At 54.3% G+C, this 57,671-nt stretch carries 48 protein-coding genes (2 of these 48 running past the window's edge); 21 read left to right on the top strand and 27 right to left on the bottom strand.

Annotated features, from left to right (window positions below; translation table 11 throughout):
• Positions 1-105, top strand: partial view of a hypothetical protein gene (locus QKW35_RS07925; protein WP_282352122.1) — the final stretch only. Its footprint begins 237 nt before the window's first position; only the last 105 of its 342 coding nucleotides appear in the window; its start codon lies beyond the left edge, outside the window; it ends in the stop codon at positions 103-105.
• Between the two features lie 46 nt (positions 106-151).
• Here QKW35_RS07925 and QKW35_RS07920 read toward each other — a convergent pair whose 3' ends face one another.
• Both QKW35_RS07920 and QKW35_RS07915 read right to left on the bottom strand, forming a co-directional pair.
• Positions 152-964, bottom strand: a complete 813-nt coding sequence (locus tag QKW35_RS07920; protein WP_282352121.1) for a hypothetical protein — start codon at positions 962-964, stop codon at positions 152-154.
• A 63-nt stretch (positions 965-1,027) separates the two neighbouring features.
• Positions 1,028-1,858, bottom strand: a complete 831-nt coding sequence (locus QKW35_RS07915) for a hypothetical protein (protein WP_282352119.1) — start codon at positions 1,856-1,858, stop codon at positions 1,028-1,030.
• Between the two features lie 254 nt (positions 1,859-2,112).
• Here QKW35_RS07915 and QKW35_RS07910 point away from each other — a divergent pair, with 254 nt between their 5' ends.
• Positions 2,113-2,370, top strand: a complete 258-nt coding sequence (locus QKW35_RS07910) for a hypothetical protein (protein ID WP_282352117.1) — start codon at positions 2,113-2,115, stop codon at positions 2,368-2,370.
• Between the two features lie 58 nt (positions 2,371-2,428).
• On the opposite strand, the gene glaH is transcribed toward QKW35_RS07910, so the two are convergent.
• Positions 2,429-3,388, bottom strand: coding sequence for a glutarate dioxygenase GlaH (gene glaH / locus QKW35_RS07905; protein WP_282352115.1), 960 nt, complete (start codon positions 3,386-3,388; stop codon positions 2,429-2,431).
• A gap of 206 nt (positions 3,389-3,594) precedes the next feature.
• Between glaH and csiR the strand changes: the two genes are divergently transcribed.
• Entirely contained in the window at positions 3,595-4,242 is a 648-nt protein-coding gene (gene csiR, locus QKW35_RS07900) for a DNA-binding transcriptional regulator CsiR (RefSeq protein WP_282352200.1), read from the top strand.
• Between the two features lie 75 nt (positions 4,243-4,317).
• Here the strand turns inward: csiR and QKW35_RS07895 are convergent, their stop codons facing one another.
• From QKW35_RS07895 to QKW35_RS07870, 6 genes are all read right to left on the bottom strand, one after another.
• A complete protein-coding gene (locus tag QKW35_RS07895; protein WP_282352112.1) occupies positions 4,318-4,758 on the bottom strand; it encodes a universal stress protein in 441 nt (146 codons plus the stop codon).
• A 3-nt stretch (positions 4,759-4,761) separates the two neighbouring features.
• A complete protein-coding gene (locus tag QKW35_RS07890) occupies positions 4,762-6,078 on the bottom strand; it encodes a TRAP transporter large permease (protein WP_282352111.1) in 1,317 nt (438 codons plus the stop codon).
• On the bottom strand, positions 6,078-6,626 hold the full coding sequence (locus QKW35_RS07885) for a TRAP transporter small permease subunit (protein WP_282352110.1): 549 nt from the start codon (positions 6,624-6,626) through the stop codon (positions 6,078-6,080). Before QKW35_RS07885 ends, QKW35_RS07890 begins: the two co-directional genes overlap by 1 nt.
• A 143-nt stretch (positions 6,627-6,769) precedes the next feature.
• On the bottom strand, positions 6,770-7,792 hold the full coding sequence (locus QKW35_RS07880; RefSeq protein WP_282352107.1) for a TRAP transporter substrate-binding protein: 1,023 nt from the start codon (positions 7,790-7,792) through the stop codon (positions 6,770-6,772).
• Between the two features lie 721 nt (positions 7,793-8,513).
• Positions 8,514-9,830, bottom strand: coding sequence for an omega-aminotransferase AptA (gene aptA, locus QKW35_RS07875; protein ID WP_282352104.1), 1,317 nt, complete (start codon positions 9,828-9,830; stop codon positions 8,514-8,516).
• 168 nt (positions 9,831-9,998) lie between these two features.
• Positions 9,999-11,447, bottom strand: coding sequence for an NAD-dependent succinate-semialdehyde dehydrogenase (locus QKW35_RS07870; RefSeq protein ID WP_282352102.1), 1,449 nt, complete (start codon positions 11,445-11,447; stop codon positions 9,999-10,001).
• A gap of 155 nt (positions 11,448-11,602) precedes the next feature.
• Here QKW35_RS07870 and QKW35_RS07865 point away from each other — a divergent pair, with 155 nt between their 5' ends.
• A complete protein-coding gene (locus QKW35_RS07865) occupies positions 11,603-12,529 on the top strand; it encodes a LysR family transcriptional regulator (protein WP_345774486.1) in 927 nt (308 codons plus the stop codon).
• Positions 12,530-12,600: 71 nt separating this feature from the next.
• On the opposite strand, the gene QKW35_RS07860 is transcribed toward QKW35_RS07865, so the two are convergent.
• Together QKW35_RS07860 and rimK are read right to left on the bottom strand one after the other, a co-directional pair.
• A complete protein-coding gene (locus QKW35_RS07860; protein WP_282352098.1) occupies positions 12,601-13,623 on the bottom strand; it encodes a succinylglutamate desuccinylase/aspartoacylase family protein in 1,023 nt (340 codons plus the stop codon).
• A gap of 6 nt (positions 13,624-13,629) precedes the next feature.
• Entirely contained in the window at positions 13,630-14,547 is a 918-nt protein-coding gene (rimK, locus tag QKW35_RS07855) for a 30S ribosomal protein S6--L-glutamate ligase (protein ID WP_282352096.1), read from the bottom strand.
• 280 nt (positions 14,548-14,827) lie between these two features.
• Between rimK and QKW35_RS07850 the strand changes: the two genes are divergently transcribed.
• Positions 14,828-15,277 carry an ATP-dependent zinc protease family protein gene (locus QKW35_RS07850; protein ID WP_282352094.1) on the top strand — a complete coding sequence of 150 codons (450 nt, stop codon included), beginning with the start codon at positions 14,828-14,830 and terminating at the stop codon, positions 15,275-15,277.
• Between the two features lie 144 nt (positions 15,278-15,421).
• On the opposite strand, the gene QKW35_RS07845 is transcribed toward QKW35_RS07850, so the two are convergent.
• From QKW35_RS07845 to QKW35_RS07830, 4 genes are all read right to left on the bottom strand, one after another.
• Entirely contained in the window at positions 15,422-17,056 is a 1,635-nt protein-coding gene (locus tag QKW35_RS07845; protein ID WP_282352092.1) for a Na/Pi cotransporter family protein, read from the bottom strand.
• A gap of 196 nt (positions 17,057-17,252) precedes the next feature.
• Complete coding sequence (locus QKW35_RS07840) at positions 17,253-18,491, bottom strand: quaternary amine ABC transporter ATP-binding protein (RefSeq protein ID WP_282352090.1); 1,239 nt, start codon at positions 18,489-18,491, stop codon at positions 17,253-17,255.
• Positions 18,484-19,383, bottom strand: coding sequence for an ABC transporter permease (locus QKW35_RS07835; RefSeq protein WP_282352089.1), 900 nt, complete (start codon positions 19,381-19,383; stop codon positions 18,484-18,486). Before QKW35_RS07835 ends, QKW35_RS07840 begins: the two co-directional genes overlap by 8 nt.
• A 73-nt stretch (positions 19,384-19,456) precedes the next feature.
• On the bottom strand, positions 19,457-20,464 hold the full coding sequence (locus QKW35_RS07830) for an ABC transporter substrate-binding protein (protein WP_282352088.1): 1,008 nt from the start codon (positions 20,462-20,464) through the stop codon (positions 19,457-19,459).
• A 208-nt stretch (positions 20,465-20,672) separates the two neighbouring features.
• Here QKW35_RS07830 and QKW35_RS07825 point away from each other — a divergent pair, with 208 nt between their 5' ends.
• From QKW35_RS07825 to metA, 3 genes are all read left to right on the top strand, one after another.
• Entirely contained in the window at positions 20,673-21,170 is a 498-nt protein-coding gene (locus QKW35_RS07825; protein WP_282352087.1) for a MarR family winged helix-turn-helix transcriptional regulator, read from the top strand.
• Positions 21,171-21,236: 66 nt separating this feature from the next.
• On the top strand, positions 21,237-22,148 hold the full coding sequence (locus QKW35_RS07820) for an MBL fold metallo-hydrolase (RefSeq protein ID WP_282352086.1): 912 nt from the start codon (positions 21,237-21,239) through the stop codon (positions 22,146-22,148).
• A 128-nt stretch (positions 22,149-22,276) separates the two neighbouring features.
• Positions 22,277-23,194, top strand: coding sequence for a homoserine O-acetyltransferase MetA (gene metA / locus QKW35_RS07815; RefSeq protein ID WP_282352085.1), 918 nt, complete (start codon positions 22,277-22,279; stop codon positions 23,192-23,194).
• A 48-nt stretch (positions 23,195-23,242) separates the two neighbouring features.
• Here metA and QKW35_RS07810 read toward each other — a convergent pair whose 3' ends face one another.
• Complete coding sequence (locus tag QKW35_RS07810; protein WP_282352084.1) at positions 23,243-23,497, bottom strand: helix-turn-helix domain-containing protein; 255 nt, start codon at positions 23,495-23,497, stop codon at positions 23,243-23,245.
• Between the two features lie 588 nt (positions 23,498-24,085).
• On the opposite strand from QKW35_RS07810, the gene QKW35_RS07805 reads away from it, so the two are divergent.
• Together QKW35_RS07805 and QKW35_RS07800 are read left to right on the top strand one after the other, a co-directional pair.
• Positions 24,086-26,626: a GGDEF domain-containing response regulator gene (locus tag QKW35_RS07805; RefSeq protein WP_282352081.1), complete on the top strand. Its 2,541-nt coding sequence runs from the start codon at positions 24,086-24,088 to the stop codon at positions 26,624-26,626.
• Positions 26,627-26,726: 100 nt separating this feature from the next.
• The gene (locus QKW35_RS07800; protein ID WP_282352078.1) at positions 26,727-28,502 is read left to right on the top strand and encodes a thiamine pyrophosphate-binding protein; all 1,776 of its coding nucleotides are present in this window, start codon (positions 26,727-26,729) and stop codon (positions 28,500-28,502) included.
• A gap of 25 nt (positions 28,503-28,527) precedes the next feature.
• Here the strand turns inward: QKW35_RS07800 and QKW35_RS07795 are convergent, their stop codons facing one another.
• From QKW35_RS07795 to QKW35_RS07765, 7 genes are all read right to left on the bottom strand, one after another.
• Positions 28,528-29,346: a citrate synthase family protein gene (locus QKW35_RS07795; RefSeq protein WP_282352076.1), complete on the bottom strand. Its 819-nt coding sequence runs from the start codon at positions 29,344-29,346 to the stop codon at positions 28,528-28,530.
• A 3-nt stretch (positions 29,347-29,349) separates the two neighbouring features.
• Positions 29,350-30,165 carry a citrate synthase family protein gene (locus tag QKW35_RS07790; RefSeq protein WP_282352074.1) on the bottom strand — a complete coding sequence of 272 codons (816 nt, stop codon included), beginning with the start codon at positions 30,163-30,165 and terminating at the stop codon, positions 29,350-29,352.
• 37 nt (positions 30,166-30,202) lie between these two features.
• Complete coding sequence (locus QKW35_RS07785; RefSeq protein ID WP_282352072.1) at positions 30,203-32,323, bottom strand: TonB-dependent receptor plug domain-containing protein; 2,121 nt, start codon at positions 32,321-32,323, stop codon at positions 30,203-30,205.
• Positions 32,323-33,846: a sensor histidine kinase gene (locus QKW35_RS07780; protein ID WP_282352070.1), complete on the bottom strand. Its 1,524-nt coding sequence runs from the start codon at positions 33,844-33,846 to the stop codon at positions 32,323-32,325. The genes QKW35_RS07785 and QKW35_RS07780 overlap by 1 nt, the downstream gene beginning before the upstream one ends.
• A gap of 94 nt (positions 33,847-33,940) precedes the next feature.
• Complete coding sequence (locus QKW35_RS07775) at positions 33,941-34,831, bottom strand: ABC transporter substrate-binding protein (protein WP_282352068.1); 891 nt, start codon at positions 34,829-34,831, stop codon at positions 33,941-33,943.
• 425 nt (positions 34,832-35,256) lie between these two features.
• Positions 35,257-35,817, bottom strand: a complete 561-nt coding sequence (locus QKW35_RS07770) for a hemerythrin domain-containing protein (RefSeq protein WP_282352065.1) — start codon at positions 35,815-35,817, stop codon at positions 35,257-35,259.
• Positions 35,818-36,030: 213 nt separating this feature from the next.
• Positions 36,031-38,262 (bottom strand): bacteriohemerythrin, encoded by a 2,232-nt coding sequence (locus QKW35_RS07765; protein WP_282352063.1) that lies wholly within the window; start codon positions 38,260-38,262, stop codon positions 36,031-36,033.
• A 491-nt stretch (positions 38,263-38,753) separates the two neighbouring features.
• Here QKW35_RS07765 and QKW35_RS07760 point away from each other — a divergent pair, with 491 nt between their 5' ends.
• From QKW35_RS07760 to QKW35_RS07725, 8 genes are all read left to right on the top strand, one after another.
• Entirely contained in the window at positions 38,754-39,578 is an 825-nt protein-coding gene (locus tag QKW35_RS07760) for an alkaline phosphatase family protein (RefSeq protein ID WP_282352061.1), read from the top strand.
• A complete protein-coding gene (locus tag QKW35_RS07755) occupies positions 39,578-40,264 on the top strand; it encodes an HAD family hydrolase (protein WP_282352059.1) in 687 nt (228 codons plus the stop codon). The genes QKW35_RS07760 and QKW35_RS07755 overlap by 1 nt, the downstream gene beginning before the upstream one ends.
• Positions 40,265-40,291: 27 nt before the next feature.
• Positions 40,292-42,349 carry an ABC transporter substrate-binding protein gene (locus QKW35_RS07750; protein WP_282352058.1) on the top strand — a complete coding sequence of 686 codons (2,058 nt, stop codon included), beginning with the start codon at positions 40,292-40,294 and terminating at the stop codon, positions 42,347-42,349.
• Between the two features lie 148 nt (positions 42,350-42,497).
• Complete coding sequence (locus QKW35_RS07745; RefSeq protein ID WP_282352057.1) at positions 42,498-43,694, top strand: ABC transporter permease; 1,197 nt, start codon at positions 42,498-42,500, stop codon at positions 43,692-43,694.
• Between the two features lie 2 nt (positions 43,695-43,696).
• Complete coding sequence (locus tag QKW35_RS07740) at positions 43,697-44,938, top strand: ABC transporter permease (RefSeq protein ID WP_282352055.1); 1,242 nt, start codon at positions 43,697-43,699, stop codon at positions 44,936-44,938.
• Between the two features lies 1 nt (position 44,939).
• Positions 44,940-46,652, top strand: coding sequence for a dipeptide ABC transporter ATP-binding protein (locus QKW35_RS07735; RefSeq protein ID WP_282352054.1), 1,713 nt, complete (start codon positions 44,940-44,942; stop codon positions 46,650-46,652).
• A complete protein-coding gene (locus QKW35_RS07730) occupies positions 46,652-47,572 on the top strand; it encodes a LysR family transcriptional regulator (protein ID WP_282352053.1) in 921 nt (306 codons plus the stop codon). Before QKW35_RS07735 ends, QKW35_RS07730 begins: the two co-directional genes overlap by 1 nt.
• Positions 47,573-47,724: 152 nt before the next feature.
• Positions 47,725-48,444 (top strand): ureidoglycolate lyase, encoded by a 720-nt coding sequence (locus tag QKW35_RS07725; RefSeq protein WP_282352052.1) that lies wholly within the window; start codon positions 47,725-47,727, stop codon positions 48,442-48,444.
• A 594-nt stretch (positions 48,445-49,038) separates the two neighbouring features.
• Here the strand turns inward: QKW35_RS07725 and fghA are convergent.
• Together fghA and QKW35_RS07715 are read right to left on the bottom strand one after the other, a co-directional pair.
• The gene (gene fghA / locus QKW35_RS07720) at positions 49,039-49,887 is read right to left on the bottom strand and encodes an S-formylglutathione hydrolase (protein ID WP_282352051.1); all 849 of its coding nucleotides are present in this window, start codon (positions 49,885-49,887) and stop codon (positions 49,039-49,041) included.
• Between the two features lie 48 nt (positions 49,888-49,935).
• Positions 49,936-51,066 (bottom strand): S-(hydroxymethyl)glutathione dehydrogenase/class III alcohol dehydrogenase, encoded by a 1,131-nt coding sequence (locus QKW35_RS07715; RefSeq protein WP_345774485.1) that lies wholly within the window; start codon positions 51,064-51,066, stop codon positions 49,936-49,938.
• A 115-nt stretch (positions 51,067-51,181) separates the two neighbouring features.
• Between QKW35_RS07715 and QKW35_RS07710 the strand changes: the two genes are divergently transcribed.
• Together QKW35_RS07710 and QKW35_RS07705 are read left to right on the top strand one after the other, a co-directional pair.
• Complete coding sequence (locus QKW35_RS07710) at positions 51,182-52,051, top strand: LysR substrate-binding domain-containing protein (protein ID WP_282352050.1); 870 nt, start codon at positions 51,182-51,184, stop codon at positions 52,049-52,051.
• Between the two features lie 115 nt (positions 52,052-52,166).
• On the top strand, positions 52,167-52,643 hold the full coding sequence (locus tag QKW35_RS07705) for a DUF6882 domain-containing protein (protein ID WP_282352049.1): 477 nt from the start codon (positions 52,167-52,169) through the stop codon (positions 52,641-52,643).
• A 60-nt stretch (positions 52,644-52,703) separates the two neighbouring features.
• Here the strand turns inward: QKW35_RS07705 and QKW35_RS07700 are convergent, their stop codons facing one another.
• Positions 52,704-53,255 carry a winged helix DNA-binding protein gene (locus QKW35_RS07700; protein ID WP_282352048.1) on the bottom strand — a complete coding sequence of 184 codons (552 nt, stop codon included), beginning with the start codon at positions 53,253-53,255 and terminating at the stop codon, positions 52,704-52,706.
• Between the two features lie 496 nt (positions 53,256-53,751).
• On the opposite strand from QKW35_RS07700, the gene QKW35_RS07695 reads away from it, so the two are divergent.
• Positions 53,752-56,271, top strand: coding sequence for an EAL domain-containing protein (locus tag QKW35_RS07695; RefSeq protein ID WP_282352047.1), 2,520 nt, complete (start codon positions 53,752-53,754; stop codon positions 56,269-56,271).
• Between the two features lie 32 nt (positions 56,272-56,303).
• Here the strand turns inward: QKW35_RS07695 and nhaB are convergent, their stop codons facing one another.
• Positions 56,304-57,671, bottom strand: partial view of a sodium/proton antiporter NhaB gene (gene nhaB / locus QKW35_RS07690; protein WP_282352046.1) — the 3' portion only. 141 nt of this gene lie beyond the right edge of the window; 1,368 of the gene's 1,509 nt are visible here — the last part of the coding sequence; its start codon lies off the right edge, out of view — the gene reads right to left on this strand; it ends in the stop codon at positions 56,304-56,306.

Genomic DNA, 57,671 nt, shown 5'->3' with positions numbered 1-57,671 from the left:
ACGGGTGGTATGGGTAAGCCTGAATATCTGGGTGAAGACGAAGATATCCGCTTTAACAGCGATCCAGAAGAAACCGCTGGTGGTGTACTGAAAAACAGCCAGTAAGCCTCTCAGGCTACGGGTCAATTTCCCCGTAGCCTAAACTGGTGGTCTATGGGCCGGGTGCCGCAAGCATCTGCGCGACATAGACCTCCAGCTGTTCACACAACGCGTCTCCTGCACCACTGAACACTGGCTTACCGCCCATACTCGGTATTGTTTGCGCCAGCCCGACCAAAGCCTCGTCTTCAGATGCCCGGCAGAGTGAAAGCCCCATCAGCAGCCAGCGGCCTTGCTCAAAGTATTCGGTTTTTTGCTCTCCAAACTGTGATGCATAACGCCCACCGGCATCCGTCAGCAGTTCTCCGGGGATTCCATCAATTCCGCCTGTACGGCCAACACTCTGCAGGCCGCTGTGTATTCCAGCCAGAATCTGAACCTGCTTTCCATTCAACTCTACGGGTAACGCACGTAGCTTTGTTTCAACACGTCCATCCAGATACTTAACCAGGGCAAGATGATGGTTGCTGTACAGTTGGTCGATAGCAGAAGGCCGTGGCCAAAGGATAAAAGCCACCAGCGCTAGGCTAGCCAACGCACTGCCTGAAACTGGCAGCAACCAGACATTAAATCGCTCACGCAGTTGCTGCAAGAGCGATACCGGTGTTCCGACCCCAGCGCTCTCCCCTGACCAGACAGGGTGGTGGTTGAGTAACTGTTGCCACCGGGCATACAACGCGGAATCGCAGGCAAGGTGACTGATCACCTGGGCACGGCGCGAGGAATCCAGTCGGTTGTCCAACATCGCCGCCAAATCTTCCAGGTCGGGACGCTCACCGACCGGGGTATCCACCTGGCTAAACTCCAGTGCGATACGTGCCAGCCACTCCTGCTGCCGGCTGTTATCCTGATTACCGAGACTCATAAACACATCCCCCATATCCTATGGGATGGACCATACGCAGAATTCGACTGCCGATTTTTTTAATCAAACAAATTCCTCCGGCAACACAGCTGAGCGCTCGAGAATCTGACGAATCTGTTTAAGCGTACTTTTAGCTATACGTGCAGGCTGATGGGCGGGCATATCGAGATGGCGCGCGATGGCACTGAATTTCAGCCCGTCCTGATAGGCCATCTTCAGGATCAGGCGCTGTTCGGCACTAAGCTGCAACTGATCGCGTAGCATTGTCGCCAGTGAGGTATCACCCGCAACGGATCCTGCTGGATGAGGTGAGTCCTTCAGCACCACCTGATGCAACAACAGGAGCAATTCCTCTGCCGTTTCGGTGGTCTGCTGGTTACCGTCTGTATTGTCAAGGCTGTCGCTGTCTTCCGGTAGGGAAACTTCGCCGGTACGCTGACCGCACCAGGGCAGTTTACTCTTGATGGTGCGGATACTCGCCAGCAGCGTTTCCGGCGCTCTTAGCGTCTCATCCGGCCCTGAAAGCGTTTCAATCACAACCGGCACAGGCTGGCGCTCCAGACACAGTAGTTTCCAAAGGGTCAGCCAGGTCTCCCCTAACTGCTTAAGCCATTGCGGAGGGCGCACACGCCCATAACGTTTGCGGGCGTACTCTTCGATCAAATTAACACTCAGTGTATAGAGGTAAGTTTCAGGCTTAGATTTTCCCTGAAACTTCCGGCAAATTTGCCAATCATCCGCCGACAGCTGCTCCAGCACATAGTCGCCAGCCACTTCCGCATCAGTTGTACGACCGAACCGCTGCTCACTCAAAGCCGTTATGCGTAGCTGCACAGTTTCGCTAAAAACCAGCTCAGGCCAGTTGATCTCAGGACGGGACGGTTTGGCGCTCATGGGGGAGTTATCCGCAAGGACTCGAAAAACGATTCAAGCATATTGCATCAAGCCCTGCCAAGTGCAATTCACAGCAACAACGCCGACAGATATGGGAGCATTAAAATATGCTCACAGTCCACCAGCTCACATCAAGACCTTTCTCCAAGGCAGCTCTATATTTCGATTAATATGAAATTAATTTAACGCCACAGAGCCATAAATCCCATCATCTCCATAAATGCAGAATCTTTGAATGAGCATCAGGAATCAAGATGAAATCCACTATCTGGTTGATCGCTGCGGCACAAACACTGCTATGGGATGCGTTGTACTACCTGTTCCCAGCCATGCTGCTGCAGTGGGAAGAGCATTACAGCCGGAGCCGGGCCGAGCTGACGTTAGCGTTAGGGTTGGCAGTGGTGGTATCGGCAATGTTCGCGCCGCTGGCCGGACTTGTCTGCCTGGCCATGACTTTATTGCTGGAACAACAGCAGAATCCAGCTCCATGCTGTCCCGAAGAATACGCCTGACACAAAAAAGCCACTGACTACTCAGTGGCTTTTTTCTTTTCGAACCAATATCTCAGACTTACTGAGCAGGGTTACGCAGAGTCTTCTTGTGGGTGAAGTAACCGCGCTGACGCATCAGCTCACGACGGAGGCCGTCGTGTGGCGTGAACTTGTCACGACCGTGCAGCCAGAAGTGGTTGTTGATCAGCAGGAAGTTACCGATCTCAACACGGATACCGTGGATCGCCGGGCTGCTTTCGATGGACTCGGACAGATCAGTCAGCCAGTTACCTTCTTCGAAGTTAGCAGGCTGCACGAACTGGTCGATGTAAGACATGATCGGCTTGCCGTCTACGTCCAGGTCGAATACCGGGTGGTAGATATCTTTGGATACTTTCTTGCTTGGTGGCGCAGACCAACGCATCTGACGGTACGCCATTGGATCGTTAGAGAATTTATCCAGATCAGCCCAATCGTCCAGGTGCAGCAGCAGGGAATCACCACCTTCCATGTTCTGCTCGTCGATCTTCAGCATCAGAACGTAGTCCGTATCCTGCTCTACAAACGTACCGTCGTTGTGCAGTTCCATTACACGGTGTGGCTGACGCAGGTAGCTGTCGGAGTTGTCAGTGTTCTGTACCACGAAGCGAGCGTAGTACTGACCGCTCATCGCGTCGTAGTTGGAACGACCGTACAGGTGAGCAATTGCAGTGGTGAACTTAACCATGTCTTCAGCCTTGGACACATCATCCAGACCTTCAGGCTTGATCAGCAGAGCACCGCTGTTGCGGTCAGTCAGGGTGTCGATCAGCAGTGCCTGCAGCTGGTTGCCACACAGATCATCCAGGATTTTAGCAACGCGGAAACGCAGGAAAGATTTGTATTCCAGTGCCTGAACAGGCCACTCAGCAGTTGCTTCCAGGAAAGCATCAACAGTTGCTTTAGGGAAAGCCAGTTCGTACAGGCGTTCTGGGTACTGCTCAGATGGTTTGATGGAGAAACCGGTGTACGTCTTATCCAGGTTCACAATAGCGTTCATTTTTATAGTCCTTCGATGGCTAAATCTTCAAGATGGAATTAATAATATATACACTTTTAAATAATGTCTACATTTTTTGCCTTTGTATATATTTGATCGCATTGTCTCCTTCTTCAGACCCGTTATAATTCCGAGCAAACCAGTAAAGTAAGGCAACCAGCGTGGCCACCACCTCTTCGAACGCGAACGAAAACTCCAGCCAGACCATGAGGGCCTACCAGCAGCTCAAGCAGGACATCATCTGCGGGGCACACAAACCCGGTGATAAGTTGCTGATGAGCCACCTGAAGACCCAGTACGACATTGGCACAGGGCCGATGCGTGAGGCGCTCTCCCAGTTGGTATCCGAGCGCTTGGTAACGGCAATCAGCCAACGCGGCTTTCGCGTGGCAGAGATGTCGCTGGAGGAGATGCGGGATATCTATGACGCCCGCGCCCACCTGGAAGCACTGATCGTAAAGCTCGCCATCGAGCGGGGTGATGAACAGTGGGAAGCAGAGCTAATCGGCAAGGCACATACGCTCGCACGCGTAGACGAAATAAACTCCGCCGAAGATATGCTCAATATCTGGGACACCCGCCACAAAGCGTTCCATTCCGCGATCGCCGAAGGCTGCGGCTCCCCCAAATTGCTGGAAGTGCGTAACTCCCTTTTGGATCAGGCGGAACGCTATCGCCAGCTCTGGCTTAAACAGACGGTGTTTTCCAAATCGGCACTGGAAGAGAAACGCAATGAACACCAGACCCTTGTGGACACCCTGCTCGAGCGCGACGCAGCTAAAGCCAGCAAGCTGATGTACGAACACCTGATGACGCCGGTACCGATCATTACCGCCCTGCTGGACGAGGCATAAACTTCTCGTTTCCGTTATCCACAGACAATAAAAAAGCAGCCGTGGCTGCTTTTTTATTGGGTTGCGGTCTGCAATTCACCAGATCTTGCTGTCGCGGATCACAAACACACTGCTGCGTGCATGGCGCAGTACTTTCTCGGCGTTGGATCCCAGCAGGTAGCTGGTCACGCCCGGACGGCCGGCGGCGATCAGAATCACATCCGGCTTCAGGCGCTGCTCCTCTTCCAGGATCTCGTCATACACCACACCGTTACGGATGTGGCACATGCCGCGCATCTCTTCCGGTACGTTCGACTCGAACACATCCGCCACACGCTTCTTGATCTCCTGACGCATCTCTTTTGCCAGATCATTGTTCATCTGGGTAAAGGCGATGCTGTGGACCTTATTCTGGTCCACATACAGACTGTGAATTGTGCCGCCCTGGTCGCCAAACAGCTGCTTGGCCACGGCTACCGCACGTGGAAACATCTCCACATGCTCAAGATCTATCGGTATTAAAATACTGTTGTACATTTCTTAACCCATCAGTTTGTTCGGCAGCCACATCACGGCATCCGGGAACAACAAACACAGTACGAGAACAAGCAACTTGATCAGAATAAACGGGGTCACCGATTTATAGATATCAAGCATGGTGACATCCGGCGGCGCGATGCCTTTCAGATAAAACAGTGCAAAACCGTATGGCGGAGTCTGTACCGCAATCTCGATGTTCAGAATCATCAGAATACCGAACCAGATCGGGTCAAAGCCCAGGTCCACCACGATTGGCGTGAACAGCGGCGCGCACATCAGGACGATGATGAACTCGTCGATAATGAAGCCCAACAGCAGCATCACCAGTTGCATCATTATCACCACACCCAGGGGCGGCAGGCCCAGATCGGCGGTGAAACCCGCAATCATGTCCTGCACACCCATTAGTAGGTGGAAGTTACTGAACAAGGATGCACCCAGAATGATCCACATCGCCACACTCACCAGCATTGCGGTTTCGATACCGGCTGAGCGGAACAGGCCAAAGCGGAAACGCTTAAAGAAGAATGCCAGCACAATGGCACCAATCACTCCGATCGCGCCGGATTCGGTTGGCGTAGCAATACCACTGATGATGCTGCCCAGTACCGCAAAGATCAGCAGTATAGACATCAGACCGTTACGCAGAGTACGAAATTTCTCCTCCGGCGACATTTTCGCCTCGGCACCGGTACCCAGTGGTGCTTTCTGAGGATTCAGCTTGCAGCTGATTACAATGTAGGTCACCAGCAATACGATGGTAACGACAGCCGGTACCAGCGCGGCGATAAACATCTTGCCCACAGAGTTCTGGGTAGACGCAGCAAACATGATCATCGGCACGCTTGGCGGAATCAGGATACCCAGACCACCACCGGCCATAATAACGCCCAAAGCCAGGCGCTTATCGTAACCACGCTCCAGCATCGGTTTCAGGGCGATACTGCCGGAGGTCATGATGCCGGCACCGATGATGCCCACCATCGCACCGATCATGGAACACACGCCGACTACGCTGATTGCCAGCGAGCCACGTACCTTACCGATCATCAACTGGCTGGCGTTAAACATCGCATCACCGATACCGGACCGGGTCAGCAATTGCCCCATGTAGATATACAGTGGGATCGCCAGCAGGATGAAGCTGAACAGGGTTGATTCAAATGTACTTGGAACGATGTTGAAGATACCTTCGCCCCAGGTCATGTAACCCACCGCCATCGCGATACCACCCAGAGCCAGACCTACCGGGGTACCAAGCGCAAACGTAACCAGGATACAAAGCAGCAGAATGCCCGTAAGCACTTCAATTTCCATTAGTTGCCCTCCACATCTTCATCTTTTTGCGGCAACAGGTCGGTACCGGTAACCAAGTGGTAAATGTCTTTGATCATATCGTTGGATATCTGCAGGATGAGCATGGATGCAGCAACGATTAACATCATCCAGAAATGATGCATCGGCGGTGCCCACTCACTCATACGGCGGTAGTTGAATTGCATCGCTTCGCCGAACTTGTGGTACGAGGCAATAATCACAACGCCCATAAAAAAGATGGCGATGGAGCCGGAAAACAGATGGAAAATACGCTTAACGTTCGCGGAAACGGCGAGATACAGAATATCAACGTTGATATGGGCTTTTTTCTGCTGTGCGTACGCGCCACCCAGCGCTGCCAGGTATCCGGAGAAGAACAGCGACAGGTCATACGCCCAGATGGTCGGCTTATTCAGGAAGTAACGAGCGAATACCTCGAATGCGATCACCAGTGCAATCATCGGCATCAGGATGGAGATGCCTTTTCCGACAAACGCAATGAAGTTCTGGATACCAGAGCAATACACTCTGAGAATAGATGTGAACATGATTATACAGCCTTGAGGTGGAAGGAAAGCGAAGGGAATCTCTTACCGTGCGGGCCTCAGTATAATATTGGGTGTTAAAAACAAGGAAGCTTCTGACCCACGTGCCAGAAGCTTCCTTTGGCGAGTAGTCTACCGAGTGGAGATTACTTCTGGCTCAGAATTTCGATCAGCGCTTTGCTGTGCTTATCCTGAGTGGAGTATTCTTCCCACAGGGACTCACCTGCTTTCGCCCATGCGGCTTTATCAGCTGCGCTTGGCTCTGGGCTCCACTTCATGCCTTTCGCTTCCATATCAGCAATCGCTTCGGATTCCCACAGACGGGACTTAGTCATCTGCTCGCGAGCGTGAACAGCAGTCGCAGCACGTACGATCGCTTTCAGATCGTCAGGCAACTTGTTCCATGCTTTCTGGTTAACGAATACTGGCAGTACCTGTGCACCTGCCAGAGGCAGACGGTACATGTATTTAGCGACTTCTACGTGGTTACCATCACGGTGGTCGATCAGGTTAGAACCGATAGAACCGTCGATTACGCCAGTCGCCAGACCGGTGTAGATTTCGCTCCAGGTCAGGGAAACTGGAGAAGCGCCCAGGTTACGTACGAACTTGCCGTAAGCGCCTGGTGCACGCAGCTTCAGACCTTTGAAGTCTTCAACAGATTTGATCTCTTTCTTGGTCAGCAGGTAAACAGGTGGCTGGATGTATGGATCCAGGTATACCAGGCCCTGCTCGCCGTATGCTTTAGCCAGCACTTCGTTCCAGCCTTTTTCGTGGAACAGTACACTGAGTTCACCCACATCGGCTGTGCCACCTGGCAGACCAACTTCAACGATGCCTGCTGGCAGTTCGCCTGCGTTCATTGGCTGGAAGGTTGCGCCCATGGTGATCAGGCCGTTTTTAACCGCACCCAGGATACCTTTGGTATCTACACCTTCACCCGCGTACATCATTTTTACTTTGATGCGGCCGCCGGACATCTCCTCGATGTTTTTAGCCATGTTGCCGTACACTTCGCCGAAAGCTGTGCCGCGGGAATACAGGTTAGCGAAACGCCAGTTGTGCTCTGCTGCCTGAGCGGTAGAAGCTGCAACTGCGCCCAAACCCAGAGAAACCGCCAAAGAACTGGTAATGACGTGTTTTTTAATTGTGCTAAGAACCTTACGCATAATTCCGTCTCTTTTATTTTCATTGTTGTTTTTAGCTGTGCATTGGCGCCACTTGGGAGCTGGCGCTGGCACTAGCAGCAAGCAAATTGAAGGTATCAAACGGCATCGCGCTGTTACATCAGACTGTCCCCATCTAAAGGTTAGAGCATATCAAACTTTATATAACCCATTATTTATAAAGAATTTTTTAGACGATTATACGTGATTTCACTAAGTGAATTTTGTTAATCGTTCTACGCGTGTCAAAAAACGGGGGTAAAACAGTCCAAATAGGTACCGCCTGCCATACAACCTAAGTCGTAGGTTAACGGGCGCTAACCTGTTGTATCAGGCCGCCATTCGGAATCAGGAAAGTGGTAATTCACGGTGGTACACCCGCAAGCGAGAAATAAAAAGCGCAGATTGGTCATCGCGGAGCGATGCCCAACAAGTAGGCTCAAACTTGCCCCGCAATTGTTGGGCTTCGCGTTGCGAAGGCCAACCTACAACTAGCGCGTAGGCGAATGACAACAAAAGGAAGTAAAAAAGAAGCAAAAAAAGACCCGCTGACAGATGGATGTCAGCGGGCCAAATCACGGTAGAGCATAACGGCAATCAACGCCATGCCCAGGGGAAGGTAAGATCCAAGGACGAAAGCAAGCGGGCCAACCGTCCCAGCGGCTCGCGCTTAACGTCCCGTTCCGGAGCTACCTCAGAAACCTGCTATGAGTCAGAAGGTTCCTCAGAACAGCTCAGCTGCGGATTTACGGATAGCCGCAACCAGCTGATCGATCTCTTCAGGCTGAATAGTCAGCGGAGGAGAGAATGCGATGATGTTGCCCATAGCGCGAATCATCACGCCATGTTCGTAACATTTCGCCTGCAAAGCACCGCCCACAGGCGCGCTGGAGCCTTCCGGCTGAGCGAACTGCACAGCACCGATCAGGCCGTAGTTACGCACGTCGACAACCTGCTCGATATCACTCAGGGAGTGCAGGGCTTCCTCCCAGTACTTACCGATCTCACCGGACGCACGGGTCAGCAGACCTTCCTCTTCGTAGATATCCAGGGTTGCCAGACCTGCCGCACAGGCAACCGGACTCGCGGAGTAGGTGTAACCGTGGTACAGCTCGATGCCACCCGCCGGCGTCGCTTCAAAGATAGTGTCGTGGATATGATCGGCAACGAACACCGCACCCAGCGGCACGATACCGTTGGTGATACCTTTTGCGGATACGATCATGTCCGGCACTACATCGAATTCAACCGCTGCAAACGCGGATCCCAGGCGACCCCAGCCGGTGATAACTTCGTCGAAAATCAGCAGGATGTCGTGTTCTGTACAGATCTCACGCAGACGCTGCAGGTAACCTTTCGGCGGGATGATCACACCACCTGCACCACTGATCGGCTCTACGATCACTGCGGCAATGCTGGATGCATCGTGGAACTTGATCAGCTCTTCCAGCGCATCAGCACGCTCGATGCCGTGGTCGGTCAGGCCTTTGCTGAATGCGTTGTTTTCCAGGTCCAGTGTGTGTGGCAGGTGATCCACCTGCAGCAGTGGACCAAAACCTTTACGGTTTGGCGTCAGGCCACCCACGGAGATACCACCGAAGTTCACACCGTGGTAAGCCATTTCGCGACCGATCAGCTTGAACTTGCCAGACTTACCGCGTGCGCTTTGGTACGCCAGTGCAATTTTCAGCGCACTCTCAACGGCTTCAGAACCGGAGTTGGCGAAGAATACTTTGTTCAGCGGATCAGGGGTGTGCTGAATCAGACGCTCGGCGAATTCGAAGCCGATGTCGTGACCAAAGTTAAATGGAGAGGTGTAATCCAGCTCTGCCGCCTGGTTACCGATCGCTTCAGAGATCTGCTTGCGACCGTGACCGGCGTTTACACACCACAGGCCGGCGGTAGCATCCAGAATCTGCTCGCCCTTGTCGGTGTAACAGTACATTCCCTCTGTACGGCTGATGATACGTGGGTTGGCTTTAAAGGCACGGTTTGGCGTAAACGGCATCCAAAACGCGTCCATACTTTTATAGTTTTTCATTGATGTAACCATTAACAATAGAGATGGGCCAATAGAGATGGACTATGTGGACCAAGATATAGGCCGGGAGCGGGACTAAAAATAGTTGGGTTTCGAAATAAACTTTTAGTCCCGCCAAACATTACAGGCGTATGCCGCCAGAACCCCGTCAGCGGGGCACTCTGGTGATCAGATACCGCCCATACAGATGTATTTCAGTTCCATGTAGTCGTCCATACCGTGCTTGGAACCTTCACGACCAACGCCGGATTCCTTCACACCGCCAAACGGTGCCAGCTCGTTGGAGATCATGCCTTCGTTCACACCTACCATGCCGTATTCCAGATCTTCGGATACGCGCCATACGCGACCTACGTCACGGGTGTAAACGTATGCAGCCAGGCCGTATGGGGTGTTGTTGGCACGTTCAACTACTTCCGACTCTTCTGCGAACTTGAAGACGGTGGAGATCGGGCTGAACAGTTCGGCCTGTGCGATTTCCATATCTTCAGTGATGTTGGTCAGCACGGTCGGCTGGTAGAAACGATCACCCGCCGGGTGACGGTCACCGCCCACTTTCAACTCAGCCCCCTCTTCCAGGGCACGTTTTACAAGACCGTCAGTCTTGTTCACTGCCGCAGCGTTGATCAGCGGACCGATGTCGGTGTCTGCGTCCATACCGGAACCGATGGTCATGCCTTCAACCACCGCCTGGTAGCGCGCGACAAACTCATCGTAGATACCCGCCTGCACGTAGATACGGTTGGTGCAGATGCACGTCTGACCTGCGTTGCGGTACTTGGATGCAATTGCACCCGCAACCGCTGCATCCAGATCCGCATCGTCAAATACGATGAACGGTGCGTTACCACCCAGCTCCATCGACGCTTTCTTCACGGTCTGTGCTGACATGCCCAGAATGATCTTGCCCACAGGGGTAGAACCCGTGAAGGAGACCTTACGCACGATTGGGTTGGTGCACAGTTCACGGCCCACTTCAATCGGACGCTTGGTGGTAATCACGTTGATCACACCCGCTGGAACGCCCGCCTGCTCGGCCAGCGCAGCCAGCGCCAGAGCACACAGCGGGGTATCTTCCGCCGGTTTGATCACGATGGTACAACCCGCAGCAATGGCAGGTGCGGCTTTACGTGCAATCATGGAGATCGGGAAGTTCCACGGTGTAATCGCCGCCACAACACCGATCGGCTGCTTCACGGTCAGCAGGCGTGTGCTGCCCATGTTGGACGGGATCGTTTCACCGTAAGTGCGCTTGGCTTCTTCGCCGTACCACTCAAAGAAAGAAGCGCAGGACAGCACTTCACCTTTGGCTTCACGCAGCGGTTTACCCTGCTCCTTGGTCAGCAGCTCCGCCAGCGCATCGGCATTTTCGGTGATCAGTTCAAACCAGCGACGCAGGATCACCGCACGCTCTTTGGCGGTGGTTTTTTTCCAGCTCTTGAAAGCAACTTCAGCGGCTTCGATAGCACGGGTGGCATCTTCCACGCCCAGATCTGGCACAGCTGCCAGGAAGGAACCATCGGCCGGGTTGATAACCTCCATGGTTTCCTGAGAGGCCGCCGTCACCCACTCACCGTTGATATAGGCGGATTCTTTTACGAACTCAGCAAAACTCATTGTTGTTACCTCCTAACTTTTTTACACTGGATCAACCAATATCTGTGGCCGTCCATACACGAAATAGGGCTTGAATGGCTCGCAATATATCAACTGTTTTGTGGGTAACAGATGTTGATCTTTTAATGTTCAGTTTTAGAAAGTAACTCATAAGTTTGAAGAATTACTCGTTAGGACAGGTTGGCGATTTCGAGATAAAGCAGCTGCGGATTTTTAAATCCGTTGTGGACAATGGAGGGTTCTCCGCTGCGGAAACGGAACTGAATATCAGTCGTTCAACGATCAGTATCCATATCTCAAATCTGGAATCCCGGCTCAATTTGACCTTGTGCCGCCGCGGTCGTGCGGGCTTTGCCCTGACACGCGAGGGCGCCAAGATCTATGAGATGACCAACAAAATTCTGGACTCGCTGGATGAGTTTCGTGACGCGGTGAACGAGATGAGCCAGAACCCGGCAGGCAACCTGCGGATTCTGGTTTCCGACAGCACCAGTCTCGATCCTCGCGCCAAATTCCCCGAGATGCTGAGCGAATTTTTTACCCGCGCTCCCGAGATCACGCTACAGAGCGAAGTGTCCTCCATGGCGGAGATCGAGCGGATGCTGCTGAACGATGAGATTGATGTGGGGCTGGCGCCATACCACCGCCAGTTGCCAGGACTTGAGTACTTCCACCTGTACAGCGATGTGTGTCGCCTTTATTGCGGCCAGACCAACCCGTTGTTCGAACTGGACGCGGAAGATATCACCGATGAGGTGGTCAACCAGTACACTGCCATCCAGCCGGGGCTGAAGCCAAACAATGAAGCGAACGAGCAACTTTCCAGCATGAGTTTGCAGGGTACGGCCTACTTCTATGAAACCCGGCTGGCGATGATCCTGTCCGGTAAGTTCATTGCCTTCCTGCCGGAAGCTTACGCCCAGACGTATGTGGAAAAAGGGCAGTTAAAACAGGTGGGAGGTGACGACCGCTGTTACAACCTGGGCACGGCGGCCATCGTAAAAAAGCGGGCTCAGCAGAACAAACAGACCGAACTGTTTCAGCAGATCATTCAGCGATTTCATGCAAGTGCCGAGCACTGACGCCCGGCACCAAGCCCATCTCTGATGCTCCGTGTGATATTTGTTATGCACACGACACGCAGTCTGGCACTTTAACGCAAACCGTTGTCAGTAAAATGCTCCTGGAAGATTTCCACCTCTTCCGACACGTTCTCCACATCATCATGAAAGCAGGCAATGTGGAAAACCGCATCGCCCTCATAAACCAGGGGTAGCTCCAGCCGACCGATAATGATGCCCGCCTGACTGGCCACCATCTTGTGCGGCTCACCGCCGTAGGGGTCGTCAATGTAGGCCAACAACTCCCCCTTTGCTACATGGTTGCCAAGACGACTGACAGCCCTCACCATGCCACTTTCCGGCGCACGTACCCACACACTTTTTCGAGCGATAAATGGCTCAAACCGACGCGCTTTCCGCCGGGAGGGCAACATCTTCAGCGCACGCAGTACGTTAAGCACACCCATCACGCCGGCTTTAATCGACACTTCATCGTAGCGCAGCGCTTCACCGGCCTCATACAGCAGAACCGGAATATTGAAGTCTTTACAGGTACACCGTAATGAGCCGTCACGTAATGATGAGTTGAGCAACACCGGCACACCGAAACTGCGCGCAAGGCTTAATGTTTCGGGATCATTCAGGTCAGCCCGGACCTGCGGTAAATTGCTGCGATGTATCGCCCCGGTATGCAGGTCGATACCATGGGAACACTTACTGACAACCTCTTCAATCAGCAAATTCGCCAACCGAGCTGCCAATGAGCCTTTTTGCGATCCTGGAAAGGACCGGTTCAAATCCCGGCGGTCCGGTAGATATCTGCTGTGTTGGATAAGGCCATAGGAATTTACCACCGGAATCGCCAGCAGGGTGCCGGCCAATCGGCTCAGCTCCTTGCGTGCCAAGGTACGCCGAATGATCTCGACACCATTCAGTTCATCACCATGAACTGCAGCGGTCAGGAAGATAACAGGTCCGTCCCTACGCCCGTGAATGACGTGCACCGGCATATCCATCTCAGTGTGCGTGTTTAGCCTTGGCATCTGTAGCCCAATCATGGCACGACTTCCCGCTGCAACGACCTGCCCCGCGATCTCAAATCCCTGTCGAGCCATTGGCGCTTACCCTCTGCCGCGCGTACGGGTCATCGAACTCTGCTTTTTTTCGCGCAACTGCTTTTCAATAAACATGATCTGCATCTCGGCGATATCCTTGCCCGTCGCCGTCTCGATACCTTCAAGCCCTGGAGACGAATTTACCTCCATCACGACCGGACCGTGGTTTGAGCGCAGCAAGTCAACCCCGGCCACGTTTAATCCCATTGTCTTCGCCGCCCTGACTGCGGTGGAACGTTCTTCCGGTGTAATCCGAATCAGTGACGCGGTACCACCCCGGTGAAGATTGGAGCGAAACTCTCCCTCTTTCCCCTGGCGCTTCATTGCGGCAACCACTTTGTCGCCAATGACAAAGCAGCGAATATCTGCCCCACCGGCTTCCTTGATATATTCCTGTACCAGTATGTTGACCTTGACGCCCAAAAACGCCTCGATAACACTTTCAGCTGCCTTTTCCGTTTCCGCTAAAACCACCCCGATTCCCTGAGTCCCTTCCAGCAGTTTGATGACCAGCGGAGCACCACCCACCATTTTGATCAGGTCAGGGATATCATCTGGCTTGTGTGCAAAACCCGTCACCGGCAGGCCGATACCTTTGCGGGACAGCAACTGCATAGAGCGCAACTTGTCACGCGAACGCGAAATCGCTACAGATTCGTTAAGGGGGAAAGTGCCCATCATCTCGAACTGGCGTAACACTGCCGTGCCGTAGAAGGTGACAGAAGCACCTATTCGAGGAATAACGGCGTCAAACTTACCCAGGTTTTCGCCACGATAATGTACGGAGGGCGAGTGGGAAGTGATGTTCATGTAACAACGCAGCACGTCCAATACCCGAACCTCATGACCACGCGCTTCAGCGACCTCAACCAGGCGACGGGTAGAATACAGTTTTGGATTGCGCGATAGGATTGCAATTCTCATGTGCAGAACACTCCATTTCATCAAAGCTTCCGTGGACATGACAGGACAGGAAAATGCTCATTTCCACTCAGACGCCATTACGATGAAAGCTTTTCCGATGTCTCATAAAGACAATTGATAACACCTGCAGTGTAAATGAATTATCTTCAAACTGCTTAATTTATAAACACCTATAGTGCAAACTTGATTCGCACTTCACCACATCACAATCTACATTCAAAACATACTCATTTAGCTCGCACGATGCGCACTGCCAATTGACAAAGGAGTAGCAAGCCCGATGCAAGATCATTTGGTTAAAAAACACACCATCGGATGGCGGGAGTGGCTGGCGTTGCCTTCGCTGGGCATTGGAAGGATAAAAGCCAAAATTGATACCGGTGCCAGAACGTCGGCACTGCACGCTTTTCATATAGAGACATTCGAACAGTCAGGCGGGCAGTGGGTGCGGTTTAAAATGCATCCTCTACAACACAATTCGGACCATGTTGTGGTCTGCGAAGCGCCTGTCATCGATGTCAGAAGTGTCACAGATTCAGGCGGCCATAAAGAGAACCGTTTCGTGATTTCTGCTGAAATGGAGCTGGGCAGTCAGCGTTTCCCCATTGAGATCACACTCACGAGCCGCGAGACCATGCGCTTTCGTATGCTGCTCGGCAGAACAGCAATGTCTGGACGTTACACCGTGGATCCGGAAAAGTCCTATCTTCAATCTGATCGCATGTCTTAAGGCCCTGGGTGCCCACATCGGCGAACCTCAAGCCAATGCGATGTCTGCATCTGCGCCGTTATGGCAACTGTGCATTTCGTGCTAAAGCGTTGCCACGCATATCGCAACCCTCTGGGGGCTGCCGCTTCTGATCTATATCTGCCTTCAGATTGAGGCACTGAGATACTGCCCCTCGGCACGTCCTTCCAGATGCAGCATGCTTAACAACGCTTTGGTGTACTGACGGGTGGCGCGACGCAGTAGAGACAGGTACAACGTGGTCTGTTCCATCTTACGCATCTCAATACTGCGCTCCTGTGCCGACAAACCAAGCAAAAACTGCGTATGGTTGTAATGCTCTTCAAACTGATGCAGCAGTTCTATCAGTTCTTTGGCATCAAGCTCTTCCAGTTTGCAGCCATGCTGGGCCACCTTATTGATCATATCCCGCAGCTGAAGAATGGCAGTTGCCACCTTTTCGGGCAGGTCGCTGATTACCAGCTCGTCCTTGTGCAGTTCCCGCAGACACTCGACCACCGCTACACTGCGGCTGTTTACCCGCAGGGAGTGCTGCATGGTTTCGGCGACGTCGGTTGTCATCTCCCGGCGTGAACAATCTGCGATAAAGTCATTGATGGCGCTGATTAGTTTAGCCACGACGAAGCGGCTTTCGGGGGTGCGCTCTCCGGGCACCGCCTGAGCGGTGTCCTGCAGCAACTCCCCCAGTTTACGCATGAGACGTTGCTGCTCAAGGCTAAGCGCTTTCACCGCCGTATCCGGTGACTCGGCAGTGACCTTATCCAGAAAGCGTGGGCGGGAAAGTTGCTCTTCCTGAGACTGAAAACAGCTCTTCAGGTAGCGGGTCATATGCTCGGTTAGAGGCACCATGGCACACACACCCACTATGTTAAAAATGGTGTGAAACATCGCCAGAGTCACCGCGGGTGCCTGTTCGACCCCCTGAGCGTGGCTCAACCAGCCAATCAAGCCCAACATCCCGCCCATCAGGACAAAAGCGATCAGGGCAGCGGTGAGATTAAAGAAGAGATGTGCCATTGCCAGACGCCGGGCATTGGCGCTGGCTTTCAAAACCGCCAGCAACGCGGTCACTGTCGTCCCGATATTGGCCCCGATCACGGCTGCCGCCCCCACCTCGATGGTGAGCATACCGGTTGAAACGGCGGTCAGTACCACCGCCAGGGACGCACTGGATGACTGCATCAGGGCTGTTAACGCCGCTCCCCCCACCACCATCAATGCCAGGTTTGACAGGGACGCAGAATGAATCCTGCTGAAGTCAACCACCTGCTCCACACCGGTGAAGGAGTGTTGCATCAGCTGCAACCCAAAGAGCAGGAGCCCCAGACCGGTAAAGACTCCCCCCAGGGATTTAATACGGATATTCCTACTGAAGGTGTAAAACATCACACCCATCCCGATAGCAGGCAAGGCGACCACGTCCACCTTCACCTTGAAGCCGATCAGCGCCACAATCCAGGCGGTCATGGTGGTGCCGACGTTACTGCCATAGAGGACCCAGATCGAACGGGAAAGCTTCATCAAACCGGCATTAACAAAGCCGATGACCATCACGGTGACCGCACTGGATGACTGCACCAGTGCCGTGATGCCAAAGCCCGACAGCAACGCGCGGATGCGGCTGCGTGTGCCCTTCTCCAGCACCTGCTTCAGGGCAAAGCCTCCCGCCAGCTTAAGACTGTCCGTCATCAACCCCATTCCAAGCAGAAACAGGCCCAATCCACCCATCAGACTTGAAGTCAGCGCCCAGGTATCACTCATTGTTTATTCATCCCGTCCAATACAACCGCACCTCCCCTTACCTGAGGAAAGTGTATATACAATACTATAGCGAATGTACCGAAATCAGTGAGTTAGGGAACCTGGCTAAGAGTAAAAGGAGAGTGCCGATGATCTGCATCAGCATTGAAACGGTAAGGCGGGAGGGAATCCTCCCGCACATGCAGGCCGTGGCCGCCTAGTCTTTTTTCCCGGCCTCGTCGCGGGTGCGACTGCCGGTCTTGGTGTCGTCCCGGTCACTTTCACCCAGCACTTCAGCCAAGGTTCCGCGGGTCAAACGACCGGTCAGTTGGCCATCCTCGTCCACCACCGGCAGCGGATAATCCGCATCCAGGGTGTTAGGTATTACGGTTTCCAGTACGGCTTCCTGTTCGAGCGGCTCTACCTCTTCGTAGTACTCCTCGGTCAGATGCGCGTCCTTGTTCGCGCTGTACGCCTCTTCCAGCTTTTCAGCGGTGACTACGCCCTGATAACCCTCTTCGTTAACGATATAACCGTAATCCTTATCAAAGCCCTTCATCTGTTGCAGGGCGCCTTCAATGGTGTCTGCGGTGATGCGGTAGGCCGGATCTTTCATTACGGTTTCAACCGTCAGGGCACGGGCACGGTTTACATCACGCACAAAGGCTTCCACGTAATCGGTGGCCGGGTGCAACAGAATCTCTTCCGGTTCCCCCTGCTGCACAATCTCGCCATCCTTCAGAATCGCGATTCGGTCCCCGAGGCGCAATGCTTCATCCAGGTCGTGGGTGATAAAAATGATGGTCTTGTGCAACGTCTGCTGCAGTTCGATCAGCTGGTCCTGCATCTCTGAGCGGATCAGCGGGTCCAGTGCGGAGAACGCCTCATCCATCAACAGGATTTCAGCATCGGTACACAAGGCGCGGGCAAGACCCACACGCTGCTGCTGACCACCGGACAGCTGTGCCGGATACTGGTCTTCATAACCGGCCAGCCCCACGGTATCCAGCCACTGCACTGCCTTCTTTTTGCTCTCCGCTTTGCCAACGCCCTGGATACTCAGGCCGTACGCCACGTTCTCCACGACGGTTTTGTGCGGCAACAAACCAAAACGCTGAAACACCATCGACATCTTATGACGGCGGAACTGCTCAAGATCTTTGGTGCCCAACTGCATCACGTCGGTGCCTTCCACCTTGATCATCCCTTCGGTCGGGTCGATCAGGCGGTTGAAGTGACGGATCAGGGTGGACTTACCGGAACCGGACAGTCCCATAATTACAAAGATCTCCCCCTTATTGATACTCAGATTGATATCTTTCAAGCCCAGGGTGTGACCGGTCTCCGCCAGAATTTCGTCTTTGGTTTTCCCCTCATGCACCAGTGGCATGTATTTCTTCGGGTTGTTACCGAACAGCTTGTAGAGTTTCTCTACGCGAATCAGTACATCATCCATTATCCAGGCCCTCCATGTGACGCTGGGCCCGTTTTGCATACGCCTGTGAGACACGGTCGAAGATAATGGCCAGAGCAACAATCGCCAGGCCGTTCAGCAAACCCAAGGTGAAGTACTGGTTGGTGATCGATTTCAGTACCGGCTGACCCAGACCTTTTACACCGATCATCGATGCGATCACCACCATGGACAGGGCCATCATGATGGTCTGGTTGATTCCCGCCATAATGGTTGGCATCGCCAGCGGCAGCTGCACACCCAGCAGGCGTTGCATCGGGTTTGCACCGTAGGCTGTGGCGGCTTCCAGTACATCTTTGTCCACCAGACGAATCCCCAGGTTAGTCAAGCGGATCACCGGCGGTATGGCATAGATAATCACGGCGATAACACCCGGTATCTTGCCGATCCCCAGCAGCATCACCACCGGTATGAGGTACACAAACGCTGGCATGGTCTGCATCACGTCCAGCACGGGCGTGACGATCGACTGCGTCCGGTCAGAACGTGCCATCAAGATTCCTATCGGCACCCCGAGCGCGATGGCCATTAACGTACAAACGAGGATGATGCTCATCGTTCGCATGGTGTTGTCCCACATGCCGAAATAACCGATCAGCAGGAACGAAACCACGACACCCAGGCCCAGCTTCCAAGAACGGCTGGCCAGGTAGGCAAGTCCGGCAACAACAATGATGACCAGCCACCAAGGTGTTGCCAGCAGGAGTTTTTCAAACCAGACAAGAAAAGCCAGGAGTGGGTCAAAGAGTGACTCGATAAGTTCGCCATATTCACGCGAGAACTCCCTGTAACCTGAGTCAAGCGTCTTGCGAATTTCTCGCAAGTCGGCGCGATCCAGCTGAGGGATTTCGGTCAGCCAATCAGAATCCGCCATAAGTACCTCTAATATTGATCCTAGCCCGCGCAGGGCGCGGGCTTTTTGCAATGGATATAACGCTTAAACGACGTTACAGCGCATCTTTCACTTTGGCCGCCACGTCCGCAGATACCCATTTGGTCCAGATATCTTCGTGCTCAACCAGGAAGTACTCCATCGCCACTTCACCGTCAGCCTGGTTGTCTTCCATCCATGCCAGCAAGCCGTTCATCTGCTGGTTGGTGAATGAGCGTTTGGAAAGATAGTCGTATGCAGCGGGTGCTTTGGATGCAAAGCTTTCAGTGGTAACGGTCTGTACCAGAGATGGCGGGTACATGGTTACTTTGGGATCGTCGCAGTTCTCACTGGTGGTGCAGTTTACGAACTCGTCTTTATTCACACCGCTGCCGAAATCAACCTTCACCATCTCGTACTTACCCAGTACGGAGGTTGGCGCCCAGTAGTAACCGAACCACGGTTCCTGACGTTCGTACGCTTTGGCGATTGCACCCGCCAGGCCTGCACCGGAACCTGGATCAATGATTTCAAAGCCGGACTCATCCAAGTGCAGAGCGTTGAACAGGTTGCCGGAACTGATCTGGCAGTTCCAGCCCGCAGGGCAGCCATAAAACGCGGACAGATCAGGATCTTCCGGGTGCTTGAACAGCTTGGCATTTTTCTTGATGCCTTCGATGGTTGCCAGGCTTGGATCTTTCTCAACCATGTAAACCGGCACCCAAAAACCTTCCTCACCGCCGTCGGACAGGGAATTACCCGCATAACGCAGACGTTTTTCGGCGACACCTTTGTCCAGCGCTTCTTTCAGAGAGTTGCTCCACATCTCCGGTGCAACGTCGGGTTCACTCTTTTCGATCATGGACGCACCGGTCGGCATGGTATCACCCGGGACCAGTTCGGCATCACAGCCGTAACCATGCTCCAGGATGAAGCGGTCGACATTGGCTATTAGTGTCGCCGAGCTCCAGTTCATATCTGCAATCGTAACTTTTCCGCAGGCTTCACCCGCGTGGGCGAAGGAGCTCGCCAAGACCATTGGCAGTGCTGTGCAAAGAGCTGTTTTTATAAATTTTGTTTTCATGGTGTCTCCAGTCCGTTCGTGGGCAACCTCTCAGAATTTGCAAAATTTATCTTACAGCCCTAATGTTTAGAGTTCAAACTTTGTGCTCTAATGATTAGACCTCAAAGCTTGATATCCAGCGATTCCAGCTCAAACTTTTAAATTTCCGTAATTACGGGCACTATTGCGCCTCTGTTAAAACACTATGAATCATGTAGATAAGTGGCATATGGAAAACTCACCCTACTGGCAGGGCATTCTGATCTCGCTACGCCGGATTATCAGGGCAACGGATCTGCAGTCGAAGCGTGTTGTTAAGGCGTGTGGACTCACTATTCCACAGGTCATGCTGCTGCGCGCAATCAAGGAATTGGGCGACGTAACAGTGAAAACACTGTCGAACGACATTTCGCTGAGTCAGGCAACGGTCACCACAATTCTTAACCGCCTTGAAGATCGTGAACTGGTCGAACGTGTACGCAGCAAAACCGACCGGCGCATCGTCAATGCACGCCTGACCGAGAAGGGTCACGAAGTGCTGCTAAATACACCGCCACTGCTGCATGAAGCGTTTATCGAACGCCTGGAAAGCCTGGAGGAGTGGGAGCAAACACAGATTCTCTCGTCGCTGCAGCATGTTGCCTCCATGATGGATGCTGAAAACCTCGACGCAGCCCCCTTACTGGATATCGCTGCACCGTCCACCGAAGAACGTTCTCAGTCGTAATCGATCGAACCGATGGGGTTTCTTGCAGTCAAACAACGAACATAAAACCCCGCTCGAGATTACGTCATGCCTATCCAGCGTCTGCTTCCCCTGTTCGCAACCTTTGCGTTTTCCGCTTCTGTACAGGCAGCGTCACCCGAATCATGTGATCCCGAGCGGATTCAGTTGCAGGTATTGGGCAGTGGCGGCCCGGAACTGAATGATCTGCGCGCCTCAACCAGCTACCTGGTCTGGCTGGATGGCAAAGCCCGCGTGATGATTGATGTGGGCGGCGGAAGTAGCCTGAATTTCGAGAAGTCCGGTGCCCAATTTGCTGACCTGGACGCAGTGCTATTTACCCACCTGCACGTGGATCACAGTGCGGACTGGCCGGTGTTTGTGAAAGGCGGATTTTTCACCGGGCGCGATCGCGACCTGCCGGTTTACGGCCCGTACGGCAATCACCTGCTCCCAGCGGTGGATAAGTTTCAGGAAGCACTGCTTGGATTGGGCTGGTCTTACCTCAGCAACTACCTGGTGAATGACGAACGCGCGGCCTACAAACTGCCCGCCACAGTCGTGAATGCAGAAGATACGGTCTGGTTCCAGTCACTTGAACGCGTCACCCTGAAAGGGCTCAACGTCAACCATGGCCCCCTACCCGCGGTGGCCTGGCGCGTTGAAGCGGCGGGCTGCTCTATCGTATTCAGCGGAGATACCAGCGCAATATCCGACAACCTGACACGACTCGCCACCAGTGCTGATCTGCTGGTGGCCCACAACGCCATCCCGGAAGAAGCCATCGGTGTCGCCCGTCGCCTGCATATGCCTCCGTCCCGTATCGGTGAGATTGCCGCACAGGCCGGCGTTAAAAAACTGGTGCTATCCCATCGCATGCTCCGCACCCTTGAGCGGGAATCCGATACCCTGCGTGAAATCCACAAAAACTACCAGGGACCGGTGGAGTTCGCAGACGATCTCTCCAAATACAAGCTATAACCGCGCACTTTGTGGTGTTTATTCAACTTTTGGTTGATGTGCGGCGCAGGATTCACTAGTCTGGAGAGCTTAACTTTGCATTTAGCCCTACCACCCCGTGGGGCGTGATTGTCCGAGGTGATACTAGAATGCCGATTAAAATTCCTGACCTGCTGCCTGCCGTTGATGTTCTGAGTGGTGAGAACATCTTCGTCATGACCGAGACCCGGGCGGCTCATCAGGATGTGCGCCCGCTGAAGCTGTTGCTGCTCAACCTGATGCCGAAAAAGATTGAGACAGAGAACCAGCTGATTCGAATGCTCTCGAACACCCCATTGCAGGTGGATATCGAGTTGCTGCGCATCGACAATCGCGAAAGCAAGAACACGCCACGCCAGCACCTCGATAGTTTTTATCGCGACTTTGACGATGTGCGGGATAAAAACTACGACGGTCTGATCGTCACCGGTGCGCCGTTGGGTCTGGTGCAGTTTGAAGATATTCACTACTGGGACAGGATCCAGGAGATCATCCGCTGGTCACAGGACCATGTGACCTCGACCCTGTTCCTGTGCTGGGCTGCCCAGGCTGCGCTGAAAGTGCTGTACGACCTGCCAAAACAGACCCGTGAACAGAAGCTCTCCGGGGTTTACGAGCACCAGCTGCTGCATCCGCACGAGCCGTTGACCCGTGGTTTTGATGACCAGTTCCTAGTACCGCACTCCCGTAACGCAGATTTCCCGGTGAACTTCATCTGCAACCACACAGATCTCAACATGCTAGCCACCTCCGACGAGGCAGGTGCCTACCTGTTTGCCAGCTCCTGCCGTCGCCAGGTGTTTGTGACCGGCCACCCGGAATACGATGCGGAAACCCTGGCACAGGAATATTGGCGTGATCAGGATGCGGGGATCGATCCGATTATCCCAGTGAACTACTTCCCAGGTGACAACCCAGATCAGCACCCGAAGAACTCATGGCGCAGTCATGCCCACCTGCTGTTCTCCAACTGGCTGAACTACTACGTTTACCAGATTACACCGTACGAGTTGAACAAGGAGTCGTAAGACTCCTTTTTTACGCGTTTAATCAGCCGTTTACCGCGAACACGGCGTTTACCCTGCAATGGCGCGGAAGGCTTTCCGTAAAGCGGCCTCAGATTGATAACCACTGGTTTCTGCGATCACACCCATCGAGCAGTCAGCGTTTATCATCAAATCGCGAACCTCCTGCATACGCCACTTCGCCAGATAGGGTCCCAGATTCAAAACGACAAAATTCAGGGTACGCCGGAAATGTTTCCGCTGGTGCCCGGCCAGCAGCGCCTCGGCCGCGTGACCATCACAGGACACAGTGTGCGTGCTGCCCAATCAATCCATCCCCCTAGTGCAACATCGACAATGTAAAGCCCGCATCCTGATCACTCTGAGGGTTGAAGGATATCAAGGAGCGTAGCTTTATTGGCGGCCCCACTTTACCCAGACTCCCTGGATAATGCAGAGCGAGTATTCACGCCCTTAGCCAGCATGCAAGATTCAACCGTCTATAGATTCACACCGTCGCTGCACCACAGCCATCACACATACACCTTTGCATATTGATGCAAAGATTGACCAAATAGCGCACAATATATAGTATTTTTTGTAGTAATCGCTCGCATATCTTAGTGCCTGCGCCTATATTTCCCCTCGATAGTTGGTGTGTTATTGGCATGCCGAATACAACAGATCAACTTTCAAACAGATGTTTAAAACATGTTAATTACCATTTCCAGATTTTTTTGGTACTCTGGATTCGGTTAAGTTCCTTTTGCAAAGTTGTACCTAAATAGCTCGAAACCAGAAGACACCTCATTATCCTTTTGAACCTTATGATGCGGTTTCGAAAAGGACACTATTCAGGCGTGGTGTTGTGTCTCTGCACGTAAGAGTGTGTTTAGTTTTTTAGGATGTCACAGGATGACTGGCTCACCCCACCTGTTGCTGGTAAATGGTAACGAAGAGCAACGATTAAACCTGGCACGTTTCATTACCGCCCATACGCATTACGATGTGATTGAAGCGGATAGCGGGACAATGGCGGCCAGCCTGCTAAAAACACAGGATATTCGTTGTGTGGTCAGCGATATCTATGTAGACGGCCTGGACGGCTGGCGACTCGCACGGATGGTGCGGTCCGGCGTGTTCAGCTGCAGTGAACACACCCCGTTTATTATTGTGGCCTCAACCTGGTGCAAGCGGATCGCGGAAACCACTGCGCGCGAGTTCGATATCGATCACCTGATCCCCTACAGCCAATTCGAACAGCTGGAAACTCTGCTCACCGAACCGCCGAGTGCACCCACGCGCTACCGACACGCCAGCATTCTGGCGATCGAAGATTCTGAAGATACCTCTACGTTGATCCAACGTATTCTGCGTGGGCGATTTGATGTGGACGTCGCCGAGGATGGCCCAACCGGTCTTGACCTCTGGCGTAACAAACAGCACCCCATCATTCTGCTGGATGTGATGCTCCCTGGCATGTCCGGCCCGGAGGTGATGCAGCAAATCCTGAGCGAGAAGCCCGATCAAACCATCGTGATCATGACCGCGCACGGCACCATGGATCTGGCGGAAGAGCTGATGTTAAAAGGCGCCTCAGATTTCATCAGTAAACCGTTCCGCAATGCCCAGCTCCGCAAAGTCTGTGAAATTGCTTCCCGCCGGGAAGACTTCCTCGTCAGCAACGAGCAATTCGCACAGACCATCGAATCCCTGCATAAAAATGAAAACTTGCTCGATATGCAGACGCGCGAACACAAACGTATTCTCAACAACCTGACCACAGCTGTTCTGGAGCTGGATGGCCAGGGACGAATCGTGTTCTTCAACAAGGCATGGCACCTTCTGACAGGGCTAAGTAAGGCCGAAACCATCGGCCAGCAACTGGCCTCATTTGCCTGCCGCGAAACACACACCTTTGTCAGCGAAGTGCAGCATGCGATTAACAACATCGTAGAGCGCAAGATTGCCCGCACCCGGCTGGAATTCAAACTCAACAGCCAATACAGCCACGGCGCCTGGGTTGAAGCGCGGCTTAACCGTATCACCCGCGAAAACGAAAACATCGCCATTTCCGTATCCATCGATGACATCTCCGCGCGCAAGCTGGCGGAACAGCGACTGGAACACCTGGCGATGCATGACTCACTCACCGGTCTGTACAACCGCCATTTCTTTGATACGGAACTGGCACGCACGGCGGCCCTGGCCCGCTCCAACGGTTCCAAACATACCCTGCTCTACATCGATCTGGATCACTTCAAAGCGATCAACGATACGCAGGGGCACAACCAGGGCGATTATGTACTGGAAGACGTGGCAGGGAAGCTACGACATCGGCTGCGCGAATCCGATCGTCTTTGCCGCATTGGCGGGGACGAGTTCACCGTTATCCTGATGGATACGGAGCTGGAGCAGGCCCACTGTATTGCCGAAGATCTGTGTGCGCTGGTTGCCGTGGACCAGTACACCTTCAGCGATCAGGTCTACAAAATCAGCTGCAGTATCGGCATGAGCCTGATTGATGGTGCCGCGGATAACGCCCAGCTCTACCTGCAACAAGCCGATATTGCCCTCTACGTAGCCAAACGCAATGGGCGAAACTACGTCCACAGCTACACCGAAGAGGACAAAGAGAGCGATGACGTCAAATCCAGCATGCAGTGGCTGCACGCGGTGCAACACGCCATCACGCAGGATAAACTGATTCTTCACTTCCAGCCGATCTACCATATCGCGTCCAACCAGGTGGCGTATTACGAAGCCCTTGTCCGCCTGGAGATCGATGACAAAGTAATCTACCCGGGCGACTTTATTCCGGCGCTGGAACGCTTTGAAGATATCGCACTGCTTGATCAGCATGTCATCAGCAAGGCGATCCGCTCTTTATCCGAATACCCACAACTGAGAAAGATCGCGATCAACCTGTCCGCCCACGCGTTCCGTAACGAACGCCTCGTCCCATTGATCCAGGAAAAGCTGAAGCAGTATAACGTTGCTGCGAGTCGCGTCATCTTCGAGCTTACGGAAAGTGCCAGCCTATCCAACCTTAGCGCAACCCAATACATGGTGGAGCAGCTGTCGGAGATGGGCTGTGCATTCTCGATAGATGACTTCGGTACCGGATTCAGCACTTTTTCGTATCTCAAGAACCTGCCTGCGGAAACCGTAAAAATTGACGGTTCCTTCGTGCGTGAGCTCACCAATAGCAGCATCGACCGCGCGCTGGTGAAATCCATTCGGGAAGTGGCATTCGCACTCGGCAAGAAAACGGTGGCGGAGTTTGTCGAGAACGAAGAAACTCTCAACCTGCTGCGGGATATTCAGGTCGATTACGCGCAGGGTTACCATCTTGGCAAACCTAAACCACTATCAGAGCTGTTTTCAGCCAGCCAAGACACCCCCACGGAATTACAGGAAGTAGCCGGTGCGATCCAGGATGGCTCCGATGACTAAATACATTTAATGCCCGAAACATAGGTATGATCAGCACAGATAAGGCTGCTAGTCGCTGTTCTGGTTAGCTGAATCTAATAACAACATGGATTTTTGCACAATGGATATGCCACACACCCCATCCCTGGACAGCCGAATGGATCGGGACACCAGCAGCTATCAAACAGAGCCCGAAACCTACGGCGATTTGATCGTTCGATACCTCTCGGTAGCAGGTGTCAACCATATTTTTGGCGTACCGGGGGGCTCCATCGAACCCTTCTTTGACGCTGTAGCCCGTGCAGAGCGCAGCGGATCGGGTCCAACCATGGTCGTCTCACGCCATGAAACTGGCGCGGCGTTTATGGCCGATGGCAGTATCCGTGAATCAGGCCGCCTTGGTGTCTGCTGCTCTACCACCGGTCCCGGTGCAACGAACCTGATAACCGGCGTCGCCAACGCCTACGAAGAGAACCTGCCGTTACTGGTGCTAACCGCCCAGACCCCGCGGGCCAAGTTTGGCCGCAAAACGCTGCAGGACAGTTCCTGCTCGGCGATTGACGTTGTGGGCATGTTTAATCACTGCACCAAGTACAGCACGCTTGTATCCCACCCGGATCAGCTGAAGCACAAACTGATCAACGCGCTGCTGATTGCCAATACCGCACCGAAAGGCCCTGTGCATCTGAGTTTGCCCGCAGACATCGTCAATACGGCACTCAGCGAGCCACTTCGCATCAATCCGGACCTGTTTAACCAAACACTTCAGCTGAACTCCCCGATGGCGATGGAGCAGCTGAAGACGAAGTTATATGAAGCAGAGAGAATACTGATCTACGTGGGTGAGAACTGCCACTTAACGTCAGATCAACTGACGCAATTTGCCGATCAAACCAATGCAGCCATTATTTCCGAGCCAACCGGAAAATGCTGGGTGGACGAAACCCATCCCCGCTACTGCGGTGTATTCGGCTTTTCTGGTCACCCCAAAGCCCGAGCGCTGATTATGGAGCAACAGTACGATCTGTTACTGGCACTGGGCACACAAGCAGGAGAACTGGGTACCAGCGGCTGGGAACCCAAGCTCCTCAACAACAAGATGGTGCATATCGACGACAACAGTGCCGCGTTCATGCAAACGCCTGAAGCCTGCCTGCATGTTTGTGGCTCACTGCCTGAAATTCTGACACAACTGTCCACCCACGCGGCCATTTTGCGTTCCCAAGGCAAGCAGTGGCAGGACCTGCGGCAATCCGTATCATCCATACCGATGCTAAGTCTGGAGGAGCAGGCAGCCGCCACCAATAACGCAGTCCCGATCAAACCCCAGCGGGTAATGCATACGCTGTCCCAAGCGCTGCCTGACAATACGCGTATATTCATAGACGCGGGCAACGCCTGGGCCTGGTCTATTCGGTACATGCAACGCCGTGACAACCGAGGCCTGTTTCGCATCGCCATGGCCTACGGCTCCATGACCTGGGCGATCAGTGCCTCTGTCGGCTCCGCGGTCAGCAATCCTAAGGCACCGCATATCTGCATCACCGGTGACGGCAGCTATTTAATGTCGGGACAGGAGATCACTGTTGCTGCTCAGCTAAATCTGCCGCTGGTAATGATCATCCTGAACGACAACGCTTTGGGTATGGTTAAACACGGGCAACGTTTGGGAGGCGCCGAACAGACCGGTTTCGCCTTACCGGAAATAAACTTCGCCCTGATGGCCGAAGCGATGGGCATCGAAGGGATTGTCGTGGAATCGCCGCGAGAACTGGAGGCGGTTGACTTTACGCGCCTGTTTGCAAAGCGGGGACCAACCATTATTGATGTGCGGATCGATCCGGAAGAAGTCCCTCCGATGGGTGAGCGGATTAAAGGACTGGCAACTTCAAAATAACCAGCCCTTTACGACTGTGAGCTCATCAAGGCAGCTCACGGTCCTCTGGACCTGTATAGACCACATCGCTACAGCGCATCGGCAGAAAACAGCCTTCGGGCCGTTCCAAGGCCTCCACATAACACGCCTGTAACCCTGACGCGACCGCCGTACTGATCAGCCGCTCCACTTCAATTCCACTAAAGCCATGATCGGCCAGGAATGCGACCAGATAGCCGCCATAGTTGAGGCACTCATCGTGTTCCTCAATGAGGTAGTCACTGATCTCGTAAGCCAGCGCTTCATGCTCACCCATCGTGATATCGAGTTTGCGACACACTCTCTGCATCGCGTCGATACGCTCATCACCTTTGGCTATCGGACGCGCATAACCAGGCAACTCATTTTTAGCAGACAGGTGGCGTTTTACGATCTCCTCGACCGCTGCCCCTGCCCGCTTCTCCTTCAATGCTGTTGCTATAAAGTCATGGCAGCGCACCATCACGCCGGTGGCATACATTAAAGAGTCAGCAGCCATAATGCCGGAGCTGACACCGGACACAATTGCACCACGGGATGTGCCTGACAACGCTGCCATATGGTTACACCAGATTCGGGCATCAGGCCAACTAAAGCAGATATAACCCGCTTCCAGCCAATCCCCCAAGCGCTTATCCGGCAACTTACCCGTAAGGTTCAGAAAGATCTGCTGAAAATAGGTTATCTCCCCGACCAGATCGTCCATCATGGAATAGCCATGGTTGAAAACGCCCTTACCAATCACCCATCCACCTTGGTGGCTTACGATGCGGTTGCGATTCTCTTCCCACAGCGCATAAGGGGTATTCACAACATCCTGTGGCATAATTCACTCCCCCTCGATGGTGTAATTTTGATCCGAGACAAACGGCATCGCGGTAATAGGCTGATCGGACTTTTCTGCCGCTTGAGCGGCGATACCCGGTGCCGTAGCAATCTGATACAAAAGCTCCCCCTGATAAGGAGTGAAACCCAGATCACAGAGTGCTGCGGCAAACAGCCCGGTAACGCGCCAACCAGCGCCGGCGTCATGGATAGAGGTCACAAACCGACGAGCCCATTGCATGCTTTCACCTGTCACACAGTGTGCGAAGAGATTGTCAGCCAGTTTTTGCGCATAGGTATCAGCAGTGCCATAACTCGAACCGAACCCCGGTGCTACGGTTTGGTCACCTTCCCGATCAGCACCTGCGAGGGCCGATATTCTGTCCTGAGCACAAACCTCCGGCTTACTCTGGAGGTTTCTAGACAGAAATTTCATCGCCTGGAATACTTCCCGGCTGCCTTGCCATTCCCCCGCCATCACGTTCATCGACAACGGCAAGATATGGCTGACATGGGTCTTGCTGACCGCGGCATTCATCGCTGCGCGCGAGGCTACATGACGTGGACCAGGATGAATAACACTGATCAGCAATGACTCGAACAGCGTTTTCTGCGCTTCATCCGGCAACTCACCGCGAAACAGCAAAAAAAAGACCTCCGCAAAGCTTTTCTTGTTCACCAGTGCCAGATGATCATAGCCAAAGCAGCGAGCCTCTTCGGCATGAAACGGATTGTCCTGCGAAGGTTTTTCTTTCCAGATTGCCGTTTCAACTTTGTCAGAGAACTGATCGTCACGGCGCTTTACATCAACCTTGGCCATAACGGCGGGTCTCTCCTTGTTCAGCGGCTTCTATCTATCAGAAGCTGTACTTTATCTCGCCCCAGATACTGCGTCCTTCCAGCGGGTAATCTCCTGGAATCAGTGCGCTGGACGGCTCGCGGGCATCCGTATCAAACAGATTTTTAGCGATTATCGAAAGTTTCAGGCGATCATTGTTAAAACTGCGCGTCACTCGTGCATTCACCCAATGATAATCATCAATGTCAGGCCGGCTATCACCTTCTGCACGACTGCGTGAACCCACCCAATAGTGTTGTAATGACCCTCTCCAATCCCGGCTGAAGCGGTAATTGATATCCAGGTACGTTGTATGCTCTGGGACGTCGGCAACGTCTTCACCGGTATCAGCATCTTCTGAGTGCTGCCACGCATAGGAAGCATTCAGATTCAGGGCTTCGGTAGCGTCCCAATCCAGCTCCAATTCGAGACCGTAGCCATCCTGATTACGTGCATTCTGATACTGGCGAGTACTACCCTGCGCCACGATCGCGATCAGATCGGTTGCTTCATAGTTAAAAAAGCTCAGTTTCACTCCCGTCTCAAAGCTTGGACGGTAGTCCAGCGCCAATTCCCAGGTTTTAATCTCTTCCGGCTTCAGGTTTGGATTACCCAGTGCCGATGGGTTGTTCTGGAAATAGAGTTCTGCAAAAGATGGCGCCCGAAACGCTTCACCATACAGCAGCTTGGTGGTCAGGTTGTGCAACGGTTCCCACACAAGTGCCAAACGGGGTGTTGTTGCATTACCGAAATCCTCAAATTGATCCCAACGAATACCGGCAGTGAAGGACCAGTCGTTATTCAGCTGCCACTGATCCTGCGCCGATACGAAGTAAGACTCACGAGTCTGATCCTGCAGGAAGATATCATCGGTACCGGTTACATTGGTCAGGGTACCGTCAACTGGGGAGGATGCTCCGTCGATAACACCTGGACCATAGTTCTTGTGCTCTTCCGCTTCCACCCGGCTCTCAGACCAACCAGTGGATAACCTCAAAGAGTGATCCTGAAAGCCGTTATAGAGCGTGGTCAGCTCGGCACTCACATTCTCAGAAACAACTTGTGGATTACCGATATATCCATCGGTGAATGTCACCAGATTCCCTGTAGAGGCGATATTGCCATCACTGCCAATTGTTAAGGTACTGCCTGCTGGAAACAGGTAGAACAATGAATCACTTTCACTACGCTGGTAAGACAGGTCTGCTTCCAGTTTTAAGGTATCGCTGAGATCCCGATCATAGTTCAGGTGGCTGAGTAACTGGGTGGCATCCTGGTAGCCACGGTTATCCAATGCCTGTGCACCACCCTGACCCAACCCCCCCTGATCCTGCTGCCAAAACCAGTTTTGTAAAGACCAGTTGCCGGTACTAACGTCAAGATGCATATTGGTGACATCGTAATGCGTGCTCAAAGCACCTGGTGCCAATGAAGCGTTTGTGCTGTTCAAATTATCCCAAGTGGTCTGCGCGTCTGCAGTCACGATACGACCATCATCACCATCGGATCGCAGGTTCTCTAAGGAAAATGAGATCTCAAAATTTTCAGTCTGAAAGCCCTTCTGCACCCATATATCACGGCTTTGAAAGCTGCCTGCCCGAAAACCCGCTGCACCTGCTTCGTTTTCAGCCGCGGTTTTGGTGATGATGTTTATCACTCCACTGTAAGCATCAGCACCGTATACCGCAGAACCTGGACCACGAATTACCTCTATACGGCTGATATTGCTAAGTGGCATCTGGAAGGTAAATGGCAGGCCACCGTTCAGGTAATCCTTCACTTCAGCACCATTCATCAACACCAGTATCTGCGGATTAAAGCCGGTTTGAATACCGCGTATCGAATACACCGGATCCAGGCGGTTCAAGTCCGACGGCATTACGTGTAGACCGGGGATCCTCTCCAGGACTTCGTCCAGGTGGGTTGCGCCCATCGCTTCGATCTGCTCAGCGGAGATTACGCTGGCAACCGACGGCGCCTTACTGATCGGTGTACTGGTACCTGTCGCAATGCTTACAAGCTCATCCTGACCGTAGAAATCTGCAAACTCGTCGCCATCCGTGAACTGATTCTCTCCGCCAGCCATCACTGCTGCGGTCCAGATAGTTGAGGTCAGAGCCAGAAAAGAGAACTTATTCATCATAGTTTTTCCAGGTCTGTACTGCTTGAATTCTTAGATAGCAGATTCTGCGAGACAGGATCTGCCGGTGCTGCCAGTGGCAATTTGAAGACGAAGGTGGTTCCCTGCCCGGTTTCGCTGAACACATCGAGCGCACCGCCCATCATCTCCGTGAAATGTTTGGATATCGCCAAGCCAAGGCCAGTGCCGCCGTATTTGCGCTTCACACTGCCATCGATCTGACGGAATTTATCAAAGATCATGTTCTGCTGGTTCTTTGGAATGCCGATACCGGTATCCGACACCTGCCAGACCACAAATCCGTCATCCACCGACGCAGACAGCAAGACCGTGCCTTTTTCGGTGAACTTGCAGGCATTAGAGAGCAGATTCAGCAGCACCTGCTGTGCTTTTTCCTTGTCGACGTTTAATACCGGATCATCCTCCGGCAGATAGACTTTGAAGGTATTCTGTTTCTTGGATGCCAACGGACGAATCACCGCTTCGGTTTCCTGGGTCAGGCTATGCAGGCTGATCTCCTGCGGCATCAGCTCCATCTTGCCCGATTCACACTTGGCCAGATCGAGAATCATATTGATCAGCGCCAACAAGCGGGTGGAAGCACGCATGGCTTCGCGTAGGTCTTCCACCGGCTCATCCATCGCCTCATCTTCGAGTTCTTCAATGACCAGTTCGATATAGCCCATGGTAGCCTGCAGTGGGGTACGCAGTTCGTGACTGATATTGGCCAGAAACTCCGATTGGGTGCGCACCGCCACCAGCGCGGTGTCACGAGCATGGGTCAGTTCCTTGGTGCGAATAGCAACCTCGGTCTCCAGACCGCTGTTGAGTTTCACCAGCTTGTCTTCCTGCTGCTCCAGCACCTGCATCATCGCGTTGTAGCTTTCCGCAATCTGACGCACCTCCAGCGGCCCCTCAACGTTGGCGTAGTTGTGTTCGCCTGTGGTACGCGCCTCGTTCATGCTATGCGACAGATTAAGCAACGGGCGGGTAATCCGTTTCAGACCCGCGTTTTGCAACCACAGCAGCAGGGTGGCAAATACCAAACCGATCATCAGGTTGTAGCTGAACAGGTTGGTGGTCAGCGACTGCAACGAATCCTTGGACACGTTGATCATCACGTACCCCAGGAGTTGCTTCTTATCGCCAGCCAGCTCAAATTCCGCGTAATCACCCTGTTCTTCCTGCAGATACACGGGCGCTGTGATAATCCAGTGATCGGCCCGGTCTGCCGCTAACGTCGGTTTCTCTTCCGCAAACCAGACCGGCAGGTTATCCGTCTGCCAATTGATCTCGCCGCGTTGCTGCAACACGGACATACGTTCGGTGAAGATCGCCACGCCGGACACGTCATTGAACGACATCGCCTGATCCAAGGCGGGTTCGGCGTTCTCCTTGCTCTCAGTAATCAGCGAAAGTAAGCTCTGGTGCGCCAGGTTTCCGGCGATCTGCAATGAGTGGTGTTCCAGTACCTGACGAGACTGATTAACAGCGATCCATGCAGCCACAATCGAGCTGGTCACCGAGAGCAGCGCAATAGAGACTCCCAGAAACGTCAGTAACTGTTTTCTCAGACTATTTTGATTACCAACTAAGAGCACGGTAATTACCTAATCATCAGGGTTGAGGAAACGTACGGTAGAAAGAGCGTGTCAGGCTCGGGCTGTACTCCAGCCCCAAGTGCACAGCGGTACGCAGGTTCACCCCCACATTCTGGGAACGTGAAGGCTCTACTCCCGGCGCGGCGCGGCCCAGATACAACTCTTTTACCATCTCGGCCAGGCGTTCACCTGACTGCTGATTGTTCGGATAGATCGAAAACAGGGTGCCCCGTTTAACGTGGGACGGCTTGCTGGAAAACAGCACCAGGCGTCGATCCCAGGCTTCACGTAGCAGCATCGGCAAGATGACAGTTTCATTTGATGTCACCTTATCCAGTGGTAGCCAAATCGCATCGGTTTCCGCCTGCGCGCCATCCAATATCGCTTGATAGGCCCGCACCGCGTCAGACAGGCTATTCACACTCTGTGCCTTCAGCTCAAAGCCTTTTTTCGCAGCCGACTTCTGCGCAAGCTCGACCATCCAACGGGATTTATCGGTGAAGAGCACAAAGATACGTTGAGTGGTTGGCGAGAGATTGCGCAGTTGGCTGAACAATGTATCGGGGTCCGCGATCAGGCTGACACCGGGCACAGTATTGGCAGGAGTAAGCGGAAGTGCACCACTGACGAGGGGGTATTTGCCAGACAGCTCACCGATCAATGAGTACCCCCGACGCCCTAAGGTAACCACCATATCAACCCGGTCCGCTTCGAGCTGACTCAAGAGGTAAGTGCGGCTGTAATTCTTCTCCAGGGGATAGCGCAGCAGGCGGTCGGTATGGCGTGCTTCAATGCCCTCTACGATCTGATCAAATACCTGCTTATAAGGCGGAGGCGCTTCGGGATAGATCACTGCCAGCGTGTCTGCTGCCAACACCAAGCCGGGCAGGAATAGCCCTAGCAGCAAGACGATATACGTCCTCAGGCAAGGCCCGCAATCTGAATCTAAAGTCCTTTTTGTCTCAGCCATACAGCGGAAAATCTACCCAAAAATACCGTGGTTATTGAATGATCAATTCTAACGCAGCAACCGTTAGAGTATAACCTATCCCAAAGTGGGGCGGTGTCACCGGGACCGCAATAAAACAGCCCACCCCTATCCGACAAACATACCACTTTGCGCAGGAAAATTCCCCAAAAGCCAGGGAAATTAAGGTATTTCTTCATGTTTTTGCGAACGCAAAGTACCTAGCAAGATCAGGGGCAGGCTGCCTGTGATAAACGACTGCACAGAAAGCGATCAAACGTTCGTTTTAATATGAATATAAGAGAACGGCGGTGTATTAACATGACAGTTTGATACACCGCCCGAAGGAGAGCGATATGGAGTGCTTAAATGTAGTTCGGGATGCTTACATCGGTGTGACGCATATGCAGGGACAGCCCTAGGGAAGACAAGCCGCGCTCGCCCAGGATCTTGGCGGACAGCGGCAGAAATTCCTGCTCTTCGAAGTTGGCATGCGCCAGGTATTCCGTCGCCAGCTTCGCGGCGGCATCCTGATCCAGCGTTGCCGGCTTGCCTTTGGAGAGCAGTTTGATATCCGCTTGAATCGCTTTCCACTGAGCCTCCAGCGAGCGATGCTCTTTGGTGAGCTGATCGATCATCGCCAGCGCTTTGGCTGCATCATCGCCGCCATGGCGGGCAGAATCCGTGACCTCTGCGAACAGCTCCTGTTCCTCTTCGGAGTGATGCTCCAGCACCACGTCCTGGAAAAACGCCAGTAAACGTTTGGCGGCGTCCTTCACCTCCGCTTGCACAGGTACTGCAATCTCGGTTTCCGCCAGCTTACGCAGACGCTCGAAGTTCTTGATAATGCCTACGTGACAGTTGGAAAAGTCCGTCAATGGATCTTCGTTGCTTCCTGCACCTGTTGAGTTTGGCTCATTAATCATCGGTGTAAACCTCGGCTATCGGGATCAGCCCATTGGTATGCGGAATGCGATCTCTGATCCGGTTCGGATGGGGATCGGTGGGTCTGACTTAATGATAGGAGAGGCGCGGCTTGCCCGTTAATGACGAAAGTCAATTAATGACACCTTAAAAACACCATCTTCGTGTTTAAAGTATCACTTTAAAGCACACAACCAATCGATAAGATTGGGGGGCTATACATCTAACGCCCGTGCTTTGCCGGTTTCCAGCTGACAGTGTTCGTCGTACCCAACCACGCGGTCACGCCCCAACTCTTTGGCGTAGTACAGTGCCTGATCGGCCTGTTCCAGCATATCGCTGATGGTTTGAGCCTGGGCACAATCCCAAGCGGTAACACCAATGCTGACGGTCAAAGTATTCACCCGATCGCGAGTGCCCACTTTGACCACCAACTGACTGATGGCGTAACGAATACGTGCAGCCAATTCCAAGGCCTGTCTCATGTCGGTTTCCGGCATCAATATCGCGAACTCTTCACCGCCCAGGCGGGAGACAATATCCGTGCTGCGCACCTTACCGTAGCAGGTTTGATAGAACGCACGCAGCACATCATCCCCAGCGGCATGACCATAGGTATCGTTAACCCGTTTAAAATGGTCAAGATCCAGCATCATCACCGACAACGGCCGACTATAGCGCTCGGCACGTTCTATCTCATTCTCCGCCAGTTCGGTGAACTTGCGCCGGTTTATCGCGCCGGTCAGAGGGTCCGTGGAAGCAAGCACCCGAAAACGCTCCTTCTCTCGAATACGGGCCTGTAGTTCTACCTGCTGTCGATGGTTGCTCACAGTATAAGCCACATCCGCCCGCAGCAGGCTACGACGACACGCCTCATACGCCGCGGCCATCCGCCCCAGTTCGTCCCGTGCAAAGTGCTCGGTAAAACGCAGATCCCGTTCGCCTTCCGCCAAGCGTGTCATGGCACGGGTCATCCTGCGTACGGGATCGATCACACTGCGGTTAAGCAGCCAGGAGAGCAGAATTGTCAGGCTCAGAATGATCAACAGTGTGATCGTGGTAATAACCAGTCCCCACTTGAGTTCATTCACCTGTGCAATTGCCCGGGCGTCGATCACCTCACCCAGTTGATCGGCCAGTGTTTTCAGGCCTTCAATGCGCGCGGAGGTCACCTCAAACCAGCGCAGGCTGTCCAGCGTGGACAGCCGACCATCCTGTATCGCACGGTCGATCAGGCTCTCGAACCCCTGCATCCGGAGCGCCTCTGGGCTCTGGATATGGTCCTGCCAGAGTTGCTGCTGCTCGGGGCTCACAAACTGATTAAATACTTTGCTAAAGCTACGCTGCTCGCCGAGCAGGCTGGCGTAACGCTGGTACAATCCCGGCGAGAACTCGCCTTGCAAAATTGCCTGGGTACCGATCGCCCGTTGTACACCCGCTGCTTCTTTCATATGCAAAAGCGCGGTGTATGCCGTCATGGAGTTGACCAGATCCGAGTCCATCCCCAGCTTGAGTGTACCTTCAGGTATTTTCTGCAAACTGTCGATCAACGTAGAGTAGTAACCCAGAGACTGGATCACCGTCAGCGAACCACTGTCGATCTGTTCCCTTAATCCGGCGAGCTCATCCAGCTTATGGCGGGTGATCTGAATTTGCGCAGCCAGCAGGGGATCCAGGTCCGGCAATCCTTGCAGCTGCAGCAGAAAGTCAACTACAGCCTGGTCGGTCAGCTGGCGCTGCGACTGCAGGGAGGGCATAAAAGCAACGTATTCACTGGAGATCACCCCGGCACTCAAGCCGCGCTCCATTTGCAGCTGATGGCTTAGGTCATTGATCTCCTGCACAATCGCGGTCACCCCCATCAACTGCTGCACATGGTAAAAGCGCTGAACACTTATCCACAGCACCAGCACGCTGAGTAGACTGACGCCGACAATCGGGATCAATGCCGTAAGGAAGATCCTGCGACCTAAAGTCAGGCGGTTGCCCAACCAGGATGTCATACGGCGCAGATAAGAGGGCGTTCGCTGTTTCGTGGTGCTGAGACCGGAATCGTGGGCCAGCTGCGCAAAACACATATCCTCACCGACGATGTGGTTCATCAGCCAGTCGAAGAGGAACAGGTTGATTTCCGCCGCCACTTCCGTTGAATCGGCATTGAGCAGTTCCCGCTTTAATTCCGGTACCTTGGCGGTGAACTGACGGTGCTGTTTGATATGGGCTTTAAGATCGGGATAGCGGCACTGGCGCATCAGCGCCTCTTCACGGGAGAAATGTTCAACCACATACGCCTCAAGCTGGGCGAACACATCCTCAATAACGGCAGGGGCCTTGTTCCGATCGATGGCATCGGAGATTTCGTTAATCAGTGCCAGGAGCTGCTTGTGGTCGTTGTCGATCGCCTCGACCCCGACACTCATTCCTTCATCCCACGCTAATCTTTGCATCAATCCGGTCTTGTTACTCAGGACTACCCGGCCAGCTGCTTGGGCCGCTCAAAAGATGGAAATTATATACCATTTTTTGCAGTACAACTCCTTACCAGCACCTTGTCGCACGCTTCAGCGTTTGAAACAGCGGTGAAAGCCCCCCATAAAACAACCGAGAAGTGCCCCTTAGAAAGTGCCTTTGTTACAGCCAATCCTGGCACCCCATCGCGAACCCAATCGCTTCTCCACGCCTAATCCAACACAACGGATCGTGATTCCCCCTTATATTTCAACGGCTTTAATGCCCCCCTGTTCAAACATCAATTTGGTTACAAAACCCAAGAAGCAGTTATACATATAACTCCAATCCATCAGGTTTCATCATTTTTACTTATTTCCTACACAGGCCAGTCACACAGCAACCGTATCTTGGGCCCTGTTTTCAACGCCTGTCCGCTTACACCTAATCCATAACACGCGGGCAGCTAAAGGCTGAGCTACAGGTTTCTATGTCTAAGAAAGTCATTCTGGTTGTGCTGGACGGTCTCAACTATCAGGTCGGTGAGACCTGCATGGGTTACCTTCAGGCACTGAAAGAGCAGGGGATTGCGACCCTGTACAAGATGGAATGCGAACTGCCTTCCATGTCCCGTCCGCTGTACGAAGCGATCCTGACCGGCGTTGCTCCTACGGTCAGCGGTATCGTGCATAACCATGTGACCCGTAATTCAAACCAGCAGAGCATCTTCAGCATTGCGCGTAACGCAGGCCTGACCACCGCTGCCGCGGCGTATAACTGGGTGAGCGAGCTGTACAACCGCACCCCGTACGACGCCATCCGCGACCGTTACACCTTCGACCCGGAACAGATGATCCCGTACGGCATCTTCTACCACGAAGACCACTACCCGGATTCCCATCTGTTCCTGGATGCCGAGCACCTGCTGCGTACCTACAACCCGGAATTTCTGCTGGTACACCCGATGAACATCGACGATGCCGGCCACCGCGCGGGCATCGACAGCGGTCATTACCGCAACACCGCCCGCCGCACCGATGCAGCACTGTCTGATCATCTGCCCGCCTGGATCAAAGAGGGCTATCAGATCCTGATCACCGCCGACCACGGCATGAACGAAGACAAGAGCCACGGCGGCACGTTGCCGGAAGAGCGTGAAGTCCCGCTGTTTGTGATCGGCGATGGTTTCAGCCACAGCCGCGGTGCAGATCCGCAGCAGCTGGAACTGTGCGGTGTGGTGTGTGAGCTGCTGGGTATCAACAACCACGGCAAACCGGTTACCGAAGGCCTGCTGAGTGTGGAGAAGGGACTGTAATGGCACTGGCAATTTTTGATCTGGACGAAACCCTGGTGGCGGGCGACTCCGCTTCTCTGTTCTGCAGCTACCTGCAGGATCGTGGTCTGGTAGACGAAGACTACATCCGCCGCGATGCGCTGATGATGGAGCTGTACAACAACGAACAGCTCTCCATGAACGAATACGTTGAGTTTCTGGTGGAGCCGGTGCTCGGCCTGCACAGCGATGAGATCGACGCCCTGCTGCCGGACTATGTCAGCAGTTACGTATGCCCACGCATCTACCCGCAAGGCCGTGTACTGCTGCAGGCGCTTAAGGCACAGGGTCACCGCCCGCTGATCATCTCCGCCACCGTGACCTTTATCGTGAAAGCGGTGGCACACGAGCTGGGCGTCGAAGACGTCCTGGCGATCGATCTGGTGAAGAACTACGACGGTTACTACACCGGCGCCATCGACGGCATCCCGTCCTTCCGCGAAGGCAAGGTGCAGCGACTGGCGATCTGGTGCGAAGAACAAAACGAAAATCTGACCGATGCCCTGTTCCACAGCGATTCGATCAACGACCTGGCTCTGCTCGAGCAGGTGCCCAATCCGGTGGCAACCAATCCGGATACCAAGCTTTCAGAGATCGCCAGCCAACGCGGCTGGAATACCTTGAACTGGCAATTGACCGAAACCGAAGCTCCTACTTTAACCCTTTGATAAACCTAAAAATTCAGGAATCAAACCATGTCTAAGTTACTGTTCGCAGGCGCAGCTGCGCTGCTGGCTACCAACGTAATGGCCGCTTGCCCATCAGTATCCGGTCCGAATGAAGGTGGTGCATTCCCGCACCTGTTTGAACGCACTGAGTTTGAACAGAAGTACGGCTGTGCGATGTCTTTCTCCGAGAACCCTGCTATCGCTAAGCTGAATGCACGCATCGCCGGTAACCCTGACCTGATGCCTCTGGCTAAGCGTCTACCGGCTGAGCCTCTGGTAGTAGCACCGTACGGCCAGATCGGTATCTACGGTGGTGTCCTGGACGGTATCTCCAAGGCAACTGAATCCGGTACGTCCGACCTGCTGTCTGTGCGTCACGTTAACCTGGTACGTTACAACGACGACCTGCAGACTGTGGTACCAAACATTGCCAAGTCCTGGACATGGAACGAAGACTTCACTCAGCTGACGTTCGAACTGCGTAAGGGCCACAAATGGTCTGACGGTGCTGCCTTCACCGCAGAGGACATCGCGTTCTGGTACAACAACATGCTGATGGACACCAACATCATCGAGAAGCCAAAGGACCGTTTCATGTCCGAAGGCAAACCGATGAAAGTTGAAGCGCTGGACGAAACCACTGTGCGTTTCACGCTGAACGCGCCAAAACCTGGTCTGCTGGCTAACTTCGCACTGGACTACGCACAGCCATTCCAGCCTAAGCACCTGCTGTCCAAGTTCCACCCTGAATTCAACAAAGACGCTGACAAGCTGGCTAAACAACTGGGCTTCGATAACGGCTACGCGGTAATCAACTTCTACTACGGACAGTCTGACTGGAAAGATGTGCCAACGCCGCTACTGAAAGACAAAGCGGCGTCCGACCGCCTGGTTAAAGCGGGCTTCACTGCAATCGCCCCAACCCTGGAGTCTCACCTGGTTGTAGCAGAGACGCTGGAAGGTCGTCGTTTGGTTGCCAACCCATACTTCTTCCAGGTTGATACTGCGGGTAACCAGCTGCCATACATCAACGAAATCAACGAAGTATTCATCGGCGACCAGGACATCCAGACCGCTAAGCTGATCGCAGGCGACGTGGACTACAAGTCTCAGGCCGTTAACCTGCCACAGGCTCCGGTACTGCTGGAAAACAAAGAGCAGGGCAACTACGAGATCGCACTGCGTCCCACCATCGGTGAAACCACCTTCGCCTTCAACCTGACCGATAAGGACATGGAGAAGCGCGCAGTATTCAACGACGTGAACTTCCGTCGTGCGATGTCTGTTGCGGTTAACCGTGACCAGATCAACGAGATCGCATACTTCGGCCTGGGTAAACCAACTCAATACACAGCGTTCGACGCTGACACCGCATCTTTCGTCACTGAAGATCTGAAGAGCGCGTGGACTCAGTACGACCAGAAACTGGCGAAAGGGCTGCTGGACAAAGCGGGCGTAGTCGACAAAGACGGCGACGGCCTGCGTGACCTGCCTTCCGGTAAGAAGTTCGAGCTGAACATCCAGTACGCAACTCAGGGCGCTGCAACCGAAGTGGTTGAGATCATTGCCAACAACTGGAACGACGTGGGCGTGAAAGCAACCATCAAGGAGGTCACTTCTGACGAGTACCGTAACTCTCAGACGGCTAACGACCTGAGCGTACTGTTCTGGGTAATGGGCCGTCCGCTGGCGACTCTGGCAAGCGATACTCAGACCCTGCTGCCTCCTTACGACAACTTCTTCGGCCTGCGTACCGGCATGCTGTGGGCTCAGTACCGTGACACCAACGGTGCTGAAGGTGTGAAGCCACCTCAGAGTGTAAACGAAATGCAGACGATGGCTGACCGCTTCGTAACCCTGCCTTCCGGCTCTGACGCGTCCAACAAGCTGGGCGTAGAGATCGCTAAACGCGTTGTTGATGACCTGTTCATCATCGGTACTGTGAAAGCGGTTAACCCAATCTACCGCAGCAACAAGCTGGGCAACTTCGAAACACCGAAGACCTGGTCTTACGACTACTACCGCGTATACCCATACCTGCCGTCCCAGTGGTTCCTGGACGAAAACGGTGTGGCTAAAAACTAAGCATCACTGATGCCGTAAAAAGAAAGGGGGAGGCGTTGCCTCTCCCTTTTATTCGTTTCAAAAACACCTGATTCAACCCAACGTGTAACAGCTTACTAAGCCAATATCTGCCCAGAGATATTCGCTTAGTAAGTTAAGGACTTTTATTGTGATCGCTGAATCTATCTCTAACTTTTTTGCCGATAGCTGGCTGCTGTGGGTTCTCCTCAGTATCGGCAGCTTACTCTGGTGGAGCGGCCGCGACAGCCAGTATTTCAACTACGTTTTTAACCGCTATCTGCTCGCGTTGATGACCCTGCTGATCGTCAGCGGCATTGTGTTCTCCCTGATGGAAGTCTTGCCGGGCGACTGTGCCGAGAAATACATCGCATACAAAAACACCCAGGGTGAAACCATCACGCAAGCGGATATCGACGCCGAACGTGCCCGCATGGGTCTGGATCAGCCCCTGGCCGTGCGCTGGGCGCGCTGGGTAACCGATCTCACCCTGCGCGGCGACCTGGGCTTCAGCTGTGCGAAACGTCAGTCCGTAAACCTGGCGCTGGGTGACCGCTTCTGGATGAGCTTCATGTTCTGCATGGCCGGTCTGGTGTTCTCCTACCTGATCGCCGTACCGTTTGGCATCCTGTCTGCGTTCACCATCAACAAGACCTGGACCGACAAGAACCCACAGCACAGCAAAACCGAGCGCATCATCAACAGCATCGGCCTGAGCTGCCAGAAGGTGCTCGACCTGGTGCTGCGTATCGTCAGCTACCTGGGCCTGGCCCTGCCAAACTTCCTGCTGGCGCTGACCATCATCCTGCTCTACGTCTTTGCCGGTGAGTCCATGCCAACCGGTTTGTACTCCGATGAGTGGCGCAACGTACCGTGGTTCGGTGCGGACGGCTTCTCCTGGGGCAAACTGGACGACTTTCTGGGCCACATCTGGCTGCCGATCTTTGTCATAGGCTGGTCGGCCACCGCGCTGCAGCTGCAGACCGTACGTGCCCTGGTGGTGGACGAGTCCAACAAACTCTATGTCGACGCCGCTCGCGCCCGTGGCGTGGACGGCGTGGCACTGTGGGCCGGTTACCCGGTACGTCACTCCATCAGCCCACTGTTCAACTCCGTAGGTTTCGACTTTCAACGTGTCTTCAACGACCTGCCGATCGTAGCGATTGTCATCGGTCTGACCGACGCCGCTGCCCTGCTGATTGAAGCCCTGGCGATGACCAACGACCAGGAGCTGGCAGCTGGCATCCTGTTCCTGGTTGCACTGGTGGTTATCAGCATGAACTTCTTCACTGATGTGGTCCTGGCCGCGATCGATCCACGCGTCCGTAAGAGTGTATTGGGGAACTGATGATGAATGCACTGTTAGCTCGCTTCGGGCGTAAATCGAAGCCACAAAACGACGACTCCTACTACACCGCGGGTCAGTTCGCACTGATCAAGGCGCGCTTCAAGCGCAAGACCTCTGGCGTGGTGGCGGCCTGGATTCTGGGCACGCTGGTGCTGATGGGTTTCTTTGCACCGTTCTTCTCACCGGTAGACCCAACCATCCGCGGGGCCGATGCAGATTATCGCCGCGGAGCCCCGCAGGCGTTGTACTTCTGGGATGACAACGGTTTCTCCCTGCGCCCGTTTACCTATACCTACACCAAGGAAAAGCCGAAACTGGATCTGAGTGCCCTGGCGGGCGGTAACCTGAACGCGCTGGATGCACTGACCTCCGGTGGCGCACTGAAAGCCTCCAGCCAGAACAAGTTCAAGGTCGATAAAGAGCAGCGCCGTTACATCCAGTTCTTCGTCAAAGGCTGGGAGTACAGCCTGATCGACCTGAGTGTAGGAGGCCTCGATCTGGATATCCGCTGGGACCGCCACCTGTTCGGCGTAGAGCAGGGACAGATTCACCTGATGGGGACGGACGAAGACGGCAAGGATGTGTTCTCCCGTACCCTGCACGCCATCTGGGTGACCATCAGCATCGCCATCGTCGCGCTAATCGTAAAACTGCTCACCTCGCTGCTGGTGGGCGGTGTGAGTGGTTATTTCGGCGGCCGCGTGGATGCGATCCTGATGAGTGTCACCGAAGCGGTACGTGTCATCCCGGCCATCCCCATCTATCTGGCCTGTGCCGTCGCACTGTCGCAGATGGACCTGTCACCGATCCAGCGTTACTTCGCCATCGCAGTAGTGATCGGTGCACTGGACTTCGCCGCGTTGGGCCGTCGTCTACGCACCCACATCCTGACCGAACGTAATCAGGATTATGTGCTCGCCGCACAGCTGTGTGGCTCCGGCACCGGTCGTATCATCTGGCGCCACCTGATCCCAAGTTTTACCAGCTACATCATCGTCGACACCCTGATCAACTTCCCCTACGTGATCTTGGCGGAAACCAGCCTCAGCTTTTTAGGGCTCGGCCTGACCGAACCGGTCAACAGCCTGGGGGTACTGCTGCAGAAAGCACAGGACCCGGATATTCAGCAGAACATGATCTGGCAGTTCTTCCCGGTGGCGGTGTTTGTATTCCTGATTATGGCCTGTGTATTTGTTGGCGATGCCCTGCGTGACGCAGCGGATCCTTACTCGGAGAAGAAATAAGATGATGATCAATCAAAGCATGAACGACAAACTGCTTGAGATCCGCGATCTGACCATCGACTTTAATACCGATGAAGGGCTGGTCCGGGCAGTGAACAACGTCAACCTGACCGTACGTCCTGGCGAAGTGATGGGTCTGGTAGGGGAGAGTGGATCAGGTAAGTCCGTTACTGCCAAGACCATCATGCGTCTGACGCCGGGCAATGCAGTGATTCAGCACCCAAGCCAGATCAGTCTGCAGCATGAAAACCGGGACCTGAATGTCCTCAAGCTGCGTGGCCGCGACCTGCGTTTGGTGCGTGGAGACGCAGTCTCCATGATCTTTCAGGAGCCGATGGCCAGCTTCGCCCCGGCCCTGCGTATCAGCGACCAGATGATCCAGACCATGCAGATCCACCTGGGGTACAGCAAGGAACAGGCACGCCGTCGCGGTATCGAGCTGTTTGAGCGGGTTGGCATCGTGGATCCGGAGAAACGTTTCGACCAGTACGTATTCGAGTTGTCCGGCGGTATGCGCCAGCGCGCCATGATCGCAATGGCCCTGTCCACTGAACCCAAACTGCTGATCGCCGATGAACCGACCACCGCCCTGGACGTAACCATCCAGGCCCAGGTACTGGACCTGATGCTGGAACTGCGCGAACAGATGGGTATGGCGATGATCTTTATCACCCACGACCTGGGTGTGGTCTCCAAGATCGCCGACAACGTCACCGTGATGAAAAAAGGCGAAGTGGTCGAAGCGGGCACCGCCGAGCGCGTGTTGTTCCGTCCGGAACACACCTACACCCAACGCCTGCTGGACGCCCTGCCACACCTGGAAGACCTGCCGGAAGCGCCAAAACATACCCCGGAACCGCTGCTGTCGGTTAAAGACCTCTCCATCACCTATCCACTGGCGGGCAACGGCCGCAAGACCGAGTATTTCACCGCTGTGAAGAACATCAGTCTGGATTTGCCGGAAGGCCAGATCATCGGCCTGGTAGGGGAGAGTGGTTCCGGCAAAACCACCCTGGGTAAAGCGATGCTGGGTGCCGCGCCGATCAGCTCCGGCCAGGTGGAGTACTTCCACACCCAAAAAGAGGTGAAGTTCGGTGCGGGTATGAAGATCAAGCGCAAGCGTCTGGCTCAGACCGCACAGCTGGTCTTCCAGGATCCGTACAGCTCCCTCAACCCTCGCATGACCGTGCGTGACATCATCGCCGAACCGCTGGAAGCGATGAAAATCACCAAAACCCGTGAAGAGACAGACGCACGTGTGATCGAAGTGGCCAAACGCTGCCACATCGAAGTGGAACACCTGCGCCGCTTCCCACATGCTTTCTCGGGCGGTCAGCGCCAGCGTATCAGCATCGCCCGCGCCCTGGTATGCAACCCGAAATTTATTGTTGCCGACGAATCGGTGGCGGCACTGGACGTATCGATCCAGGCAGAGATCCTGAAACTGCTGAAAGAGTTGAAAGAGGAACTGGGGCTCACCATCCTGTTCATCTCCCACGACCTGAGTGTGATCGCCAACCTGTGCGACCGCGTCTGTGTGATGAAGCACGGCGAGTTTGTGGAGGAGGGTACCGTACGCGAGATCTTCCTTGAGCCAAAGCAGGCCTATACCCAGAAACTGATCGCCTCCATTCCGTTGTTGGAAGCACCAGACAAAACCCGCCTGCGCACCGGCGCCCAAGTCGCGGCAAAACCCGTAATGGAGACACTCTGATGGACCTGACCCTGACCGAAATCCGCGCCTTCAACGCAACACTGCAAACCGGCAACTACACTCGCGCAGCGGATGCGCTTGGGGTCAGCCAACCGGCGATTACGGCCCAGATTCGCAAACTCGAAGCCCGTTTTGACCATCCGTTGCTGGAACGCGTCAACAAAGGCGTACGTGCCACCGAACTGGGCATGAAGCTGCACCGCATCACCCGTCAATACGACGACTTGGACAACTCCATCGACGCCCTGATGCATCCGGGGCTGGAGTCCGGCATGCACACCGTGCGTGTAGCCACTGCGTCACCGCTGATCTTTATGCCGCTGATCGCCGAGTTTAACCGCCGCTTCCCCGGCGCAACGCTGAAGATCAGCACCGCCACCACCGATGAGTGCAAAGCGAAGGTACTCAACCGCGAAGTGGATATCGGTCTGTTCCCGATGCACGACAACGAAACCAATATCTCCCGTCTGGCGTTCCATGTACACAACCTGACAGCGGTGGTGCATCCCGATCACCCACTGGCCGATGAAAGCTCCCTCAGCATCCACCAGCTGAAGGACGAGCCACTCATCTTCTACCGCGAGCAGGCGTTCACCCAACAACTGGCCAACCGCACCTTTGCCCGCCACAACCTACACCCAACCTCACATGTGATCATGGAGACCCGCCAGGATATCTGCGAAGCGGTGGTGCACGGCCTGGGTATCGGTTTTGCGCTGGCCAGTGACATTCGCCAGGACAACCGCTTCCGCGCCATTCCGGTAGAGGAAGCCACCGAGCAGGTCACTGAACATGTGGTGTGGCTGAAAACCCGCAGCAACCTGCCCGGCATCAAGGACTTTGTCGAGCTAGCATTGGAGCGCCAATGTAAAAGCATCGGCATGACTCCGTCGGTCGCTACTCCGGTTACAACCGATTGAGAAAACAAAGTTCCCAGAGAAACCGAGAAGCAAAAGACGCGTTCTTACAGCCAGCGGCGCCTCATTAGCAAAGCTGGCATTTTTTGTAACAAATAACTGGTATATACCAGAAATGGAATTTGATTTTAGCCATCATCAACGAGGTATCTCACATGAGCCTTGCACCTGAATCCGCTAACCCAACGATGCCGGAACCCGGCTCCACCATCCCGATGGAAGGCCCGGTATCCCTGCACGCAGACAACATCAAAGTACACGAAGTACCACTCGTGATCGCTACACCGGAAACCTTCGAAGAGGCCGGTTACGGCAAGATCGAAAGCTCTTTTGAAGATGCGGTGGTGGATATCGTCACTTGGCCAAAGCAGGGCTGGCGCGATGTAGTACCGGGCACCGGCAACGAAGGCGGTATCACCCAGGGCGAGTTTGTCTTCACCTGGGAAGGCGACATGGCCGTAGCCCGCAACCACGCAGTCGACGGCCACTATGTCACCGGTTGGTTCACCGACCCGATGACCGCCTCCTTCGACAGCAAAAACGTTGACCACTCCCGTATCTTCGTACGTGAAGCCAACTATCACCCGGACGGCTCACAGATCTTCTGCCCGAAAGACGGTAAACCGTTTGTGGCGCTGCTGGCGCGACCGGGTGACGACGTACAGCCGGAAGATTTTGTGGCGTTTTACTGCGACGGCACCTTCGGTATCAAGATCCACCCGAATATCTGGCACCAACCGTTGTTCCCGATTGCGGAACGGGCGGTGTTTGAGGACAAGCAGGGCAAGGTACATGCGTGTATTGCAGTAGATTTTGTTGAGGAGTTTTCCACGTATTTGAGTGTGCCGCTGCCTGCGGAGAAGCCTGTGATTTGAGGCTTTGCTTTGTCTCTTTTCGCCCAGATTGGGCGAGATAAGGGGAGTCTCTGAACTCCCCTTATCAATCCCCGTCAGCCCTACAGTTTGGTTGGCTACGCCAACTTCCCTGCGCGTTTCGCTTTCCCGGGAGGCTGCGGAACTCGTCGCTGCGCGCCTCAAACAGTCCTCGCCTTGAATCCCGGAAAACCTGCAATGCTCGGCTGCACTGAAGGGAGGATTATCCGTGCCAATCTGAAGCTTAATCCTGCGAACTATCTATCGGATGGCACGGGCCGTATTCCCCTCTACGCCGCCGAGCATTTCATAAATGAAACGATTAAAAGCAAATTCTGTTTGAGGCCGAAGGCCGAGTTTATTTGCTTCGTTTTATTTGTGGAACGCACAGGGAACCGGGCTTTGCCCGGCAAGTAGCGGGGTTGGCTGGGATTGGTAAGGGAGGGCCAATACCCTCCCTTGCCTCGCCCAGCAGGGCGACAGTAGGGGTATGTGTATCACTATATAAACCGGCTAACCGCATAATCTAGATACAAAAAAGGCGGAATCACCTCTCAGCAATTCCGCCTTTTCAAACACCTCAATGCCAATTAAACCTCACACCCCCAAGTGCTTCCCATGGAAACGCAGGTGGTCTTCGATAAAGCTGGCGATAAAGTAATAGCTGTGGTCGTAGCCCTCATGACGGTTCAGCTCCAGCGGGTAACCGCTGGCCTGTGCCGCCGCTTCCAGGGTTTCCGGACGCAGCTGACTCTCCAGGAAATCGTCCGCCTCTCCCTGGTCCACCAATGCGGGCAGGAACTGTTCGCTGCTGGCCTGCTGCATCAGCACACTGGAGTCGTACTGCTGCCACGCCGCCGGATCGTCCCCCAGGTAGGCACGGAAGGCATCCTGTCCCCACTGACAGCTGATCGGATTACAGATCGGGCTGAATGCCGATACTGAGCGGTAACGCTCAGGATTTTTCATCGCAATGGTCAGGGCACCGTGACCACCCATGGAGTGACCGGAGATCGCACGCTGATCCGTTACCGGGAACAGCTCTTCAACCAGTGCAGGCAACTCGTTCACCACATAGTCGTACATGCGGTAGTGCTGCGCCCACGGCGCCTGAGTAGCGTTCAGGTAGAAACCGGCGCCTTTACCCAGGTCGTAACGCTCCGCCTCATCGGCCACATCATCACCCCGTGGACTGGTGTCTGGCGCAACGATGGCGATACCCAGCTCAGCCGCGACCCGCTGGGCGCCGGCTTTCTGCATGAAGTTTTCGTCAGTACAGGTCAGGCCCGACAGCCAGTACAGGACCGGTACCTTCTCGCCGTGCGCAGTCTGAGGCGGCAGGAAGATGGCAAAGCGCATCTCGCAGCCCAGGCTGCTGGACTGGTGCTTGTACTGCTTATGCCACCCCCCAAAGCTGCGGTTCTGGCTCAGGTTTTCCACTGTCATGTTCTACTCCTTGGCCGCCTCGTCTTAAACGAAGCGGCGACAAACGGGTTACTTGTCGAAGTGGACAACGCTGCGGATACTCTTACCTTCGTGCATCAGGTCGAAGGCTTCGTTGATCTGATCCAGACCCATGGTATGGGTGATGAAGTCATCCAGCTTGAACTCTCCGTTCATGTACTGATCCACGATGCCCGGCAGTTCGGAACGGCCTTTAACGCCACCGAAGGCGGTGCCGCGCCATACACGACCGGTTACCAGCTGGAACGGACGGGTGGAGATCTCCTGACCGGCACCGGCTACACCGATGATTACGGACTCACCCCAGCCTTTGTGACAGCACTCCAGCGCTGCACGCATCACGTTCACATTACCGATACACTCGAAGCTGTAGTCCACACCACCGTCGGTCAGTTCGACGATCACTTCCTGGATTGGCTTGTCGTAATCGTTCGGGTTGATGCAGTCGGTCGCACCCAGCTGTTTCGCCAGATCAAACTTGCTCTCGTTGATGTCGATGGCGATGATGCGGCTAGCTTTCGCCATCGCAGCACCGATCACGGCAGCCAGACCGATACCGCCCAGACCGAAGATCGCTACAGTTGAGCCTTCCTCAACTTTAGCGGTGTTCTTAACGGCGCCCATACCGGTAGTCACACCACAACCCAGCAGGCAGACCTCTTCCAGAGGCGCTTCTTTGTTAACTTTCGCCAGGGAGATTTCCGGCAGCACGGTGTACTCGGAGAACGTAGAGCACCCCATGTAGTGGTAGATCGGCTTGCCGTCTTTATAGAAGCGGGTAGTGCCGTCTGGCATCAGACCTTTACCCTGGGTCTCACGGATCTTCTGACACAGGTTGGTTTTGCCGGATTTACAGAACTTACATTCACCACATTCCGGGGTGTACAGCGGGATGACGTGGTCGCCGACCTGAACGCTGGTCACGCCTTCGCCAACGGCTTCAACAATACCACCACCTTCGTGGCCCAGGATCGCCGGGAAGATACCTTCCGGGTCTTCACCGGACAGGGTGAACGCGTCCGTGTGACAGACACCGGTCGCCACGATTCGTACCAGAACTTCGCCTTTCTGCGGCGGCATAACATCCACTTCTTCGATGCTCAATGGCTGGTTCGGACCCCAGGCAACGGCGGCGCGGGATTTAATCATCTTGTCACTCATGACGGCAGCTCCTGTTATTGTTGAATGCCGGTTATACAGAACAGTAACAGTGTAGTTCTTTCTAAATAAGCGATAATCTAAGCTTTAAGCAAATAACTTTTACGAGATGGTAATAATGTACAGCTGGGAAGGGGTGACGGAGTTTGTCGCCGTTGCCGAAACTGGCAGCTTCACAACCGCTGCCAAGCGCCTGGGGATCTCCGTCGCCCAAGTCAGTCGTCAGATCAGCGCGCTGGAAAGCCGCCTGGCTACCAAACTGTTCTACCGTACCACCCGCAAGGTAACGGCCACCGAAGCAGGACAGGTGTACTACCAGCACTGCCGTCAGGTGCTGGACGGGCTGGAGGAGGCAGAGCGCACCCTGACCAATATGCAGCGTACGCCGCGCGGCAAGTTGAAGATCACTGCCCCCACCACCTATGGCGAGAACAGGATTGCGCCGCTACTCAACGACTTTATCCGTCTTTATCCCGATCTGGAGCTGGACTGCCACTTCACCAACCAGCGCGTGGACCTGATCGACAACGGTTATGACCTGGCGATCCGTCTCGGCAAGCTGGAGGACTCCAGCCTGATGGCCAAGCGGCTGGCTGCGCGCCGCCAATACGTCTGCGCCTCACCCGCTTATCTTGCCGCCAACGGCGAACCGCACCTGTTATCCGAGCTGGAGCAGCACAACTGCCTGCGCGGTACGCTGGAGTACTGGCGCTTTCAGGAGGGCGGGCAGGAGCGTAACGTGAAGGTCAGCGGCAATATCCACTTCAACAGCGGCCAGTCCCTTACCGATGCCGCCCTGAAGGGGCTGGGTATCGCCCAGTTGCCCGACTACTACGTAAAGGAGCATATCGACGCCGGCACGCTGGTCGAGGTACTCACCAACCACCAGCCCGCCGACGAGGGGATCTGGGCGCTGTACCCACACAACCGCCACCTCTCACCCAAGGTGCGGATGCTGGTCGATTTCCTGGCTGAACAGCTCGATTGATACACGCGGCAATCAAACTCCACACGCCAAAATATTTACAAATTGTTGCGATCTGCGCGGAACGACTATGCTTAAAGGCGTATAACCCTTAATCACAAGCGTCTGGAGTAGTGCTATGACAGATGTAATTGCGAAAGAGGAGTGGTGCACAACGGTGTCGGACGCCTGCCATTTTCTGACCGAGCGGCAAGACGAGTTGATGCGTGATTATAAGTTGAAAGAGCACCAGCGCTTCGAGTGGGATCAAGCGACCGGTGTGCTTACGTTCTCGAATAACGGGGTGCCCGCGGTCAGGGCAAAGATACAGTTTGTCGGCTCCGTTTCTACACTCTCCAACACCTGGCTCTGGTCCTGGGCCAACCCGTCGGTTGGTGCCTCGGTTAAGGACAAGATGACCTGGGTGAAAGTCTACGGAGAGGAGCGCAACTTCGCCGCCCTGACAGAAGATCAGTGGGTGGGCGACGAAATAGACGGCTGGGAAATGACCTGTGTCGCAGCCCTGGTCCTTAATGCCAAGGGCGCCTACCGCACCGAATCGGAAGCGGGCTATACCTATCTACTTATTACCGACATCCAGTGGGTGTTGAATTAAAAACCAGCCGTATAACACATACAGACAGGGGGAGAGGGACACTCCCCACCCATCCCTGCGTTACTCTTCGTCAAAGGTACTCGAGTAGGTCGCTGATATCCGGCCAGCTTCGTCGTAGATACCGGTCAGCATGCTGATCAGGCGAGCGGTCTGCTGCAGCTTTTCATCCACACTGTCGATACTGCTGGTCTGATCGGTCAGCAGTTTGCCACGCAACTCGGCATATACATCCAATTTGCGGCGCCCAATATCGGTCATGGAGTAGGTGTAGTTTTTCCCCTGCAGCTCTTTCTGTTTCACGATCAGCTCAAGACCTGCCAGTTTACGCAGGCTGTACTGGATGTTGGGGATGTCATCGCGGTTGAGCAGCCGGGCGATGATCGTCACCGGCTTGGGGCGATCCTGCATACGGATCACATTGAGGATAATCAGCTCCTGATAGGAGAGGTTGCCCAGACCCACGGTGCTGCCCAATTGCAGACAGAAGCGTTCGAAGGCCTGGTTGAAACGCAGCACCACCCATTCAAATTCGGTGGTGATGGCGTCGTGCTCGGTCTGGGCCAGGTGCCAGGACCGATAAAGGCTCATATCGTCGATAAGTTTTGTGGTCACGTCGTCTACCTGTTGTTCTTATTATCGGGAAAGCCGCTTAAGCATTGTTGCTGTAGGTATTCTGGGATGCAGGCAACCGGCAATTGCTAAAGTTTAGTCGAATATTCCGCACGTCCATTTCATAAAGAGCGTCCCCGACAGGTGACACCCACACCGGCGTCGCTGCAAGTTACTTATGGTACCTGCAGTCCACCGCAAACGGATTGTCCCCTCAACCAGCCGACGACCACAACGGTCAACGCCGCACTTGCGCGCGGTCACCGCGTCCAAATCCAATAAAAAATTCAAACAGATCAAAACCAGATACAAGCAGCCTCTTAGCCAGTTAATCAGCGTCTTTAACAATTGACCTATGCCAACTTTCAAACAAAAAAACACAATTTTCTCTAGAATGAATTGCGCTGCACCGTATAATCGGGAGATTTGAAAAATCTCATCGAGGCTGCAGACTCAAACACGCCGACCGCACGAGGATGCCGGTATCATTGGAGAAAGCATGGATAGCCAGATAGGCCAGGATCTTTCCGGTACAATTAAACGTGATGTGCGCTCAATCGTGCAACGCAACGTTGTCACCTGCCCGCCGGATTATACCCTGCAACAGGCCACCGGACTGATGTTCGAGCGTCACTGCAGCTCGATTGTGATCGTTGAAGATGACTGTCCGATCGGTATCTGGACCGAAGCCGACGCTCTGAAGATCGATTACACCTGCGTTGAGCACTCTGAGATTGAAGTGCGTCACCTGATGAGCGCGCCGGTCAGCACCATCAGCATCAACGCCTCACTGGACGAAGCCACCTGCCATTTCCGCCGCAACGGCCTGCGCCACTTGGTCGTAGTTAACAGCGACAAAAAGCTGGCTGGCATCATCACCCAGAGCGATGTAGTGATCAATCAGGACGTGGCTTACTTCCTGCGCATGAGTGAAGTCAGCGCCATCGTGCCTCCCCTGCCGCCAACCACGATTGAGTTTTCCGCATCACTGCCTGATGCCATCGCCGAGATGCGCTACCGCCGCAGCGACTGCATTCTGGTCACGCGGGATGGCCAGCCGGAGGGGATGCTGACCGAACGTGACGTGGTTCGCCTGATTGCCCTGGACCAGATTGACCGTCCCCTTGCAGACGTGATGAGCAAACCGCTGATCAGCGTGTCCGAAACCATGAGCCTGCTCTCGGCCCGCGCGTTGATGGAACGGCGCCACATCCGCCACCTCTGCGTCACCCGGGAAGATCAGTCGATCTGTGGCGTGATCTCCTTTGCCGACGTGCTGGCCAATATCGAACAGGCCTACGTCAACCGCCTGCGTGAGGCGCTCGACAACCGCATCGCCGACCTGGAGCAGAGCGAAAGTAGCCTCAACATGGCCAAGGCGCTGATCGACGCCTCCATGGACGGCATCATGGTGACCGACGAAAGCGGTACCATCCTGTCGGTCAACCCGGCGTTCACCATCCTGACCGGTTACTCCGAAAGCGAAGCGCTGGGGCAAAAACCCAGCCTGCTCAGCTCCGGCAAGCAGGGACCCGATTTCTACCAGAACCTGTGGTGCTCGTTGAAGAAAAAAGGGACCTGGCAGGGTGAGATCTGGAACCGCCGCAAAAACGGCGAAGTCTACCCGGAATGGCTGACCATCACCGTGGTACACGATGCTCGCAACAAACGCCGTCTGTATGCGGCGATCTTCAGCGACATCACCGAGCGCAAAAAGTCCGAAGCGATCATCGAAAACCTGGCGTATTACGATCCGCTCACCAAACTGCCCAACCGACAGTTGCTGTTTGATCGCCTGGAAGTCGCCATGGCCACCGCCAAGCGCATGAAGCATGGCCTGGGGCTGATGTTTGTCGACCTGGACCTGTTCAAGCGGATCAACGACACCCTGGGCCACTCCGTAGGCGACCAGGTGCTGTGCGAGATTGCCGACCGCCTGCGCCACTGTGTCCGCGAAGGGGACACTGTCGCCCGCATCGGCGGCGACGAGATGATCATCCTGATGACCGAGATGGAGCACACCGATACCATCCTTCGCGTGGTGCAGCGCATCTTCAGCGCCCTGAAGCAGAGCATCGATGTGGCCGGGCACGAGTTGCATATCACCGCCAGTATCGGCTGCAGTACTTATCCCGAAGATGGCACCGACCGCGATACCCTGCTCAAGCATGCTGACACGGCGATGTACCGCGCTAAAAGCAACGGTCGTAACAGTTTCCAGTTGTACTCCGCCGATATGAACCGTAGCTCCATGCAGCGCCTGAGCCTGGAGAGCCGCCTGCACACCGCTCTGAATAACAACGAGCTGTTCCTGCACTACCAGCCCAAGCTGGAGCTGGGTACAAACCGGATTGTGGGAGTGGAGGCTCTGCTGCGCTGGAATGACCGTGAGCAGGGTGTCATCCCACCCGACCAGTTTATTCCGGCTGCGGAAGAGCTGGGCCTGATCGGTAAGATCGGCGCCTGGGCACTGCAGGAAGCCTGCCGTCAGTGTAAGGCTTGGCACGATGCCGGCTTCGACGACCTGCACGTATCAGTGAACGTTTCACCTCAGCAGTTTACCCGCCGCAACCTGACACTGGATGTAGAACAAGCATTGCAGTCGTCCGGTCTACCTGCTCACAAACTGGATCTGGAGATCACCGAAAGCTGCGCGATTCAGAACCTGGACGAGGTGGTGCACCCGCTTAATGTACTACGTGAGCGCGGCATCACCGTATCGATGGATGACTTTGGGACCGGTTATTCCAGTCTCAGCATGCTCAGCCAGCTGCCGCTGGATCAGCTGAAAGTCGACCGTAGCTTTATCTCCGGCATCCCGGAGCGCAATAAAGATCAGGAACTGGTCTCCACCATGGTACTGATGGCCCATAACCTGGGATTGAACGTGATCGCCGAAGGGATCGAAACCGGCACCCAACACGACTACCTGAAACAGATCGGCTGTGACCAGGGCCAGGGATTTCTGTTCAACCGCCCCTTGCCACCCGAAGATATCGACGAGCTGCTGCGTCACTGATCTGGCCCAGCAGCAATCGTTCAGGCGTCCCCCTACAGAAAAAACATCACCGCAAACAAACCACTGAGGCTGAGGCTCAGGGTGTAGGGCAGCGCCATATACACCATGCGCATGTAGGATAGCCGAATCAACGGGGCAATTGCCGAGGTCAGCAGGAACAGAAACGCCGCCTGACCGTTGGGCGTGGCAACACTCGGCAAGTTGGTGCCGGTGTTGATTGCAACAGCCAAGGTATCAAAGTGCTCCCGACTGATGCGGCCTGCCTGAAAGGCATCGTTCACCTCGGTGATATACACCGTCGCCACAAACACGTTATCACTGATGGCGGATAACAAGCCGTTGGCGATAAAGAACATTGCCGGTTGCTCCGATAGGTCTTTACTCAGTACCCACTCGATGACCGGCGAAAACAGGTGCTGTTCGTGGATCATCGATACGATGGTGAAGAACACCACCAGCAGGGCGGTGAACGGTAAACCCTCCTGAAACGCCCGTCCCAACCGACTTTCATCGGTCACACCGTTTAGGCTCGTCAGTAAGATAATCACGGTCAGGCCGATAATGCCCACCTCAGCCAGGTGCAGTGCCAGCGCAAACACAAGGAAGATCGCCCCGGCAAACTGCACCATCAGGGCAAACATATCACTCTTGGTACGGGTTTCACGCTCCTGTTCATCAAACTTACGCAGGATCGCAAACACCTCGTCCGGGATAGTGGCGCCGTAACCAAACAGGTGGAAACGCTCCACGATCACCACCGTAGCCAGGCCTACCAGCAGCGCGGTTGCCGATACCGGCGCCACATTTACCAGGAAGTCGACGAAGTCCCAGCCCATCTTCTGGCCGATCAGCAGGTTCTGCGGCTCACCCACCAGCGTACTCACACCGCCGAGGGCCGTGCCCACCGCACCGTGCATCAGCAGGGTGCGCAGAAAGGCACGAAACTGATGCAGGTCGTGGCGACGCTCAGCCTGGAAGTACTCGTCGTTATTGTTGTCGTAAGGCTCTTCAGCATGCTTACCCGACGCCACCCGGTGATACACCGAGTAGAAGCCCACCGCCGCACTGATCAGCACCGCGGTCACCGTCAGTGCATCCAGAAACGCCGACAGCATGGCCCCCAGAAAACTGAACAGCAGCGACAGCACCAGCTTTTGCCGCACCTTGATCAGCAGCTTGGTAAACACAAACAGCAGCATGTCTTTCATAAAAAAAATCGCCGCCACCATAAACATCAATAGCAGGATCACCGGCAAGTTGTTGCTCACCTCCTGGTAGATCTGGTCGGGGTGGGTCAGTCCCGCCACTACCGCCTCGATCGCCAACAAGCCACCGGGCTGCAGTGGATAACACTTCAGCGCCATTGCCAGGGTAAAGATGAATTCACCGATCAGCAGCCA

This window comes from Pontibacterium granulatum, assembly GCF_029961155.1.
Taxonomy (GTDB): domain Bacteria; phylum Pseudomonadota; class Gammaproteobacteria; order Pseudomonadales; family Balneatricaceae; genus Pontibacterium; species Pontibacterium granulatum.
The sequence above is the reverse complement of the archived record's forward strand: the minus strand, read 5'-3'. Positions and strand labels throughout refer to the sequence as shown.

Bases quoted from the DNA above. Each gene is read 5' to 3' on its own strand.
- QKW35_RS07885 (WP_282352110.1), bottom strand. From the start codon at position 6,626: ATGTTCACATCTATTCTCAGAGTGTATTGCTCTGGTATCCAGAACTTC.
- QKW35_RS07910 (WP_282352117.1), top strand. From the start codon at position 2,113: ATGAAATCCACTATCTGGTTGATCGCTGCGGCACAAACACTGCTATGG.
- QKW35_RS07830 (WP_282352088.1), bottom strand. From the start codon at position 20,464: ATGAAAACAAAATTTATAAAAACAGCTCTTTGCACAGCACTGCCAATG.
- QKW35_RS07730 (WP_282352053.1), top strand. From the start codon at position 46,652: ATGGACCTGACCCTGACCGAAATCCGCGCCTTCAACGCAACACTGCAA.
- QKW35_RS07880 (WP_282352107.1), bottom strand. From the start codon at position 7,792: ATGCGTAAGGTTCTTAGCACAATTAAAAAACACGTCATTACCAGTTCT.
- QKW35_RS07840 (WP_282352090.1), bottom strand. From the start codon at position 18,491: ATGGATGATGTACTGATTCGCGTAGAGAAACTCTACAAGCTGTTCGGT.
- QKW35_RS07750 (WP_282352058.1), top strand. From the start codon at position 40,292: ATGTCTAAGTTACTGTTCGCAGGCGCAGCTGCGCTGCTGGCTACCAAC.
- rimK (WP_282352096.1), bottom strand. From the start codon at position 14,547: ATGAGAATTGCAATCCTATCGCGCAATCCAAAACTGTATTCTACCCGT.
- QKW35_RS07740 (WP_282352055.1), top strand. From the start codon at position 43,697: ATGAATGCACTGTTAGCTCGCTTCGGGCGTAAATCGAAGCCACAAAAC.
- QKW35_RS07785 (WP_282352072.1), bottom strand. From the start codon at position 32,323: ATGAATAAGTTCTCTTTTCTGGCTCTGACCTCAACTATCTGGACCGCA.
- QKW35_RS07870 (WP_282352102.1), bottom strand. From the start codon at position 11,447: ATGAGTTTTGCTGAGTTCGTAAAAGAATCCGCCTATATCAACGGTGAG.
- QKW35_RS07850 (WP_282352094.1), top strand. From the start codon at position 14,828: ATGCAAGATCATTTGGTTAAAAAACACACCATCGGATGGCGGGAGTGG.
- QKW35_RS07805 (WP_282352081.1), top strand. From the start codon at position 24,086: ATGACTGGCTCACCCCACCTGTTGCTGGTAAATGGTAACGAAGAGCAA.
- QKW35_RS07845 (WP_282352092.1), bottom strand. From the start codon at position 17,056: ATGAGTGATACCTGGGCGCTGACTTCAAGTCTGATGGGTGGATTGGGC.
- QKW35_RS07895 (WP_282352112.1), bottom strand. From the start codon at position 4,758: ATGTACAACAGTATTTTAATACCGATAGATCTTGAGCATGTGGAGATG.
- QKW35_RS07765 (WP_282352063.1), bottom strand. From the start codon at position 38,262: ATGCAAAGATTAGCGTGGGATGAAGGAATGAGTGTCGGGGTCGAGGCG.
- fghA (WP_282352051.1), bottom strand. From the start codon at position 49,887: ATGACAGTGGAAAACCTGAGCCAGAACCGCAGCTTTGGGGGGTGGCAT.
- QKW35_RS07705 (WP_282352049.1), top strand. From the start codon at position 52,167: ATGACAGATGTAATTGCGAAAGAGGAGTGGTGCACAACGGTGTCGGAC.
- QKW35_RS07695 (WP_282352047.1), top strand. From the start codon at position 53,752: ATGGATAGCCAGATAGGCCAGGATCTTTCCGGTACAATTAAACGTGAT.
- QKW35_RS07735 (WP_282352054.1), top strand. From the start codon at position 44,940: ATGATGATCAATCAAAGCATGAACGACAAACTGCTTGAGATCCGCGAT.
- metA (WP_282352085.1), top strand. From the start codon at position 22,277: ATGCCGATTAAAATTCCTGACCTGCTGCCTGCCGTTGATGTTCTGAGT.
- QKW35_RS07790 (WP_282352074.1), bottom strand. From the start codon at position 30,165: ATGGCCAAGGTTGATGTAAAGCGCCGTGACGATCAGTTCTCTGACAAA.
- QKW35_RS07760 (WP_282352061.1), top strand. From the start codon at position 38,754: ATGTCTAAGAAAGTCATTCTGGTTGTGCTGGACGGTCTCAACTATCAG.
- glaH (WP_282352115.1), bottom strand. From the start codon at position 3,388: ATGAACGCTATTGTGAACCTGGATAAGACGTACACCGGTTTCTCCATC.
- QKW35_RS07915 (WP_282352119.1), bottom strand. From the start codon at position 1,858: ATGAGCGCCAAACCGTCCCGTCCTGAGATCAACTGGCCTGAGCTGGTT.
- QKW35_RS07770 (WP_282352065.1), bottom strand. From the start codon at position 35,817: ATGATTAATGAGCCAAACTCAACAGGTGCAGGAAGCAACGAAGATCCA.
- QKW35_RS07715 (WP_345774485.1), bottom strand. From the start codon at position 51,066: ATGAGTGACAAGATGATTAAATCCCGCGCCGCCGTTGCCTGGGGTCCG.
- QKW35_RS07920 (WP_282352121.1), bottom strand. From the start codon at position 964: ATGAGTCTCGGTAATCAGGATAACAGCCGGCAGCAGGAGTGGCTGGCA.
- QKW35_RS07755 (WP_282352059.1), top strand. From the start codon at position 39,578: ATGGCACTGGCAATTTTTGATCTGGACGAAACCCTGGTGGCGGGCGAC.
- QKW35_RS07795 (WP_282352076.1), bottom strand. From the start codon at position 29,346: ATGCCACAGGATGTTGTGAATACCCCTTATGCGCTGTGGGAAGAGAAT.
- QKW35_RS07800 (WP_282352078.1), top strand. From the start codon at position 26,727: ATGGATATGCCACACACCCCATCCCTGGACAGCCGAATGGATCGGGAC.
- QKW35_RS07835 (WP_282352089.1), bottom strand. From the start codon at position 19,383: ATGGCGGATTCTGATTGGCTGACCGAAATCCCTCAGCTGGATCGCGCC.
- QKW35_RS07825 (WP_282352087.1), top strand. From the start codon at position 20,673: ATGGAAAACTCACCCTACTGGCAGGGCATTCTGATCTCGCTACGCCGG.
- csiR (WP_282352200.1), top strand. From the start codon at position 3,595: ATGAGGGCCTACCAGCAGCTCAAGCAGGACATCATCTGCGGGGCACAC.
- aptA (WP_282352104.1), bottom strand. From the start codon at position 9,830: ATGAAAAACTATAAAAGTATGGACGCGTTTTGGATGCCGTTTACGCCA.
- QKW35_RS07725 (WP_282352052.1), top strand. From the start codon at position 47,725: ATGAGCCTTGCACCTGAATCCGCTAACCCAACGATGCCGGAACCCGGC.
- QKW35_RS07890 (WP_282352111.1), bottom strand. From the start codon at position 6,078: ATGGAAATTGAAGTGCTTACGGGCATTCTGCTGCTTTGTATCCTGGTT.
- QKW35_RS07860 (WP_282352098.1), bottom strand. From the start codon at position 13,623: ATGGCTCGACAGGGATTTGAGATCGCGGGGCAGGTCGTTGCAGCGGGA.
- QKW35_RS07820 (WP_282352086.1), top strand. From the start codon at position 21,237: ATGCCTATCCAGCGTCTGCTTCCCCTGTTCGCAACCTTTGCGTTTTCC.
- QKW35_RS07710 (WP_282352050.1), top strand. From the start codon at position 51,182: ATGTACAGCTGGGAAGGGGTGACGGAGTTTGTCGCCGTTGCCGAAACT.